43 protein-coding genes and 1 pseudogene (1 of these 44 running past the window's edge) are annotated in these 57,671 nt (G+C 55.3%); 26 read left to right on the forward strand and 18 right to left on the reverse strand.

Annotation, left to right across the window (positions count from 1 at the left end):
• Positions 1–15: 15 nt before the first annotated feature.
• The 3 genes from panD to panB all read right to left on the reverse strand — a co-directional run bounded on the left by panD (position 16) and on the right by panB (position 2,202).
• Positions 16–396: an aspartate 1-decarboxylase gene (panD, locus tag GEAM_RS01595; RefSeq protein ID WP_034787367.1), complete on the reverse strand. Its 381-nt coding sequence runs from the start codon at positions 394–396 to the stop codon at positions 16–18.
• 142 nt (positions 397–538) lie between these two features.
• Positions 539–1,393 carry a pantoate--beta-alanine ligase gene (gene panC, locus GEAM_RS01600; protein ID WP_034787369.1) on the reverse strand — a complete coding sequence of 285 codons (855 nt, stop codon included), beginning with the start codon at positions 1,391–1,393 and terminating at the stop codon, positions 539–541.
• Between the two features lie 14 nt (positions 1,394–1,407).
• A complete protein-coding gene (panB, locus tag GEAM_RS01605; RefSeq protein ID WP_034787371.1) occupies positions 1,408–2,202 on the reverse strand; it encodes a 3-methyl-2-oxobutanoate hydroxymethyltransferase in 795 nt (264 codons plus the stop codon).
• A 174-nt stretch (positions 2,203–2,376) separates the two neighbouring features.
• Here panB and qseB point away from each other — a divergent pair, with 174 nt between their 5' ends.
• On the forward strand, positions 2,377–3,051 hold the full coding sequence (qseB, locus tag GEAM_RS01610; RefSeq protein ID WP_034787373.1) for a quorum sensing response regulator transcription factor QseB: 675 nt from the start codon (positions 2,377–2,379) through the stop codon (positions 3,049–3,051).
• A 2-nt stretch (positions 3,052–3,053) separates the two neighbouring features.
• Entirely contained in the window at positions 3,054–4,415 is a 1,362-nt protein-coding gene (gene qseC, locus GEAM_RS01615) for a quorum sensing histidine kinase QseC (RefSeq protein ID WP_034787375.1), read from the forward strand.
• 27 nt (positions 4,416–4,442) lie between these two features.
• Here qseC and folK read toward each other — a convergent pair whose 3' ends face one another.
• The 6 genes from folK to thpR form a co-directional block, all read right to left on the reverse strand.
• On the reverse strand, positions 4,443–4,922 hold the full coding sequence (gene folK / locus GEAM_RS01620) for a 2-amino-4-hydroxy-6-hydroxymethyldihydropteridine diphosphokinase (RefSeq protein ID WP_034787378.1): 480 nt from the start codon (positions 4,920–4,922) through the stop codon (positions 4,443–4,445).
• Complete coding sequence (pcnB, locus tag GEAM_RS01625; protein WP_210435867.1) at positions 4,919–6,241, reverse strand: polynucleotide adenylyltransferase PcnB; 1,323 nt, start codon at positions 6,239–6,241, stop codon at positions 4,919–4,921. The genes folK and pcnB overlap by 4 nt, the downstream gene beginning before the upstream one ends.
• Positions 6,242–6,752: 511 nt before the next feature.
• On the reverse strand, positions 6,753–7,667 hold the full coding sequence (gene gluQRS, locus GEAM_RS01630; protein WP_034787380.1) for a tRNA glutamyl-Q(34) synthetase GluQRS: 915 nt from the start codon (positions 7,665–7,667) through the stop codon (positions 6,753–6,755).
• Positions 7,668–7,743: 76 nt separating this feature from the next.
• Positions 7,744–8,199 carry an RNA polymerase-binding protein DksA gene (dksA, locus tag GEAM_RS01635; protein ID WP_034787382.1) on the reverse strand — a complete coding sequence of 152 codons (456 nt, stop codon included), beginning with the start codon at positions 8,197–8,199 and terminating at the stop codon, positions 7,744–7,746.
• Positions 8,200–8,484: 285 nt separating this feature from the next.
• Positions 8,485–9,204, reverse strand: coding sequence for a DNA/RNA nuclease SfsA (gene sfsA / locus GEAM_RS01640; protein ID WP_034787385.1), 720 nt, complete (start codon positions 9,202–9,204; stop codon positions 8,485–8,487).
• An 18-nt stretch (positions 9,205–9,222) separates the two neighbouring features.
• The gene (gene thpR, locus GEAM_RS01645; protein ID WP_034787387.1) at positions 9,223–9,768 is read right to left on the reverse strand and encodes an RNA 2',3'-cyclic phosphodiesterase; all 546 of its coding nucleotides are present in this window, start codon (positions 9,766–9,768) and stop codon (positions 9,223–9,225) included.
• Positions 9,769–9,846: 78 nt separating this feature from the next.
• Between thpR and hrpB the strand changes: the two genes are divergently transcribed.
• Both hrpB and mrcB read left to right on the forward strand, forming a co-directional pair.
• Entirely contained in the window at positions 9,847–12,288 is a 2,442-nt protein-coding gene (gene hrpB / locus GEAM_RS01650) for an ATP-dependent helicase HrpB (RefSeq protein ID WP_244956675.1), read from the forward strand.
• A gap of 129 nt (positions 12,289–12,417) precedes the next feature.
• Positions 12,418–15,009 (forward strand): bifunctional glycosyl transferase/transpeptidase, encoded by a 2,592-nt coding sequence (mrcB, locus tag GEAM_RS01655; protein WP_034787389.1) that lies wholly within the window; start codon positions 12,418–12,420, stop codon positions 15,007–15,009.
• A gap of 62 nt (positions 15,010–15,071) precedes the next feature.
• Here mrcB and GEAM_RS01660 read toward each other — a convergent pair whose 3' ends face one another.
• Positions 15,072–16,610, reverse strand: a complete 1,539-nt coding sequence (locus GEAM_RS01660) for a peptide MFS transporter (RefSeq protein WP_034787391.1) — start codon at positions 16,608–16,610, stop codon at positions 15,072–15,074.
• Positions 16,611–17,160: 550 nt separating this feature from the next.
• Between GEAM_RS01660 and fhuA the strand changes: the two genes are divergently transcribed.
• The 4 genes from fhuA to fhuB all read left to right on the forward strand — a co-directional run bounded on the left by fhuA (position 17,161) and on the right by fhuB (position 23,196).
• The gene (gene fhuA, locus GEAM_RS01665) at positions 17,161–19,371 is read left to right on the forward strand and encodes a ferrichrome porin FhuA (protein ID WP_034787393.1); all 2,211 of its coding nucleotides are present in this window, start codon (positions 17,161–17,163) and stop codon (positions 19,369–19,371) included.
• Between the two features lie 108 nt (positions 19,372–19,479).
• Complete coding sequence (fhuC, locus tag GEAM_RS01670) at positions 19,480–20,307, forward strand: Fe3+-hydroxamate ABC transporter ATP-binding protein FhuC (protein WP_034787605.1); 828 nt, start codon at positions 19,480–19,482, stop codon at positions 20,305–20,307.
• A gap of 1 nt (position 20,308) precedes the next feature.
• A complete protein-coding gene (gene fhuD, locus GEAM_RS01675; RefSeq protein WP_034787395.1) occupies positions 20,309–21,211 on the forward strand; it encodes a Fe(3+)-hydroxamate ABC transporter substrate-binding protein FhuD in 903 nt (300 codons plus the stop codon).
• The gene (gene fhuB / locus GEAM_RS01680) at positions 21,208–23,196 is read left to right on the forward strand and encodes a Fe(3+)-hydroxamate ABC transporter permease FhuB (RefSeq protein ID WP_034787398.1); all 1,989 of its coding nucleotides are present in this window, start codon (positions 21,208–21,210) and stop codon (positions 23,194–23,196) included. Before fhuD ends, fhuB begins: the two co-directional genes overlap by 4 nt.
• 62 nt (positions 23,197–23,258) lie before the next feature.
• Here fhuB and hemL read toward each other — a convergent pair whose 3' ends face one another.
• The gene (hemL, locus tag GEAM_RS01685; RefSeq protein ID WP_034787400.1) at positions 23,259–24,539 is read right to left on the reverse strand and encodes a glutamate-1-semialdehyde 2,1-aminomutase; all 1,281 of its coding nucleotides are present in this window, start codon (positions 24,537–24,539) and stop codon (positions 23,259–23,261) included.
• A 173-nt stretch (positions 24,540–24,712) separates the two neighbouring features.
• Between hemL and clcA the strand changes: the two genes are divergently transcribed.
• The gene (clcA, locus tag GEAM_RS01690) at positions 24,713–26,179 is read left to right on the forward strand and encodes a H(+)/Cl(-) exchange transporter ClcA (RefSeq protein WP_034787608.1); all 1,467 of its coding nucleotides are present in this window, start codon (positions 24,713–24,715) and stop codon (positions 26,177–26,179) included.
• An 88-nt stretch (positions 26,180–26,267) separates the two neighbouring features.
• On the forward strand, positions 26,268–26,642 hold the full coding sequence (erpA, locus tag GEAM_RS01695; protein ID WP_072009848.1) for an iron-sulfur cluster insertion protein ErpA: 375 nt from the start codon (positions 26,268–26,270) through the stop codon (positions 26,640–26,642).
• 682 nt (positions 26,643–27,324) lie between these two features.
• Here erpA and btuF read toward each other — a convergent pair.
• Together btuF and mtnN are read right to left on the reverse strand one after the other, a co-directional pair.
• Positions 27,325–28,122: a vitamin B12 ABC transporter substrate-binding protein BtuF gene (gene btuF / locus GEAM_RS01705; RefSeq protein ID WP_256594676.1), complete on the reverse strand. Its 798-nt coding sequence runs from the start codon at positions 28,120–28,122 to the stop codon at positions 27,325–27,327.
• Positions 28,123–28,133: 11 nt separating this feature from the next.
• Entirely contained in the window at positions 28,134–28,841 is a 708-nt protein-coding gene (gene mtnN / locus GEAM_RS01710) for a 5'-methylthioadenosine/S-adenosylhomocysteine nucleosidase (protein ID WP_034787406.1), read from the reverse strand.
• A 198-nt stretch (positions 28,842–29,039) separates the two neighbouring features.
• Between mtnN and dgt the strand changes: the two genes are divergently transcribed.
• From dgt to GEAM_RS01740, 6 genes and pseudogenes are all read left to right on the forward strand, one after another.
• On the forward strand, positions 29,040–30,560 hold the full coding sequence (gene dgt / locus GEAM_RS01715) for a dGTPase (protein WP_034787408.1): 1,521 nt from the start codon (positions 29,040–29,042) through the stop codon (positions 30,558–30,560).
• A gap of 233 nt (positions 30,561–30,793) precedes the next feature.
• Positions 30,794–32,242: a serine endoprotease DegP gene (degP, locus tag GEAM_RS01720; RefSeq protein WP_034787409.1), complete on the forward strand. Its 1,449-nt coding sequence runs from the start codon at positions 30,794–30,796 to the stop codon at positions 32,240–32,242.
• A gap of 184 nt (positions 32,243–32,426) precedes the next feature.
• Positions 32,427–33,584, forward strand: coding sequence for a CdaR family transcriptional regulator (locus GEAM_RS01725; RefSeq protein ID WP_034787410.1), 1,158 nt, complete (start codon positions 32,427–32,429; stop codon positions 33,582–33,584).
• 147 nt (positions 33,585–33,731) lie between these two features.
• Positions 33,732–34,619 (forward strand): annotated as a pseudogene (garR, locus tag GEAM_RS01730) (2-hydroxy-3-oxopropionate reductase); the annotation flags it as partial.
• A 95-nt stretch (positions 34,620–34,714) separates the two neighbouring features.
• Entirely contained in the window at positions 34,715–35,860 is a 1,146-nt protein-coding gene (locus tag GEAM_RS01735) for a glycerate kinase (protein WP_034787414.1), read from the forward strand.
• 134 nt (positions 35,861–35,994) lie between these two features.
• Entirely contained in the window at positions 35,995–37,356 is a 1,362-nt protein-coding gene (locus tag GEAM_RS01740; RefSeq protein ID WP_084674015.1) for an amino acid deaminase, read from the forward strand.
• 84 nt (positions 37,357–37,440) lie between these two features.
• On the opposite strand, the gene celB is transcribed toward GEAM_RS01740, so the two are convergent.
• From celB to barA, 3 genes are all read right to left on the reverse strand, one after another.
• Positions 37,441–38,790, reverse strand: a complete 1,350-nt coding sequence (gene celB, locus GEAM_RS01745) for a PTS cellobiose transporter subunit IIC (RefSeq protein ID WP_419471247.1) — start codon at positions 38,788–38,790, stop codon at positions 37,441–37,443.
• Between the two features lie 116 nt (positions 38,791–38,906).
• On the reverse strand, positions 38,907–39,257 hold the full coding sequence (locus GEAM_RS01750) for a PTS lactose/cellobiose transporter subunit IIA (RefSeq protein ID WP_051899370.1): 351 nt from the start codon (positions 39,255–39,257) through the stop codon (positions 38,907–38,909).
• A gap of 363 nt (positions 39,258–39,620) precedes the next feature.
• Positions 39,621–42,368 carry a two-component sensor histidine kinase BarA gene (gene barA, locus GEAM_RS01755; protein ID WP_034787418.1) on the reverse strand — a complete coding sequence of 916 codons (2,748 nt, stop codon included), beginning with the start codon at positions 42,366–42,368 and terminating at the stop codon, positions 39,621–39,623.
• 66 nt (positions 42,369–42,434) lie between these two features.
• Between barA and rlmD the strand changes: the two genes are divergently transcribed.
• The 6 genes from rlmD (at position 42,435) to queE (ending at position 51,181) form a co-directional block, all read left to right on the forward strand.
• Entirely contained in the window at positions 42,435–43,808 is a 1,374-nt protein-coding gene (gene rlmD, locus GEAM_RS01760; RefSeq protein WP_034787420.1) for a 23S rRNA (uracil(1939)-C(5))-methyltransferase RlmD, read from the forward strand.
• Positions 43,809–43,835: 27 nt separating this feature from the next.
• A complete protein-coding gene (gene relA / locus GEAM_RS01765) occupies positions 43,836–46,079 on the forward strand; it encodes a GTP diphosphokinase (protein ID WP_034787422.1) in 2,244 nt (747 codons plus the stop codon).
• Positions 46,080–46,172: 93 nt separating this feature from the next.
• Positions 46,173–46,979, forward strand: a complete 807-nt coding sequence (mazG, locus tag GEAM_RS01770; RefSeq protein WP_034787424.1) for a nucleoside triphosphate pyrophosphohydrolase — start codon at positions 46,173–46,175, stop codon at positions 46,977–46,979.
• A 345-nt stretch (positions 46,980–47,324) separates the two neighbouring features.
• Complete coding sequence (gene pyrG / locus GEAM_RS01775; protein WP_034787426.1) at positions 47,325–48,962, forward strand: glutamine hydrolyzing CTP synthase; 1,638 nt, start codon at positions 47,325–47,327, stop codon at positions 48,960–48,962.
• A gap of 75 nt (positions 48,963–49,037) precedes the next feature.
• The gene (eno, locus tag GEAM_RS01780) at positions 49,038–50,333 is read left to right on the forward strand and encodes a phosphopyruvate hydratase (RefSeq protein WP_034787428.1); all 1,296 of its coding nucleotides are present in this window, start codon (positions 49,038–49,040) and stop codon (positions 50,331–50,333) included.
• A 176-nt stretch (positions 50,334–50,509) separates the two neighbouring features.
• Entirely contained in the window at positions 50,510–51,181 is a 672-nt protein-coding gene (gene queE / locus GEAM_RS01785) for a 7-carboxy-7-deazaguanine synthase QueE (RefSeq protein WP_034787619.1), read from the forward strand.
• Here queE and queD read toward each other — a convergent pair.
• Entirely contained in the window at positions 51,178–51,537 is a 360-nt protein-coding gene (queD, locus tag GEAM_RS01790; RefSeq protein WP_034787621.1) for a 6-carboxytetrahydropterin synthase QueD, read from the reverse strand. The two genes, queE and queD, sit on opposite strands and share 4 nt — an antisense overlap.
• Before the next feature lie 167 nt (positions 51,538–51,704).
• On the opposite strand from queD, the gene GEAM_RS01795 reads away from it, so the two are divergent.
• The 4 genes from GEAM_RS01795 to GEAM_RS01810 all read left to right on the forward strand — a co-directional run bounded on the left by GEAM_RS01795 (position 51,705) and on the right by GEAM_RS01810 (position 57,439).
• Complete coding sequence (locus GEAM_RS01795; protein ID WP_034787430.1) at positions 51,705–52,766, forward strand: hypothetical protein; 1,062 nt, start codon at positions 51,705–51,707, stop codon at positions 52,764–52,766.
• A 344-nt stretch (positions 52,767–53,110) separates the two neighbouring features.
• Positions 53,111–54,913: an NADPH-dependent assimilatory sulfite reductase flavoprotein subunit gene (gene cysJ / locus GEAM_RS01800; RefSeq protein ID WP_034787434.1), complete on the forward strand. Its 1,803-nt coding sequence runs from the start codon at positions 53,111–53,113 to the stop codon at positions 54,911–54,913.
• A 27-nt stretch (positions 54,914–54,940) separates the two neighbouring features.
• A complete protein-coding gene (cysI, locus tag GEAM_RS01805) occupies positions 54,941–56,677 on the forward strand; it encodes an assimilatory sulfite reductase (NADPH) hemoprotein subunit (RefSeq protein WP_034787436.1) in 1,737 nt (578 codons plus the stop codon).
• 30 nt (positions 56,678–56,707) lie between these two features.
• Positions 56,708–57,439 carry a phosphoadenylyl-sulfate reductase gene (locus GEAM_RS01810; RefSeq protein ID WP_034787438.1) on the forward strand — a complete coding sequence of 244 codons (732 nt, stop codon included), beginning with the start codon at positions 56,708–56,710 and terminating at the stop codon, positions 57,437–57,439.
• 137 nt (positions 57,440–57,576) lie between these two features.
• Here GEAM_RS01810 and GEAM_RS01815 read toward each other — a convergent pair whose 3' ends face one another.
• Positions 57,577–57,671: the 3' end of an aminopeptidase gene (locus GEAM_RS01815; RefSeq protein WP_034787441.1), read on the reverse strand. The gene runs 943 nt beyond the window's last position; the window shows 95 of its 1,038 coding nt (coding positions 944–1,038); its start codon lies off the right edge, out of view; the stop codon is at positions 57,577–57,579.

Below are 57,671 nucleotides of genomic sequence, written 5' to 3' on the forward strand. Positions count from 1 at the left end.
ATGCCTGAATCAAGGTTACGCCACTTGAACAGGTACCGCTTTGGCGATGCGTTTCATTTGGTTTTCACCTTCGAAATAGGCGACTTTCGGCTGGTGCTTGCGGGCTTCGGCGTCTGACATCTGCACGTAAGAACAGATGATCAGCAGGTCGCCGACGCTGGCGCGGTGCGCTGCTGCACCATTCACCGAAATGATCCGCGAGCCGCGCTCGGCGGCGATAGCGTAGGTAGAGAAACGCTGACCGTTATCAACGTTATAAATGTCGATGGCTTCGTATTCCAGAATGCCTGACGCGTCGAGGAAGTCTTGATCGATGGCGCAGGAGCCTTCGTAATGCAAATCTGCCTGAGTCACGCGAACCCGATGCAGTTTGCCTTGGAGCATAGTACGTACCATTTAGGTGACCCTTCATTTACCCTTTGCCTTTCACGCCGTGGCGTCGCTGCGACCGCGTGAAAGCTGGGGGTAACAAATTGATGAAATACTAAAAATCCGATACCCAGATCGACCACATCTTTGCCGATTTGTTACCCGTTGTCTACTGCGTCAAATCAACCTGCTGATTATCAATCAGTCGCGCTTTACCCAGCCACGCCGCCATCAAAATCACCGCTGAGGTGCTATCTACATTCAGCTCTTGCAGGGTCTTGGCGTCGCGAATAAACAGCTCGTCAGGCGTGAAGCCTGCGTCGCGAAGCTGCTGCGCGGTCTCTTCCAGCATCTCTTCCACGTGGCGCTCGCCTTGGCTCAGGCGCTCTGCCAGCTTGTTCATGATTTTCGCCAGCTGAGGCGCGGTTTTACGCTCGTCGTTAGTAAGATAACCATTGCGCGAACTCAGTGCCAAACCGTCTTTGGCGCGCACGGTCGGCACACCGATAATCTCGATGTCATAACCCATGTCTTCCACCAGCGTGCGGATCAGCGCCAGCTGCTGGAAGTCTTTTTGGCCGAAGCAGGCGACGTCAGGCTGCACCAGATTGAACAGCTTGCTGACGATGGTCGACACGCCGCGGAAATGCCCCGGACGGCTCGCGCCTTCCAAAATAGTGGAGATAACCGGCACGTCGACCTGCGTCTGGGTAGCCAAGCCTTTTGGATAGATATCCGCTGGCGACGGCGCGAAAACCAAGTCCACGCCGCGTTTGTTCAGCTTCTCGCAGTCTTCCTGCAAGGTGCGCGGGTAGCGCTCCAAATCGTCAGGGCGCTCGAACTGCATTGGGTTAACAAAGATACTTACCACCACCACGTCGCCACGGGCTTTGGCTTCTTCCACCAAGGTCATGTGACCTTCGTGCAGGTTACCCATGGTGGGAACCAGTGCGATACGTTTGTTGTTCTGGCGGTAAAAACGAATTTCACGGCGCAGCAGCGGCACATTTTCAATAATCAGCACGTCGATAACCCTTCTTATTTAAAACTGTGTTCTTCGCCCGGATAGACACCCTGAGCAACTTGTTCAACATACAGGCGCACCGCGCCGCGAATGTCGCCAGCCTCGGTGAGGAAGTCTTTAGCGAACTTCGGCGTGTGGCCGCCGGTGATGCCAAAGGCGTCGTGCATCACCAGAATCTGGCCGTCCGTCACGTTGCCCGCGCCGATGCCAATCACCGGAATGGAAAGCTCTTCGGTCACGCGCTTCGCCAGATCCACCGGCACGCACTCCAGCACCAGCAACTGTGCTCCGGCTTCTTCGAGCGCCAGCGCATCTTTCACCAGCTGGTTAGCCGCCACTTCGTCACGGCCTTGAACTTTATAGCCGCCGAACACGTTGACCGACTGCGGTGTTAACCCCAGATGACCACAAACCGGCACCGCGCGCTCGGTGAGCATTTTTACGGTGTCACACAGCCAGCTTCCGCCTTCTAACTTCACCATATTGGCTCCGGCGCGCATCAGCACGGCCGCGCTGGCGAAAGTCTGCTCTGGGGTGGCATAGCTCATAAAAGGCAGGTCAGACAGCAGCAGCGCCTTGGGAGCACCGCGACGCACGCAGCGCGTGTGATAGGCAATCTCTTCCACGGTAACCGGCAGGGTGGAGTCATGGCCTTGCACCACCATGCCGAGGGAGTCACCAATCAGCATCACGGGGATACCCTGCTCGGCGAACAGCTGCGCGAAGCTGGCATCGTAGGCGGTAATGGTCGCAAACTTATGCTTCTCTTGCTTCCACTGGCGTAACTGGCTGAGGGTTGTAGCTTTCATGAGATCTTCCTGTGAATAATTCATTCGGTGAATATCTTGCTGACATTCTACTGTATGACCGAATAAGCAGGTAGTGAAGTTCCTGCTCAGGGCACGGAACATCTTAAGAACCGCTTAAGATGGTTGACGTATAATCAAACAGTGGAGATTTCAGGCAAACATTAAGGAAGAGCGATGCGCATTTTACTGATTGAAGACGACAGCATGATTGGCGACGGCATCAAGGCCGGGCTGGGCAAGCTGGGGTTTACGCTGGACTGGTTTACCGACGGTGAAATGGGCAGAGCCGCGCTCGACAGCGCGCCTTATGACGCAGTGATCCTAGATTTAAGCCTGCCGGGCATCGACGGCATGCAGCTGCTGCGCGAGTGGCGGCGCGACGGTAAAGACACGCCGGTGCTGATCCTCACCGCGCGCGACGCCTTAGAGCAGCGGGTGAGTGGCCTTCAGGCCGGAGCCGATGACTACCTGTGCAAACCTTTCGCGCTGGTGGAGGTCGCAGCGCGGCTTCAGGCACTGATCCGCCGTCGCCACGGGCACATAACCCCGACCATCACCCACGGCAACTTACACTTCAACCCCGCCGCCCGCAGCGCGACGCTAAATGGCGAAGCCGTGGTGCTGACTCAGCGCGAAATCAGCGTCATGGAGCTGTTTCTCAACAACAAAGGCCGAGTGCTGCCTCGCCCGCTGATTCAAGAAAAGCTCTACAGCTGGGACGACGAGGTCAGCAGTAACGCGGTGGAAGTACATATTCACCACTTACGGAAGAAACTCGGCAACGGCTTTATCCGCACCGTACACGGCGTGGGTTACACCTTGGGCGATGCCACGGAGGAGAGCCAGTGAGAATGCGGCTTGCGCGTCTTAGTTTGCGGCTGCGGCTGATTTTACTGTTTGGCATTCTGGCGCTGGTGACTTGGCTGGTCGCCTCGGTTTTTGCTTGGCAGCAGACCCGTCACAACATCAATGAAGTCTTTGATACTCAACAGATCCTGTTTGCCAAACGGCTGGCAGGGGCGGGGTTGGCGGAGATGATGGCGGTGGAGCACGACGAGCGCCTGCCGGAAACCAAGAAAATCCTGCATAAAGGCAATCGCGGCCATACCGACGATGACGCGCTGACCTTCGCCATTTTTGATCGTCAGGGCAAGATGCTGCTCAACGACGGCGAGAACGGCAAGCATATTCGCTTCGACGGCAGCACGCAGGGGTTCGTCGACGGCCAGCTCACAGGCGACGATGACGAGTGGCGGCTGCTGTGGCTGACCACCGCCGACGGGAAATTCCGTGTAGTGGTCGGGCAAGAATATGATTATCGCAACGATCTGGCGTGGACTCTGGTCAGCGGGCAGCTGATGCCGTGGCTGGCGAGCCTGCCCATCTTGCTGCTGGCGATGATCCTGCTGATCACCCGCGAGCTAAGACCGCTGCGCCGGGTGGCGGACGATCTTCATCGTCGTGCGCCGGACGACACCGCGCCACTCTCCACTCAGCAGGTTCCTTCTGAAGTTTTACCGCTGGTGACTTCTCTTAACTCGCTGTTTGGCCGCACCGGTGAGCTGCTGGTGCGCGAGCGCCGCTTCACCTCAGATGCCGCCCATGAGCTGCGCAGCCCGCTGGCCGCGCTGCGCGTTCAAACCGAAGTGGTGCAGCTTTCCGGCAATGACGCCAGCGCGCGCGAACATGCGCTGGAAAACCTCACTACCAGCATAGATCGCGCCACGCGGCTGGTGGATCAACTTCTGACGTTGTCGCGGCTGGAGTCCTTCGACGGGCTGGAGGAGCTTGAGCCCATTAGCTGGAGCAGGCTGCTGATGCAGATGATTGGCGAGCAGGACGCCGCCGCCCACGCGCGCGGCATTGCGCTGCGCTTTGAGCCGCAGGGCGAACCTCCGGTGATTCAGGGCCAGCCGCTGCTGCTGTCGCTGATGCTGCGCAACCTGATTGATAACGCGGTGCGCTACTCTCCGCGCGGGTCGACCGTGACGGTGTGGCTGGATAAGCAGGGGATTCGGGTTGAGGATCAGGGGCCGGGCATTGATGATGCACATCTGGCAAGGCTAGGGGAGAGGTTCTATCGGCCGCCGGGTCAGCAGCAGACGGGCAGCGGGCTGGGTGTGTCGATTGTGCAGCGTATCGCCCAGTTGCACGGCTTGCAGGTGAGTTATCGCAATCGCCAGCAGGGTGGCCTAGAAGTCGCTATTAGATGAACAACGGCCAGAGGGACTGGCCGCGAATTACCAGCGTTCCAGTCCGTTCAGCGGGACGTGGGTCAGAACGGTTTGCAGAGATTCGCCGTCAGGGAAAACCAGCTCTGGCGCGATTTCTGCCAGCGGATAGAGCATAAACTCACGGTTTTTCATGTCGTAATGCGGCACGGTCAGACGCTCAGTGTTAATCACCCGATCGCCATACAGCAGCATGTCTAAATCCAGCGTGCGCGGCCCCCAACGTTCCAGCTTGCGCACTCGTCCCTGATTCTGCTCAATGGCCTGAGTGCAGTCGAGCAGCTCTTCCGGCGGCAGTTCGGTATCCAGTGCCACCACGGCATTGAGGAAATCAGGCTGATTTTGCGGACCGAGAGGCTTGCTGCGATAGAACGCCGAGCAGACCACCAGCTTGGTGCGGGGCATGTGCGCCAGAGCTTCCAGCGCACAGTTAACCTGGTCTACAGGCTTGGCAAGATTACTGCCGAGCGCAATGTAGACCCGAATCATTGCGCGTTATCCTTGCGCGGAGCCCGTTTGCGCGGACGACGCGGACGGCTTCTGCGCGGTGCGGCGTCATCACCCAGCGTACCCAGCATGTTTTTCTGCGAGGCTGGTGTGGCTTCCTGGAACTCACCCCACCATTCGGTCAGGCTTTGCAGTTCGCGATGCTGCTCGACTTCGGCGCGCAGCGCCAGCAGGTCGAAAGCGGCGCGGAACTTCGGATGCTCCATCAGCTTGTGAGCACGTTTACCCTGACGGCGAGACAGACGCAGTTGCAGCGCCCAGATATCACGCACCAGCGTAGTAATACGTTTTGGAATCGCCAAGGTACGGCACTGCTCGTCGAGCACGTCGTTCATCGCCAGCGAGAAGGCGTCGTAATAGGTCAATCCGCCTTCTTGCGCCAGCTTCTGCGCGTGCTCAATCACCGGATACCACAGCATCGCGGCGAACAGGAACGCAGGGTTAACGCGCTGATCGTTTTGCAGACGGAAGTCGGTGTTTTTCAGCACCTGAACCAGAATGCGCTCCATAGGGCTGTCGCCGTCTTCAGTGAACTGGCGAGCAATTAGTGGGAACAGCGGCTGGAACAGGTGATATTCACGCAGTTTCAGGTAGGTCTGGTAGCCGTTGCCCGCTTGCAGCAGTTTTAAAGACTCTTCGAACAGGCGCGCCGGAGGAATTTCCTGCAACAGCGTCGCCAGACGAGGGATCGGCTGCGCGGTCTCCGGGCTGATTTTCATGTCCAGCTTGGCGGCGAAACGCACGGCGCGCAGCATACGCACCGGGTCTTCGCGGTAGCGCGTCTCTGGGTCACCAATCAGGCGGATAATGCCGTTTTCAAGGTCACGCAGGCCACCGGTGTAATCACGCACGGTGAAGTCGGCCACGCCGTAATACAGGCTGTTGATGGTGAAGTCGCGGCGCTGGGCGTCATCTTCGATGGTGCCGAAGATGTTGTCGCGCAGCAGCATGCCGTTGACGGCCTGCTGGGAAGAGTTTTTGTCTTCGACTTCTTCTTGCTGCTCGTGGTGACCACGGAAGGTGGCGACCTCGATGATTTCCGGCCCAAACATCACGTGCGCCAGACGGAAGCGGCGTCCCACCAGACGGCAGTTGCGGAACAGTTTGCGCACCTGTTCAGGCGTGGCGTTGGTGGTGATGTCAAAGTCTTTCGGTTTCTTTTCCAGCAATAAATCGCGCACGCCGCCGCCAACCAGATAGGCTTCGTAACCGGATTTATTTAAGCGATACAGCACTTTAAGGGCGTTTTCGCTGATATCACGACGAGAAATGTTGTGCTCATCGCGTGGAATAATGGTCATGGCGCGCGTTTCGCCTTCGTAATCAAAGGAGACGCGGGCTCTTTTGGCCGGCTCTTCGGTCACGTAGCGTTCAACAAATGGGCGATCGCCGCGTGGCGCGTCGCTGGCTGAACGGCGATTGTCTTGGTTTTCGTTCTGACGAGGGGCAGAGCGGGATGGCTGTCTCGCGCCTTGCGCAGAGTTATTGCCGCGTCGATCGCCACGATTGCCGTAGTCATCCCGGCGATTACGGTTATCGCGATTGCCGCTGCGTTCGCGGCGTGGGGATGACGGCGTTCTTGGGTTGCCGTCGGCAACGGAAGCAGAGTCCACGGAGGTTGTGTCGCGGCGGTCTTTATCTTCACGAAGAGGGGCTGGTTCAGGCACCGTGTTTTCTTCACGGATGACTTTGTCTTCACGAACTAGCACCTTACGGCAAAAATTGGCTACTCGGGTAAAAATGGGACACCTCGATAGTGACTGATAAAAATGACGCGACGCAAAAACAGCGGCTAATCATAGCTCACACTGGCTACTTTGAGAATGCCGAAGTCAAATCTGACGGCGCTTTCGCATGCTGACGCGGCATCATCGCAGGGGACCAATGTTCAATCGCCCAGCGTAATAATAAATCCAATGTTAAATCCTGCCAGTTTTCCGGCAAGGTTTGACCTAAAAATTGTAACGCTTTCAACAACACGGGGCGCGGGTCACCTTGCGGCAGGCCCGGCGCGTGATTTTGTTTGGACAGCTTATCGCCACTCTCATTGACCGCCAGCGGCAAATGCAAATATCCCGGCTGCGGGTAGCCAAGATGCTGATAAAGCGAAATCTGCCGCACCGTTGGCTCAATTAAGTCGGCCCCGCGCACCACGTGATTCACTCCCTGATAGTGATCGTCGACCACCACGGCGAGGTTGTAGGCGAACAGCCCGTCGCGGCGGCGGATAATAAAATCCTCCTCGGCGAGGCTCTGGCTGGCGTGCAACTGGCCCTGAAAATCATCGTCGAAGGCGTAAACCGGGCGCGTCTGACGCAGGCGAATCGCCGCATTCTCAGGCCCAAGGCCCAAATGCTGACAGTGGCCGTCGTAGGTGCCGCCGAGCTGGCTGATTCGCTGGCGGGTGCAGGTGCAGTAATAGCTCAGGCCATTGTTGCGCAGGGTGTCTAAGGCGGCGCGGTAGGCGTCATGGCGTTTCGACTGCCAAACCACTTCGCCGTCCCAGTGCAGGCCAAAACGTTCAAGGGTGGCAAGAATGCTGTCGGCGGAACCGGCGATTTCACGCGGCGGGTCGAGGTCGTCAATGCGCACCAGCCACTGGCCCTGCGCGGCACGGGCGTGCAAATAGCTGCCGAGGGCGGCAATCAACGAACCAAAGTGGAGTTCACCAGAAGGTGAGGGAGCAAAGCGGCCGATGTAGGGTGACGCGGCGTGAGTATCTGACATAAGAAGTTTGAAACGAAAGAGGGTGCTGCGTTGTTAAGGGAACGCGGTGCGAAATGCACCGCGTGGGACCCGAGACTTAACCAGCCATCTGCTTTTCGCGGATTTCAGCCAATGTCTTACAGTCAATGCACAAATCAGCGGTAGGACGTGCTTCGAGACGGCGAATACCAATCTCAACGCCACAGGAATCGCAATATCCGAAATCCTCGTCTTCCACTTTTTTCAGCGTTTTTTCAATTTTTTTGATCAGCTTACGTTCACGGTCGCGGTTACGCAGTTCAAGGCTGAATTCTTCTTCCTGAGCGGCACGGTCCACCGGGTCTGGGAAGTTTGCAGCTTCGTCCTGCATGTGCGAAACGGTACGGTCAACTTCATCCCTGAGCTGATTGCGCCACGCTTCAAGGATCTTCTTGAAGTGGGTCAGCTGAGCGACGTTCATGTACTCTTCGCCTGGCTTCTCTTGGTATGGCTCTACCCCAGCGATGGCGAGAATGCTCAAGGACGATGTCTTACGGGTTTGCCCTTCTTGCATGATGCTTCTCCTACATAAAACGCACTATACTCTTCATCCTTTAAGCTACTGCTGCGTTGTCCGCCTTGCTGTAATTCAACGATGTTGAGTATTTCGATCCCCAAAAGGGGGAAAAAATCAGGCCGCTATAAATACCAGAAGGCAACGAGGTAAGCAATTAATCATCGCAGGGTCTTGACAGACCTGTGAGGAAAAGCGTATTCGCGACTCCTTAATCCTTCAAAAATTGAACAATTTAGAGTCTCTGCCCCACGTTGTAGCCGCCGATGGCTTTAATAACAGGGGTTATCCGACAAACTGGCGGGTAGCCAGAGGTAAACGTTCTGTGAGGCGGATACCCTCGGCAGAAAGTTTTGCACCGTAACACATCACTTCGACACCGTTTTTCTGTACCTGCGTCAACAATGCTGCATAACGCGGATCAATATGGTGTGCCGGAGAGACGCTTTCAATGCCTGAATGCAATACAGCGAAAAATAAAATTGCTCGCTGTCCCTGTTCTGCCATCGCTTGAAGCTCGCGTAAATGCTTCTGACCTCGCAGGGTCACTGCGTCGGGGAAGAAGCCGCATCCTTGTTGCAACAAGGTGACAGATTTCACTTCAATATAGCAGTCAGAACCGTTATCCGCCTGTAACATAAAATCAATGCGGCTGTTTTCGGCGCCGTATTTAACTTCGCTAGAAATCTTACTGTAAGCAGATAATTCTGGAATGCTGCCCAAATCTAGCGCTTCCCGCACCAACTGGTTAGCCCGCAGGGTGTTGACGCAAATCCAGTGACCTTGCTGCGTCTGTGTCAGCTCCCAACTGTGGGCATATTTGCGTTTCGGGTTATCCGAGGTGGAATACCAGACGGTATCGCCCGGCGTGGCGCAGCCGGTCATCGCGCCGGTATTGGCACAGTGCAGGGTTAGTTCTTGGCCTTCTGGCGTAACCACGTCAGCCAGAAAACGTTTGTAACGTTTGATAAGGGTTGCGGGTTGAAGTGGCGGGTCGAAGTGCATGACATTTCCTGATTGAAATTAGTCGTTGGGCGCGGCGGGCGAGAGCGGCCAGCTTTGCAACAGAGAGTACCGGGTACGGCCACTCTCATAAATTGACTGGTAGAGGCCAAACTCGGTGGCGTCCAGCGTCCAGTTGGGCGTCGCGGGCGGAATAGCGACCGGGCGAGTGGCGGCGCGGAACAGCGAGATATGCGGATGAAACGGCAACGCGCTTTGGTAGCAGCCATTACGCGCCGCGTGGGAGCGCAGCACCTCGGCCAGTTGCAGCAGCGCGCGGGGAGCACGGCGGGTGCCGAGCCACACCACGCCCGCGCCCGGCCAGTGGCCTGCGTCATCGATTTGCACGCTGAACGCTTTGGCATCGATTCGCCCGGCGACGCCGCGCAAAGCTGCCTCTTTCTGTTCGCTCACTTCGCCTAAAAACGCCAGAGTGATATGCAAATTGGCCGCCGTCAGTGGGCGTCCGGTCTCGGCCGGGAAGTTGTCAGCACGCCATTTAATCACCTGTTTTTGTAATTTCGGTGGCAGTGATAAGGCAAAAAATAGACGGCGTTGAGCGGACATTGCAGGTTCCCTTAAGGCAGAAGCAGGCCCAGATGCTACAATGCTGGCGCTTTAAATCAAATCATATGGGGCTTTTCATTGTCATCTTCTTTGCCGGTCAGTGCCGTACTTGAACCTTTATTAGTCGCGCTAAAAAGCGCGCCGCAGGTATTGCTGCTGGCCCCGACGGGGGCGGGTAAATCGACCTGGCTGCCGCTACAGCTGCTGCAACAGGCCAACCTGCCCGGTAAAATTCTGCTGCTCGAGCCGCGTCGGCTGGCGGCCAAGAATGTGGCTTATCGACTGGCCCAGCAGCTGGGTGAAACGCCGGGGCAGACCGTCGGCTATCGCATGCGCGCAGAAAGCAAAACCAGCGCCGCGACACGCCTTGAAGTGGTCACCGAGGGGATCCTGACCCGCATGGTGCAGGCCGACCCCGAGCTGAGCGGCGTCTCACTGGTTATCCTCGACGAATTCCACGAGCGCAGCCTGCAAGCCGATTTGGCGCTGGCGCTGCTGCTCGACCTGCAAAACGCCCTGCGCGATGACCTCAAGCTGCTGATTATGTCAGCCACCCTCGACAATCTGCGACTCACCCCGCTGCTGCCCGACGCGCCGGTGATTGTCTCCGAGGGGCGCAGCTTCCCGGTGGACCGAAACTATATTTCTCTCGCCAGCCACGAACGTCTGGATGAAGGCGTGGCGCGGATTGTCAGCCGCCTGATGAGTGAAAACAGCGGCTCGATGCTGCTGTTCCTGCCCGGCGTGGCGGAAATCACGCGGGTGCAGAACCTGCTGAGCGGCAAGGTGTCTGAAGATGTCGACCTCTGCCCGCTGTATGGCGCGCTGACGCTGGAGCAGCAGCAAAAGGCGATTCAGCCTGCGCCAGCGGGCCGCCGCAAAATCGTTCTCGCGACCAATATTGCTGAAACCAGTCTGACGATTGAAGGTATTCGGCTGGTGGTGGACAGCGGGCTGGAACGCAGCGCGCAGTTTGACCCGCGCTCCGGCCTGACCCGTCTGGTGACGCAGCGTATTAGCCAAGCCTCGATGACCCAGCGCGCGGGCCGCGCCGGGCGTCTCGAGCCGGGGCTGTGCTGGCACCTGTTCGCCAAAGAGCAGGCCGAGCGCGCCAGTGCGCAGGGCGAGGCGGAAATTCTGCAAAGCGACCTGAGCAGTTTCTGGCTCGAACTTTTGCAGTGGGGCTGCCAGCAGCCTGACCAACTCTCTTGGCTTGATGCGCCGCCCGCACCCGCGCTGGCGGCGGCCAAAACCTTGCTGCATTCTCTTGGCGCGACCGACAAGCAGGGCAAACTCACGCCTACGGGGCAGCGCATGGCCAAGCTCGGCTGCGAGCCGCGCCTTGCCGCGATGCTGATTGCCGCCGACGCTCAGGGCGCTGATGCCTTAGCGACGGCGTCGCTGTTGGCCGCCATGCTGGAAGAGCCTCCGCGCGGCGGCATGCCGGATATCGATTATTGGCTCAGTCGCCCACAGGGCAACTGGCAGCGCCGGGCCGGTCAGCTGGCTCAGCGAGTGTCTGCCAAAAAAGGTCAGGTAGACGCGGTGCTGGCTCCGTGGCTGCTGGCCGCCGCCTTCAGTGATCGCATTGCCCAGCGCCGGGGAGCCGATGGCCGCTATCTATTGGCCAACGGCCTTGGCGCTTCTCTTCCGCAGGATGATGCACTTACCCGCGCCGCGTGGCTGGTGGCTCCGCAGCTTTTGCAGGGCAATAACAGCCCAGATGCGCGAATTTTGCTGGCGGTGACGCTGGATGCCAACCAGTTGGCCGAGCGCCTGCCGCAGATTGTCAAAGAGCAGACCGCGGTCGAGTGGGATGAAGAGAAGGGCACCCTGCGCGCGTGGCGGCGCTGGCAGGTGGGGCGGCTGGTGCTGAAAGCCAACCCGCAGGCCAAGCCGGATGACGCCGATTTACAACAGGCGCTGATTGACTGGGTTCGTCAGCAAGGTTTGGCGTCGCTCAATTGGTCGGTGGCCGCCGAGCAGCTGCGCCTGCGCCTGACTTGTGCCGCCAAATGGATGCCGGAAGCCGACTGGCCCGCGATGGATGATCAAAGCCTGCTCGACGGCCTCGAGCAGTGGCTGTCGCCGTCGCTCAACGGCGTGCGCTCGCTCAAAATGCTGCAACAGGTAGATTTGCATGACGCGCTGCTGCGGCTGCTGGATTGGCATCAGCGCCAGCGATTAGATAACGCGCTGCCGACCCATTACACCGTTCCTACTGGCAGCCGTTTGCCAATCCGCTATTATGCTGACCAGCCGCCTGTTTTATCGGTGCGGATGCAGGAAATGTTTGGCGAACAGCGCAGCCCGATGCTGGCCGAAGGCCGCGTCGCCGTGGTGCTGGAGCTGCTTTCGCCCGCCCAGCGCCCGTTGCAGATCACTGCCGACTTGGCGGCATTCTGGCAAGGGACGTATCGCGAAGTACAAAAAGAGATGAAAGGTCGCTACCCTAAGCACCCTTGGCCGGATAATCCGGCAATTGAGATGCCCACGCGACGCACCAAAAAATATCAATGATCAGAAAATCCATGTCGATTGACGCGAAATTACCTGATTTTTTTCAGAGATTTCTTCTGGTCATAGCCACAACCGAGGCAGAGAGTAGGCCGCAATTTATGAACACAGCAGTTTTTATGGAGAGTTGTCATGTCTGGCGATGATCGCGAGCCGATTGGCCGTAAAGGCAAACCCGCAGGACGTAAGCCATCGCGCTCACGTCCGGTACGTCGCCGTAGGGATGACGATTATGAAGAATTCGATGATGACTATGAAGAAGACCGCGAAACGGATGACGACTATGACGATGAAGAAGACACCCGTCGGGAGTCGCGCATGAGCCGTAAAGCCGCGCCGCGCAAAGCGGCCAAGTCAGGGAAAGGTGGCAAGCCGCGCAGCAGAAAGCGCTGGTGGTTCTGGCTGCTGTTTAAGCTATTTATCATCTTCGCCATCCTGATGGGGATTTACGGTTTCTATCTCAATACTGAGATCCGTGGCCGTATCGATGGCAAAGTCTGGCAGCTGCCAGCGGCGGTGTATGGTCGTCAGGTGAACCTTGAGCCGGACATGCCGTACAGCAAAAAAGAGATGATTAACCTGCTGGAAGGCACGCAATACCGCCAAGTGACGCGCATTACCCGTCCGGGCGAGTTTACCGTGGCTGCCAACAGCATTGACTTGCTGCGCCGTCCGTTTGATTTCCCTGATGGTAAAGAGGGCCAGATCAACGCGCGCCTGATGTTCGAAGATAACCATCTTTCGGAGATTAAGAACCTCGACAACAACCGCGACTTCGGGCTGTTCCGCCTCGATCCGCGGTTGATCACTATGCTGCAATCCCCGAACGGCGAACAGCGCCTGTTCGTGCCGCGCTCCGGTTTCCCGGACCTGCTGGTGGATACGCTGCTGGCGACCGAGGACCGTCACTTCTATGAGCACGACGGCATTAACTTCTGGGCGATTGGGCGTGCGGTGGTGGCGAACTTAACTGCCGGACACGCGGTGCAGGGCGGCAGTACGCTGACTCAACAGTTGGTGAAAAACCTGTTCCTGACCAACGAACGCTCGCTGAGCCGTAAAGCGCGCGAAGCCTACATGGCGATTCTGGTCGACGCCAACTACAGCAAAGATCGCATTCTCGAGCTGTACCTGAACGAAGTCTATCTCGGCCAGAGCGGCTCGGATCAGATCCGCGGCTTCCCGCTGGCGAGCCTCTATTACTTTGGCCGTCCGGTGGACGAACTGAGTCTGGATCAGCAGGCGCTGTTAGTCGGCATGGTGAAAGGTGCCTCGCTGTACAACCCGTGGCGTAACCCGAAACTGGCCCTTGAGCGCCGCAACTTAGTGCTGCGTTTGCTGGTTAATCAGAAGGTTATCGACCAAGAGCTGTATGACATGCTCAGCGCGCGTCCTCTGGGCGTTCAGCCGAAGGGCGGGGTGATTTCTCCTCAGCCAGCCTTTATGCAGATGGTCCGTCAGGAGTTGCAGGCCAAGCTTGGCGACAAAGTGCAGGATATGTCCGGGGTGAAAATCTTCACCACCCTCGACCCGATTTCTCAGGATTCCGCCGAGAAAGCCGTGGAAGAAGGCATTCCTTTACTGCGTAAGAAGAGCGGGCTGAACGACATTGAAACCGCGATGGTGATTGTTGACCGTTACACCGGCGAAGTGCGCGCCATGGTCGGCGGCGCTGAAACCCAGTTCGCGGGCTTCAACCGTGCCATGCAGGCGCGTCGTCAGGTCGGCTCTCTGGCTAAACCTGCGACCTATCTGACTGCCTTGTCGCAGCCGGACAAATACCGCTTGAATACCGTATTGGCTGACCAGCCGCTGACCCTGAAACTGGCCAATGGGCAGACATGGTCGCCGAAGAACGATGACCATCAGTTCCGTGGACAGGTGTTGCTGGTAGACGCGCTGGCGCGCTCAATGAACGTGCCAACGGTTAACCTTGGTATGGCTGTCGGTCTGGATAACATCACCAAGCAGCTGATTAACTTGGGTATTCCGAAAGAGTCTCTCAACCAGTTACCGTCAATGCTGCTGGGTGCCATTGCTCTGACGCCGATGGAAGTCGCGCAGGAGTACCAGACCATTGCCAGCGGCGGCAACAAAGCACCACTGTCCGCCGTGCGTTCGGTGATTGCTGAAGATGGCACCGTGCTCTATCAGAGCTTCCCACAGGCGGTTCGCGTGATCCCAGCTCAGGCTTCTTACCTGACCATGTACGCGATGCAGCAGGTGGTTTCAGAGGGGACTTCACGCGCCTTGGCGAACAAGTTCCCGAACCTGCATCTGGCGGCGAAAACCGGTACCTCCAACGAACTGCGTGACAGCTGGTTCGCGGGTATCGACGGTAATCAGGTGGCGATCACCTGGGTTGGCCGCGACAACAACGGCCCGTCTAAGCTTTGGGGTTCTACCGGTGCGCTGGTGCTCTATAGCCGCTATCTGGATAACGAAACGCCACAGCCGCTGACCTTGCAGGTGCCGGAAGGTATCACCACCATGAATATCGACGGCAGTGGAAACTTCGTCTGTAACAGCGGTGGCCTGACCGGCGGCGTTGCGCGCAGTATCCCGGTATGGACCGATTCCCCTGACAAACTCTGTCAGGCGTCGCAAGCTGCGATTCAGCAGCAGCAAGAACAGCAGCAACAGCAACAACAGCAGCAATCTCAACAAGAAGATGGCAAAGGCGTTGCAGGCTGGATTAAGGATATGTTCGGCTCAAGTCCGTAGGATGAGAGGCTGAAATAAAAAGGGCGCGACTCAGTTCGCGCCCTTTTTTTATTGGGAGGGGATTAGCTATTTTCAGCCGGTTTCTGCTGGTTTTCCATCATGCGACGGATAGGGACAATCAGCAGGATCAGCACCGCGGCACAAATCAGCAGCGCGATGGAGCAGCGCGCGAACAGGTTTGGCAGCATTTCCAGTTGGTCAGCTTTCACGTGACCACCAATCAGGCCCGCTGCCAGATTGCCCAGCGCACTGGCGCAGAACCACAGGCCCATCATCTGGCCGCGCATTCTCTCCGGTGCCAGCAGGGTCATGGTCGCCAGCCCGATTGGGCTAAGGCACAGCTCACCCAGCGTCAGCATCAAGATACTGCCTACCAGCCACATCGGGGAAACACCCGCGCCGCCGTTACTCAGGACGTTTTGCGCCGCCAACATCATCAGACCGAAGCCCGCCGCAGCAAACAGAATACCGATTACAAACTTGGTGATGCTGCTCAGGTGGATCTTTTTACGCGCCAGCGCAGGCCAAGCCCAGCTGAAAATCGGTGCCAACAAGATAATGAACAGGGCGTTGATCGACTGGAACCACACCGCAGGGATCTCGAAATCACCAATCATTCGCTGGGTATAGTCATTGGCGAACAGGTTGAACGAGGTCGGTTTCTGCTCGAAGGCGGACCAGAAGAAGGCTGCCGACACCAACAGAATAAAGCAGACCAGCAGGCGCGCGCGCTCTTTGCGGCTCAAACCGGCAAACACGAACAGATAGATGAAGTACAGGGTGACCGAAGCGGCAATCACGTAAACCAGCATGCTGGCGACGGCCAACGGGTTAATAACGATAATGCCTTGAGCGATGAGGGTGACAATCACCGCCACGCCGACCGCCAACGCCAGCAACCAAGCGCCAACGCCATTCTTCTTAGCAACCGGCGTGTTCCAGGTGGAGTCCAGACCGACTTCTTTGTCATAGCGCTTCATCGAAGGCACGGCAAAGGCGCGGAAGATAACCAGCGCTACCAACATCCCGATACCACCGATGCCGAAGCCCCAGTGCCAGCCGTGGTCGCGAACCAGCCAGCCTGAGATCAGCGGAGCGATAAACGACCCCATGTTGATACCCATATAGAACAGTGAGAAACCACCGTCGCGGCGGGTGTCACCCTTCTTATATAGAGTACCGACCATCACCGAGATACAGGTTTTGAACAGCCCCGAGCCCAGCACGATAAACATCAGGCCGATGAAAAACAGGTTGTCGCCCATCACTGCCGACAGGGCGATAGAAAGGTGGCCCAAGGCAATCAGAATCGAGCCATACCACACGGCTTTTTGCTGACCCAGCCAGTTATCTGCCAACCAACCGCCGGGTAAAGCGGCCAAATACATGCTGCCCGCGAAGATGCCGACAATCGCCGAGGCATTCTCACGCGCCAGTCCCATACCGCCGTCGAACACGGCGGCAGACATAAACAGAATTAATAATGGGCGAATGCCATAGAACGAGAAACGCTCCCACATTTCAGTAAAGAACAAGGATCGAAGTGGGTAAGGATGGCCGAGGAACGTCCGGCTTTCTTGTTTGTTAACAGAGGATTGCATAATGTATTGCCTATTTGGTTCGCCGCATTAAATGCCGCTTTTATTGTCGATGTATGTGTATCTTCAGCCTCGGCAATTTCCCTATTAGCCTTAATTATTCCAGTGCGGATTTAACTCAATTGAGTCTGCTAAAACGCAGCGTCACGCGGGGGAAGGGCCGTACTGTATTTTGTTTTTACAGGATGCTCAACGTTGTTTTATTGCTCTCTTCAGTCCTTTTAACCATTTCTATGTCCTGAAGTCGCGATTAACCACGCCTTAATCACTCAAAAACGATGCTTTCAGCGGTTTGAAATATACCAATACATTCAGCAGGTAATTTTTACCGTTGGGTAACATTAAAAATATTTATTCTTCAAAGCCTTCACATGCTATTTCGAACGTTTTTGCATCGCATTTACCCTTATTTTACATAGGGCTATTTTCTATTCGTTCACACTTTGTCCGGTCTTAATGCGCTTGCAGAAGGACATCGGTTGCGCATATCATCCGACGTTCATAATAATAATTATCGTTTACATTCCCATTCAACATCTCCAGAGAACAGCAAATGGCACATCAGCGCACACTTTCATTGACTGCATCTAAAGGGTCTTTTCAGCGTGGAACTTTGGCGTTAACTATCGCCGCCGCATTGGGAACGACAGCGTTTCAAGCCACCGCGGCTGAGACCAGCACCACCCCGGCGAAAAGCGATACTATCGTGGTTACCGGCAACGCCGCGGCTAACGTAGCACCGGAATCAGCCTGGGGACCGTCGCCAACCATCGCGGCCAAGCACAGCGCCACCGGCACCAAAACCGACACGCCGATTGTTAAAACCCCGCAGTCAATTTCAGTTGTGACGCGCGAAGAGATGGATACTCACCAGCCAGCTTCCGTAAAAGAAGCCTTGGGCTACACGCCGGGTATTACTGTCTCAACTCGCGGTGCATCAAATACTTACGACGCAGTGAAAATTCGTGGTTTCGGTTCGGTGAACCAGAATAACTATCTGGATGGGCTGAAATTGCAGGGCGACTTCTACAACGAAGTGCTCATCGACCCTTACATGCTGGAACGCGTTGAGTTGATGCGTGGGCCGACTTCCGTTCTTTACGGGAAAAGCAGTCCGGGCGGCATAATTTCAATGGTCAGCAAGCGTCCTACCACTGAGCCACTGAAAGAAGTTCAGTTCAAAATGGGTAATGATAATCTGTATCAGACCGGTTTTGACTTTAGCGACGCAATTGACGATGCCGGTGTTTATTCCTATCGCCTGACGGGTATCGCGCGTTCTAACGATGCTCAACAAGAGATGTCGAAAGAGAAACGTTACGCCATTGCGCCTTCTTTCTCTTGGCGTCCTGACGATAAAACCAACTTCACTTTCCTCGCCAATTTGCAGGACACTCCAGAGACGGGCTACTACGGTTGGTTGCCGAAGGAAGGCACGGTCCAGCCTTTACCAAATGGCTCCCACCTGCCAACGAGCTTTAACGAAGGCGCTCCAAACAACACCTATTCTCTCTCTCACAAATTAGTGGGTTACAGCTTCGAACACGCCTTTGACGACACCTTTACCGTGCGTCAGAACTTGCGCTATGTCGAATCCAAGACATCGCAGAAAAGCGTCTACGGTGTAGGTTTGGATACCAGTCCTACCGCCCCTAATGACCACACGCTGAACCGCAGCACGGTGGTTGATAACGAAAAACTTCACACCTTTGCAGTTGATACCCAATTGCAGAGCAAGTTCGCCACGTCTTCTGTCGATCACACCCTGTTAACTGGTATTGATTTCCAGCAGATGCGTAATGACGTTAACGCGACCTTTGGTACTGCGACGCAGCTAGATTTGTATAACCCTGTCTATCAAGATTTCGATTTTGGCGACGCGGCACCTTATCAGCAGAACAAGCAAAAGCAGACCGGCCTCTATGCTCAGGATCAAGCAGAGTGGAACAACTTTGTTCTGACGCTCGGTGGTCGCTACGACTGGGTTGAGCAATCAACGAAAGCTTATCAAGCCAATAACTACACTAGCCGTGACGACAGCCAATTCACATGGCGCGGTGGTTTGAACTACCTGTTTGATAATGGCATCAGCCCTTACTTCAGCTATAGCGAATCTTTCGAACCGACTGCAGGTGCAGATTTCAGCGGCAATACCTTCGCTCCTTCCAAAGGACGCCAGTACGAAGCTGGTGTGAAGTATGTTCCAAATGATATGCCGGTGGTGGTGACTGGCGCGCTTTATCAACTGACCAAAACCAACAACCTGATGTCTGATCCGGCTCACGTGTTCTCCTCCATTCAGGGCGGTGAAATTCGTTCACGTGGTGTAGAGCTTGAAGCTAAAGCCGCAGTCAATGCCAACATCAACATGACCGCGTCTTATACTTACACTGATGCGCAATACACCACGGATACTACGCTGAAAGGGAATACGCCAGAGCAGGTGCCAAAACACATGGCTTCACTGTGGGGTGATTACACATTCCATGAAACGGCTCTCAGTGGTTTAACACTCGGAACCGGTGGGCGTTTGTTGGGTTCAAGCTATGGTGATCCAGCGAATACCTTCAAAGTCGGTAGCGCAGTGGTGATGGATGCTGTTGTGAAATATGATTTGGGTCGTTTTGGTATGAACGGTTCTAACATTGCTTTAAACGTGAATAACCTGTTTGACCGTGAATATGTAGCGAGCTGTTTTGCAACCTATGGTTGCTTCTATGGTGCAGAGCGTCAGGTCGTTGCCACAGCAACATTCCGCTTCTGATAGCCTGACGTAATAACGGAAAGTGGGCACGGAACCTCGTGCCCTTTTCCGTTTCTTGTTTCTTCGAATCTGACGTAAAGAGCTGCTAACTGAATGTCTGAAAATATTATGCCAAACAACGCCGTGAATCGTTCCGCCGCGCAAACTGACTCTCATGCTAATGACAGTACGTTCAGCCTGAAAGAGGTGAGTTTCACCGTTCCCGGACGCACGCTGCTTGCGCCGCTGTCGCTGACTTTCCCGAAGGGAAAAGTGTGCGGGTTAATTGGTCATAATGGCTCGGGCAAATCCACCTTGCTGAAAATGCTGGGTCGCCATCAGTCGGCTTCTGCCGGGCAAATTCAGTTAAATGACACCCCGCTGGAGCAGTGGGATAGCAAAGCCTTTGCACGTCAGGTTGCCTATTTACCGCAACAACTGCCCGCTGCCGAAGGCATGACGGTGCAAGAGCTGGTGGCGATTGGTCGTTACCCGTGGCACGGCGCGCTGGGGCGTTTCAAACATCAAGATCGTGAGAAAGTCGAAGAGGCTATTTCACTGGTTGGCCTGAAGCCTTTCGCCCATCGCTTGGTGGATAGCCTGTCCGGCGGCGAACGCCAGCGCGCGTGGTTAGCCATGATGGTGGCGCAGGATAGCCGCTGCCTGCTGCTCGATGAACCCACTTCTGCACTGGATATCGCCCATCAGGTTGACGTGCTGGCCTTGATCCATCGCCTCAGCCAAGAGAAAGGGCTGACGGTGATTGCCGTCTTGCACGATTTGAACATGGCGGCGCGCTACTGCGATTATCTGATGGCGCTGCGCGGCGGCGAATTAATTGCCCAAGGCACGCCGGAAGAGATGATGCGCGGCGACGTGCTTGAGCAAGTTTATGGTATCCCGATGGGCATCCTCCCGCACCCAGCCGGTGGCGCACCGGTAAGCTTTGTATATTGATATGTCTGAGATTTTCCCTGCACCTGACTTAAATCGCCGCCGCCTGCTACAGGCGCTGGCGCTCTCTCCGCTGCTGGCGGCTATTCCTTCTTTTGCCGCCACGCGCCCTGATTTGAGCAAAATTATTGCCCTAGAATGGTTACCAGCCGAGCTGCTGATGGCCCTCGGCGTGACGCCAATGGGCGTGGCGGATATCCGCAATTACAACCTGTGGGTGGATGAGCCAAAGCTGCCCGCTCAGGTGATTGATGTCGGCCAGCGCATGGAGCCGAACATGGAGCTGATGCAGCAGCTAAAACCCTCGCTGCTGCTGGTGTCCCAAGGCTATGGCCCGAATGCCAAACAGCTGGCGCCGATAGCGCCGGTGCTGGGTTTGACGGCCAACGACGGCAGCCCGAATCCGCTCCAGCAGGCGATTCGCTCCCTGAATAAGCTGGCGAATTACCTCGACTTACAGGACCGCGCAGCCCAACACCTGAAGATTTATCACGACTTGCTGGACACCACCCGCACTCAGGTGCAGCCCTTCGCGCAAAAGCCCATCCTGCTGTTCTCCTTCCTCGACACGCGCCACGTTTTGGTTTTCGGCAAGGGCAGCCTGTTTCAGGAGATCATGCTCGACTTAGGCCTGACCAACGCATGGCAGGGCGAAAGCAGCTTCTGGGGCAGTGTGAGTGTTGGCATTGAGCGTCTGGCGGCGGTTAAAAACGCCCATGCCATCTGCTTCGGGCACGGCGACGCCGACGTCTACGAGCAGGTTTCCCGCACGCCGCTGTGGCAATCCATGCCCTTTGTGCGCGAAAAGCAGCTGAGCATGGTGCCTGCCGTCTGGTTCTACGGCGCGACCTTCAGCGCCATGCGTTTTTGCCGCATTCTGACCGCTACGCTAGGGAAAGCATCATGAATCGTCGCTCTCTCAGCGTAACGCTAAGCTTACTTATCCTGCTGACGCTGGTCAGTGCGGCCCTCAGCTTCTACAACCTGCGCCAGCAACTGCCGTTCGACCAGTGGCATCAGGCGCTGTGGCAGCCGAGCATCGATAACGTCAATCAGATGATGTTCCATTACAGCACGCTGCCGCGCGTGGCGGTGGCGCTGCTGGCCGGTGCGTCCTTGGGGCTGGTCGGGCTGTTATTCCAACAGGTACTGCGCAATCCGCTGGCCGAACCCGCCACCCTTGGGGTCTCGGCGGGGGCGCAGCTTGGCCTGACAGTATCCATTTTGTGGGCCCTGCCGGGCGGCGAGCTGACACAGCAATTTGCCGCGATGATTGGCGCGATTGTCATTGGGCTGCTGGTGTTTGGCATTGCGTGGGGTAAACGCATGTCGCCGGTGACGCTGATCCTCGCCGGATTGGTGCTCGGCCTGTACTGCGGTGCGATAAATGGCCTGTTCGGGCTGTTCAATTACCAGCGGCTGCAAAGCTTATATATGTGGAATACCGGCTCGCTCAACCAGCAAGACTGGAGCGTGGCGAGCTTCCTGCTGCCCCGGCTGATCATTGTCTGGGTGCTGGCGTTTGTGTTGCAGCGCCCAATGACCCTGCTCGGGCTGGATGACGGCATTGCCAAGAATTTGGGGCTGGGGCTGAACGTCGCGCGCCTCAGCGTGCTGGCGCTGGCGATTTTGATGAGTGCGCAGATTGTTAACGCCGTCGGCATTGTCGGCTTTATCGGTCTGTTCGCGCCGCTATTGGCGAAGATGCTCGGGGCGCGCCGCCTGACTTCACGGCTGATCCTCGCGCCACTGATTGGTGCTCTGCTGCTGTGGCTGACCGACCAAATCATGCAATACCTGACTCAGGTGTGGATGGAAATCCCTACTGGCGCAGCCACCGCGCTGGTCGGCGCGCCGCTGCTGCTCTGGCTGCTACCGCGCCTGCGCAACAGCATGTCGCCGCCGCCGATGGATCAGGGCGACCACGTCCCAGAAGAGCGCCACCACTTAGTGCGCTGGGTTGGGCTGGCGCTGTTACTGCTGGTGGTGGGCGTTGCCGTCGCGCTGATGGCCGGGCGCGATGCTCATAGTTGGAACTGGTCCACCGGTGCGCAGCTTGATGCGCTGCTGCCTTGGCGCACACCGCGCGTGGTGGCCGCACTGTCTGCCGGGCTGATGCTGGCATCGGCCGGTGTGCTGATTCAGAAGCTGACCGGCAATGCCATGGCGAGCCCTGAAGTGCTGGGGATAAGCTCTGGCGCGGCCTTCGGCGTGGTGCTGATGCTGTTTCTGGTTCCCGGCGACGCCTTTGTCTGGCTACTGCCGGCGGGGAGCGCGGGCGCGGCCATTACCCTGCTGGTGATTCTGGTTTCATCCGGGCTGAAAAGCTTCTCCGCCGAACGCATGCTGCTGACCGGTATCGCGCTCAGCACGGCCTTTAGCACCCTAATGGCGCTACTGCTGGCCAGCGGCGACCCGCGCATGGGCGGCCTGCTGACGTGGATCTCCGGCTCGACTTACTCGGTGACCATGGCACAGGCGTGGCGCACGGCGGCCATTGCTGCTGTATTGCTGGTGTTGGTACCATTCTGTCGCCGCTGGGTGAGCATTTTGCCGCTGGGCAGCGTCACGGCTAAATCGGTGGGCATGGCGCTGACGCCTTCTCGCTCGGCGATTCTGCTGCTGGCTGCGGTAATGACCGCCGCCGCGACGCTGACCGTCGGGCCGCTGAGCTTTATCGGCCTGATGGCACCGCATATGGCGCGGATGCTGGGCTTCCGCCGCGCAATCCCTCAGTGGATGGTCGCCAGTATTTTGGGTGGACTGCTGATGGTGTTTGCCGACTGGTGCGGGCGAATGATCATCTTCCCAGACCAAATTCCGGCCGGGCTGTTGGCGACCTTTATCGGCGCGCCGTACTTTATCTATTTGCTGAGGAAGCAGGGCAGGTAAAGCTCAACTCAGAAATACAAAAAGGGGCCAACTGGCCCCTTTTTTAATGCTTTTGGTAACAATCAAAGTTTAGCGAAGCAGCGACGCGCCGCGTCGATGGTGCGCTGAATGTCTTCTTGGGTATGAGCCAGAGACATAAAGCCTGCTTCGAAAGCAGAAGGGGCCAGATAAACACCTTCCTCCAGCATCAGGTGGAAGAACTTCTTGAAGCGCTCGACGTTGCACTTCATCACGTCCTGATAGCTGGTGACGGTTTCTGCGTCGGTGAAGAACAGGCCGAACATGCCGCCAACGTGGTTCACCACGAACGGAATATTCTCTTTCTGCGCGGCATCGACCAGACCTTCGGCCAGACGGGTAGTCAGCTCGGTCAGGGTCTGATGCACGCCCGGCTGGGAAACCTGCGTCAGGCAGGCGATACCGGCGGCCATGGCAATCGGGTTACCGGACAGCGTACCGGCCTGATAAACCGGGCCAGTTGGCGCCAGCGCGTCCATCACTTCACGGCGTCCACCGAATGCGCCGACCGGCATGCCGCCGCCGATGATTTTGCCCAGACAGGTCAGGTCCGGCATCACGTTGTAATGCTCCTGAGCACCACCCAGCGCGACGCGGAAACCAGTCATCACTTCATCGATAATCAGCAGAGCGCCAAACTCGTCGCACAGCGCGCGCAGGCCCGGCAGGAATTCTGGCAGCGGCGGCACGCAGTTCATGTTACCGGCCACTGGCTCGACGATGATACAGGCCACGTCGTCAGGGTATTGCTCGAACACCGCGCGGACGGAGTCCAGATCGTTATAGGTACAGGTCAGGGTATGCTTGGCGAAATCAGCCGGAACGCCCGGCGAGTTCGGCTGCCCCAGCGTCAGTGCGCCAGACCCGGCTTTCACCAGCAGGCAGTCAGCATGGCCGTGATAACAGCCTTCGAATTTGATGATTTTGTCGCGATGGGTGAAGCCACGGGCCAGACGAATGGCGCTCATGGTGGCTTCAGTGCCGGAGTTCACCATGCGCACCATGTCCATGCTTGGCACCAAATCGGTGACCAGCTCGGCCATTTTGACTTCCATCTCGGTTGGCGCGCCAAAGCTCAAACCGCGCTGCGCCGCTTCAATCACGGCATTGCGGATCTCGGCGTTGTTGTGGCCGAGCACCATTGGGCCCCATGAGCCGACGTAGTCGATGTACGCCTTGCCATCGGCATCAAACAGGAAAGCGCCATCAGCACGCTCAATGAATAACGGGACGCCGCCCACGCCGGAGAACGCGCGAACCGGTGAGTTTACGCCACCTGGGATTAGCGCCTGCGCCTGCGAAAACAGGCTTTCTGACTTACTCATATACGGCTCCTGGATTGTGCTGCTTTTTTAGAAAAGGGAAATAATGCGCCCATTCTAAAGAAGTGGGGCGCGTTATGAAATCGCTTCACGTGCTTGGGCGGCCATTCCGTTTTCCGAAATCGGTCTTTCTGTGGTTAAATCTGCCCATCTTCTTAGCCTATTTCTGCAAACTCATGACTGACACTTCGTCCCACGACTCTGTCCAAGATGCTGCGCTACGCGGGCCCCGCAAGCGCAGCGATGTTCTGCGCTATTTTCTGCGCCGAGATAAAACGCCCGTCGCGATTCTGGTGGTCGCGGCGATCGTCGGCACCGTCGCCGGGCTGCTTGGCGTGGCGTTCGAAAAGGCGGTGGATTGGGTTATCCATCTGCGCCAAACGGGTTTAGGCGTGTTCAGCGATCATTGGATCTTGCTGCTGCCGGTGGCTTTCATCGCCTCGGGGTTACTGGCAATGCTGGGCTATTTTTTGGTTCACCGTTTTGCGCCAGAGGCCAGTGGTTCAGGCATTCCTGAGATAGAAGGCGCGCTGGAAGAGCTGCGTCCGGTGCGCTGGTGGCGGGTGATCCCGGTGAAATTTATCGGCGGCATGGGCACGCTCGGCGCGGGCATGGTGTTGGGGCGAGAGGGGCCGACGGTGCAGATGGGGGCCAATATCGGCAAGATGATGGTGGATATTTTCCGCCTGCGCAGTGCCGAAGCGCGCCACTCGCTGCTGGCAACCGGCGCGGCGGCGGGCCTCTCCGCAGCCTTCAATGCGCCTCTGGCGGGCATTCTGTTTATCATCGAAGAGATGCGTTTGCAGTTCCGCTACAGCTTGATCTCCATTAAAGCGGTGTTTATCGGCGTGATTATGTCGAGCATCGTGTTCCGCATTTTCAACGGCGAAGGCGCGGTGATTGAAGTCGGCAAGCTGGCCAACGCGCCGCTCAACACCCTTTGGCTCTATCTGGTGCTGGGCATGGTGTTTGGCATGGTCGGCGTCGCGTTCAACGCGTTGATTTTCCGCACTCAGGATATGTTCGCCAGAATCCACGGCGGCAAGCTGCGCAAGGTACTGATTATCGGCGGCCTGCTGGGCGGGTTCTGTGGGATTTTAGGACTGTTTATGCCCGAAGCCGCCGGTGGCGGTTTTGCGCTGATCCCCCTCGCGGCGGCGGGAAAATACACGCTGGGCATGCTGCTGTTTATCTTTATTCTTCGGGTCGCCACCACATTGCTGTGCTTTGCCTCAGGCGCGCCCGGCGGGATTTTCGCCCCGATGCTGGCACTCGGCACATTGCTCGGCACGGCCTTTGGCAGCGCCAGTCTGGCGATGTTCCCGCAGTACGGCATTGAGCCCGCCACCTTCGCGATTGCCGGCATGGGCGCGCTTTTTGCCGCCAGTGTCAGAGCGCCGCTGACCGGGATAGTCTTGGTGTTAGAAATGACGGATAATTATCAGCTGATTTTACCAATGATTATTACCTGTCTGGGTGCCACGCTTCTGGCCCAGTTCCTTGGCGGTAAGCCCTTGTATTCCGCCATACTTACCCGCACTTTACAGCGGCAGGAGCGGGAAAATGCCGCCAAGGCAGAGAGTAAAGAAGCCGAGCAGAGCATAAATAGACAGGACGACGGCGCGAAAACCGCTCATACTTGAACCATAACGCTACCTATTAGATAATTAGGTCATTATTCAGACAGTCAATCCGGCGGCCTGAACAGAATACGGATTGGGAGTAAAAAAGATGAGTGAAGCAACAATGAGTGATCCAACCGAAGTGGAAACCAGTGCCTTGCCTCTGCAATTCACCGAAGCGGCTGCCCATAAGGTTAAAAACCTGATCTCTGATGAAGAGAATCCAGACCTGAAACTGCGTGTTTATATCACCGGCGGCGGCTGTAGCGGGTTCCAATACGGTTTCACCTTCGATGACAAAATCAACGATGGCGACATGACGATTGAGAAATCCGGCGTGGCATTGGTCGTTGACCCAATGAGCCTGCAATACTTGGTGGGTGGTTCGGTTGATTACACTGAAGGTTTGGAAGGTTCACGCTTTATCGTGACTAACCCGAACGCCAAAACCACTTGTGGTTGTGGTTCATCGTTCAGTATCTAACGATTTGCTGATTTCTGAATCTGATTCGGAATGAAGAGAAATAAAAAGCCCGTTTACCTCATTGGTCAAACGGGCTTTTTTTGTGCTTTACCATTCTACTGTCACTAACTTCGAACCTAACGAAATCCCCGGAATTGCCTCTAATTGACTCTCACTGATACGCGGCTGCCCAAAACTGTGCTGTGCGCATCTGACCGAGGGTTGTGCATTTGCCACGCTGACTTCACAGGTTGGCAGGATAGTTAAACTGATCTGAATCTCTCCACTGGTCATGCCCGCCATCGCCGCGATAGGGCTCAGTATAATCAGCGTACTCAGCAATATTTTTTTTATCATGGTTCATTCCAGGTGTGTGTCGTCATCTAAATCAAAAAAACATCCAAACGCTGAAAACAGTTATCGGCCAATTACCGAGCCATCTTTAATTTTTTAAAGAAATACAAGGTTTTGGCGTCAGATTAAGTTAGGTTCTTGTAATGCGTATAATTCGGAGTTTTTGAGGTTATCTTTTTGAAATTAATGATTATTCAGGAAGTGTTTATTGCTGTTTATATCGATTAATTTCTAACCGGCATAATACCAAATACAACTAATGATAAAATTGATTTTGTGCAACAAATGGTCAATTCAGACAGGGACTACAGGAGGCGAGGAAAGGGACTACAAGTAAGTGAGCGGACACTCACTCAGAATCGATTGGCTGTAGCGCGGTGCAAAGTTGTTGAGCGGCCATGATGATGCGCGGGCCTGCGCGGCTAAACCAGTCGGCGTTAAGGTTCACCACCGGGACATTCACCGCGGGCTGCCAAAATTGGCTAATAGTTTGTTTTTGCTGTTTATCGCCAGTAATGACGATTACCCGGGGTTGACGCACTAAAACCTGCTCTCTGCTCACTTGAGGCCAAGGCGCACGGCTTTCTGCGAAGATATTTTTGCCACCGCAGAGTGAAACGACTTCACTTTGCAGCGTGGCTTTTGAAACGCTGAACAGCGGCTGAGTGCCAAATTGCACCAATACCGGCAGCGGCTGAGATCGCGCGTATTGCTGCTTAAGCTGGTCACGCTGTTGGCGCAGCTTGGTCGCGGCGTCTTGCCCCAACTTGGGGTTTGAGCTGTAACCGGATAACTGCTCGAGGGTTTGAGCTATCTGCTCAATGCTTTCAGGATCAAGATACAGCACCTGAATGCCAAGCGAACTGAGCTGTTCGAGTGGGCGCTGCGGGTTGCCTCCGCGCCAGGCTAAAACCAAGTCCGGCTTGAGGGCTAAAATTCGTTCGACATTGACACCTTGCCAGCTGGCAACCTGCTCGATGCCTTTGGCTTCTGGCGGGAAGTCGGAGTAAGCACTCACGCCGACCAGCTTGTTGCCCAGACCTGCGGCGTAAGCCAGTTCAGTCAGGTTGGGAGCAAGGCTGATGACGCGCTGGGCGGGTTGTGCAATGGCCGCCATGGGCAGCCATAAGCACAAGATCACGCACAGAAACCTTGGGATCACGCGCGGTCGCTGTTGGCCAGAGAGGTCAGCATCGCGTCGATCATTAAGGTCGATTGCTCTGCCGCTACCACTAAGAACTCTTCGAAGCTCAGGTGGGATTCAGCATCTGCCACATCGGAAATCGCGCGAACCACCACGAACGGCGTGCCGAACATATGGCAAACGTGGCCGATGGCGGCTGCTTCCATCTCTACGGCGGCAACGGATGGGAAGGTTTCGCGAATACGGGCCAGAGGCGCTGCGCCGTTGATGAAGGCGTCGCCGCTGCACACCAAGCCGCGCACTGCGTTGAGGTCTAACTGGCGAATGCAGGTTTCAGCCAGTTCAATCAGCTCTGGGTCAGCGACGAAAGCCGCCGGGCAGCCCGCCATCTGGCCTGGCTCATAACCAAAAGCCGTCACGTCAGCATCGTGATAACGCACTTCTTCGGAAACCACGATATCGCCCACTTTCAGCGTTTTCGCCAAGCCACCCGCAGAACCGGTGTTGATCACCACGTCCGGCTTGCAGTGTTCCAGCAGCAGCGTGGTGCCCATCGCGGCGGCGACTTTACCAATCCCTGATTTCAACAGCGCTACGTCAACGCCGTTCAACTGGCCGGTGTAGATTTCACAGCCAGCGCGCTCGATGGTTTTACGATTGGTGATTTTGTCACGCAGCAGGGTAACTTCTTGTTCCATTGCGCCAATGATGCCAACTTTCATAGTAATACTCGCAGATGAGGTGGAAGGGGGCCGCTATACCCTGCAACTTGAATGATTTTGGGTACATATGTGCGGAATTGAAGCTTTTATAACAAGCACATTAAGCGATAGTCTATCATGGCTAATGGCAAGATAATGCGTTTGGGAAGCTGGTAGGATGTCAGATTGACGCGCGAGTGGCTGAAAAGGGTAGAAAAAATGTCCGGGATAGATTTTAAGAGCAAATTCAATTTTCAGCGGCCTTTCAGCCCGCCAGTAGCTGATGCGCGTGATGAGTATGATGTGGTTCGCCACTTTGAAAGCGATCGCGGCAGAATCATTAACTCGGCGGCTATTCGCCGATTACAGCAAAAAACGCAGGTTTTCCCGCTGGAGAAAAACGCCGCGGTGCGCAGCCGTTTGACGCACTCGCTGGAAGTGCAGCAAGTGGGGCGGCACATTGCCAAAGAGATCCTCCATCGCCTGCGCCGACAGGGGAAACTCGACAAGCTCGGCTTAACCGATTTTACCGATCCTTTTGAAAGCGTGGTCGAGATGTCCTGCCTGATGCATGACATCGGTAACCCGCCATTTGGCCATTTTGGCGAATCCGCCATTAATAACTGGTTCGCCAAGCGCATGGATACCGCCAGCTGCGGCACGGTGCCGCAGAGCAGCGACAACTGTACTTTTGACTTCTTACGCCTTCAGGAAGGCGAAGAGCAAGAGAACCAGCTGCGCAGCAAGATCCGCCATGATTTGTGCAACTTCGACGGCAACGCGCAGGCCATTCGACTGGTGTTTACTCTGCTCAAACTCAACCTGACATTTTCCCAAACCGCCTGCATATTAAAGTACACCCGCCCCGCCTACTGGGCCGCGCCAATCCCGGAAGAGCAGGCTTACCTGATGAAAAAGCCGGGCTTCTATTTGGCCGAAGAGCCTTTCATTGAGCGGCTGCGCGGCGAGCTAAACATGGGCGAGTTCAGCCGATTCCCGCTGACTTACATCATGGAGGCCGCCGACGATATCTCTTACTGCATCGCCGACTTAGAAGATGCCGTGGAGAAGAACATTTTCACTGTCGAGCAGCTGTTTGAGCACTTAGAGCGCGAGTGGGGCGAGAGCGAAGAGAATGACTGGTTTGAGAAAGTGGTGCGCACCGCCTATCAGAAAATGGATCGCGCTAAGACTTTTCGTAACCCGGTCGATTATTTCTTTATGGAATTGCGCGTGCAGACCGTGAAGCAGTTGGTGCCTCACGCCGCCATTCGTTTCATTGATAATCTTCCTGCCATATTTGCCGGTAATTTTAATCAGGCATTATTAGAAGATGTAAGCCAAGCTAATAGATTGTTAAAAACATATAAAAGTGTGGCATTCAAACAGGTGTTTAATCATCACGAAGTCGAAGAGCTGGAATTACAGGGTTATCGGGTAATAAGTGGGTTGCTGGATATTTACAGCCCAATTCTTGATATGCCTTTGGATGAATTCCGCCAGCTGGTTCGTGACGATACTCACCGCAAGTATCCGATTGAAACTCGACTGTTCCACAAGCTGTCTGCCAAGCATCGTCTGGCCTACAATGAGGCGATCACCAAGCTTGAGAAGCAGCCTGAAAGCCTGCGCGTGATTAGCGAATTTTATTACCGCGCGCGAATGATTCAGGACTATATCAGTGGAATGACAGATCTTTACGCTTACGATGAATATCGCCGCTTAATGGCCGCTGAATAATAAATTTAGCCGAATTGGTCGAAACATAAGTGTAAAGAAACCTCTATTTTCATAACGTAGTGGTTAAAAAATAGGCTTTTGTAAATTACCACAATATTTTTTTACCATTGTCGTTTCGACGTAAATGAACTTCCCGTTTTTAATTAAATCTCAGTATCACGACTACCGAGCAAGGTGATGCTTTCTGGTCACCATAAATAATTTTAAAAGCATATTTAAAGAGAATTCGACTGATGAAAAAAACTACTCTATTCCTGAGCGCTTTGGCGTTAAGTGTTGGTATGGCTGTGGCCCCTGTTTCATCGGCATTTGCCGCAGAAACGGCGTCTTCCAGTACCACTCAAGTTCCAAGTCTGGCACCTATGCTGGAAAAGGTGATGCCTTCCGTTGTTAGCGTAAACGTTGAGGGTAGCGCGCCAACCAAAACGCCACGCATGGGGCAGCAGTTCCAGCAATTCTTTGGTCAAAACTCGCCGCTGTGTCAGGACGGCTCGCCGTTCCAAGGCTCTCCGGTCTGCCAGGGCGGCCAAGGCGATGACGACTCCCAACCTGCACCAGAAGCGCAGAAACAAGAGTTCCGCGCGCTGGGTTCAGGTGTAATTATTGATGCTGATAAAGGCTATGTGGTCACCAACAACCACGTGGTGGATAACGCCACCAAAATCAGCGTCCAGCTGAATGATGGCCGTAAATTTGAGGCGAAAGTGATTGGCAAAGACCCGCGTTCCGACATCGCGGTAATTCAGCTGATTGATGCCAAAAACCTGACCGCGATTAAAATCGCGGACTCCGAGCAGCTGCGCGTCGGTGACTACACCGTGGCTATCGGTAACCCGTATGGTCTGGGCGAAACCGCGACTTCAGGTATTGTTTCCGCACTGGGCCGTAGTGGTTTGAATATCGAAAACTACGAAAACTTTATCCAGACCGACGCCGCCATTAACCGCGGTAACTCCGGTGGTGCTCTGGTGAACCTTAACGGTGAGCTGATTGGTCTGAACACCGCTATCCTTGCGCCAGACGGCGGCAACATCGGTATTGGTTTTGCTATCCCAAGTAACATGGTGAAAAACCTGACCAAGCAGATGATCGAATTCGGTCAAGTGAAGCGCGGTGAGCTGGGCATCATGGGTACTGAGCTGAACTCTGAACTGGCGAAAGCCATGAAGGTCGACGCCCAGCGCGGTGCCTTTATCAGCCAAGTTATGCCGAAGTCTGCCGCTGAAAAAGCCGGTATCAAGGCGGGTGACGTTATCCTGAGCATGAACGGCAAACCAATCAGCAGCTTCGCGTCCTTCCGCGCTGACATCGGCACACTGCCAATCGGCACCAAAGTGACGCTGGGCCTGCTGCGTGACGGCAAGCCGGTCAACGTTGAAGTGACCATTGAGCAGAGCACGCAAACCGCCAAAGTCGACTCCGGCAATATCTTCACCGGTATTGAAGGGGCTGAACTGAGCAATGGTCAGGTTGGCGACCAGAAAGGTGTGAAAGTTGATGCCGTGAAGCCGGGTAGTAAAGCCGCACGCATCGGCCTGAAAAAGGATGACGTGATCTTGGGCGTTAACCAGCAGAAAGTCGCGAATCTGGGCGAACTGCGCAAAATCCTCGACAGCAAACCTTCCGTGCTGGCGCTGGATATTCAACGCGGTGACACCTCTATCTACCTGTTAGCGCAATAATTCCGCGCTATTAAATCAGGGTATAAAGGCACGCTTCGGCGTGCTTTTTTTATTGGCGGCGGCGCAACAATGAAAGTTGGCGGAGATCTGCGCGATGTCTCGCATTTCCCTCACTTGGCTCTGCCCAATCCTCGCTGAATGAGTATGCTGGCAGCCAAGGGAAACAGCGTAGGAGCACAGGGACATGGCGACATATTTCTTAGAAAACACCTTGGCGCAGCAAATCGTTGATCGCACGATGCAAATCATCGACAGCAACGTCAACGTGATGGACAGCCGGGGAAGGATCATCGGCTCCGGCGACGCCGAGCGCCTTGGAGAACTGCACGAAGGCGCGCTGCTGGCGATTTCGCAGCAACGCATTGTGGACATTGATAACGCAGTGACGCGCCATCTGCATGGCGTTCGCCCCGGCGTTAACCTGCCGCTGCGCGTCGACGGACAGATTGTCGGGGCTATCGGGCTGAGCGGTGACCCGACCCGGCTGCGGCAATATGGCGAACTGGTGTGCATGACGGCGGAAATGATGCTCGAGCAGTCGCGCTTGCTGAAGATGCTGGCGCACGACAGCCGCATTCGCGAAGAGCTGGTGCTGAATTTGATTCGCGCCGAGCAGCTTCCCGCCGAGCTGGTGGAGTGGGCGCAACGACTGGGTATCGACTTGCACAAACCGCGCGTCGCCGTGGTGGTGGCGATAGACAGCGGCCAGCTTGGCGTCGAACACGCCTTGGCCGAGCTGCAACAGCTTCAGGCTCTGCTCTCAGCTCCGGAGCAGGACAACCTGATTGCCACGGTTTCTCTCAGTGAAATCGTGGTCCTCAAACCCGCGCTCAACGCGGCCAAGCGCTGGGATCCCGAAGCCCAGCGCCAGCGCGTCGACGGCCTAATAGCGCGGATGGACCAAGACAGCGAGGTGCGAATTCGCGTGGCGCTCGGCAACTATTTCACCGGGCCGGGCAGCCTCGCGCGCTCTTATTTCACTGCTAAAACCACCATGGCGGTCGGCAAACAGCGCGCGCCGCAACAACGCAGCTACTGCTATCAGGACCTAATGCTGCCGGTGTTACTCGACGGTTTGCGCGATGGTTGGCAGGCCGACGAACTGGCTCTGCCGATGGCGCGGCTCAATGCCGAAGACAGCAGCGGCCTGCTGCGCCGCACGCTGGCCGTCTGGTTTGCTCATAACGTTCAGCCCATCGCTACGGCTAAAGCACTGTTTATTCATCGCAATACTCTCGAAAACCGGCTGAGCCGTATCTCTGGCCTGACGGGCCTGAATCTGTCGAACTTCGACGATCGCCTGCTGCTGTATATCGCCCTGCAACTCGATAACCCGACCTAAGCTAAGTTAGGCGATATGCCTCACGCTCCATTGGGCATATGCCAGTCAGAACAGGTGAATTTCCCCCTTAGCTTTGGGCTTCTGCCCACTGCTCGCCCGCGGGCTGATTTTTATAATGGCTCTCTTCTTGATACTCAACGAGGCCGTAGCATGAAAATAGGATTTATTGGTTTAGGGATAATGGGCAAACCCATGAGTAAAAACCTGCTTAAGGCGGGTTATCAACTGGTGGTGTTGGACCACAATCATGAGACGACTCAGCAACTGGTGGATGCCGGAGCGGCCAGCGCCGCCACGCCAAAAGCCGTCGCCGAGCAGAGCGATGTGGTTATCACCATGCTGCCGAACTCCCCGCAGGTAAAAGAGGTGGTGCTGGGTGAAAACGGTATTATCGAGGGGGCTCGCGCCGGACTGGTGGTTATCGACATGAGCTCTATCGCGCCGCTGGCCAGTCGGGAAATCAGCCAAGCGCTGGCGGCAAAGCAGGTGGCAATGCTTGATGCGCCGGTGTCCGGCGGTGAGCCAAAGGCAATAGACGGCACGCTGTCGGTAATGGTCGGCGGCGATAAAGCCGTGTTCGAGCAATGCTATGAGCTGATGAAGGCCATGGCGACCTCGGTGGTGCATACCGGCGATATCGGCGCGGGCAATGTCACCAAGCTGGCGAATCAGGTGATCGTGGCGCTGAATATCGCCGCAATGTCCGAAGCGTTGGTATTAGCCACCAAGGCGGGCGTCGAGCCGGAGTTAGTTTTTCAGGCTATTCGCGGCGGGCTGGCCGGCAGCGCGGTATTAGAAGCCAAAGCGGCGATGGTCATGGAGCGCAACTTCAAGCCGGGCTTCCGCATTGATTTGCATATCAAAGACTTGGCTAACGCGTTGGACACCTCGCACAGCATTGGCGCACAGCTGCCGCTCACCGCGCAGGTGATGGAAATGCTGCAAGCTTTGAAGGCCGACGGGCTGGGGCAGTCTGACCACAGCGCAATTGCACGCTATTATGAAAGCTTAGCCAAGGTAGAAGTGACCCGGTAGTTGACCGAGAGAGCGGCGCTGAAAGGGCGCCGTTTCCTTGCGTAGCTAGATAAATTCATCAACAGGACGCTTTTTTCGAGCGACGCGTGCAGTGCATGAAGATAGTTATCGCACCTGATTCATTTAAAGAAAGCTTATCGGCGCTGGAAGTGGCGAAAGCCATTGAAAGCGGCTTTCGGGAGATTTTCCCCGACGCCCAATACGTCAAACTGCCGGTCGCCGACGGCGGCGAAGGCACGGTAGAAGCCATGGTTGCCGCGACTCGGGGCAAAGTGGTGAAAGTCAAAGTGACCGGCCCATTGGGTGATCCCATTGAGGCGTTCTTCGGCCTGTCTGGCGATAGCAAAGTCGCCTTTATTGAAATGGCGGCGGCCAGTGGCCTAGAAAGCGTGCCGCAGGCAAAACGCAACCCGCTGAAAACCACCTCTTTCGGCACCGGCGAACTGATTCGCCACGCCCTCGACCACGGTATTAAACATTGCATTATTGGCATTGGCGGCAGTGCCACTAATGACGGCGGCGCGGGCATGGTGCAGGCGCTAGGGGCCAAGCTGTTGGATAAACAGGGCCAGCAGATTGCTCACGGCGGCGGCGCGCTGGAGCAGCTCAACAGTATAGATATCAGCGAGTTGGACTCCAGAATCAAAGATTGCCGATTCGAAGTGGCCTGTGACGTGACTAATCCGCTGACCGGCAAAAATGGCGCGTCGGCGATTTTCGGCCCGCAAAAAGGGGCTACGCCGGAGATGGTTAAGCAGCTCGATGGCAATCTTGCTCACTTCGCCAAGCTGATTAAACAGAGCCTTGAAATCGACGTAGACAGCCTGCCGGGGGCCGGAGCTGCCGGAGGAATGGGGGCCGGGCTGCACGCTTTTTGCGGCGCGCAGCTGCGTCAGGGCATTGAGATTGTTACTGAAGCATTGGGGCTAGAAGCCTTAGTGAAAGACGCCACGCTGGTGATCACCGGCGAAGGGCGCATCGATAGCCAAAGTATTAATGGCAAGGTGCCAATTGGCGTCGCGCGGGTGGCGAAAAAGCATAACAAGCCGGTGATTGGCATTGGCGGCAGCCTGACCAAAGATGTGAATGTGGTGTTCGACCACGGCCTGGATGCGGTGTTTAGCGTGCTCTCTTCTATTTGCACCTTAGAAGAGGCGCTGGAACATGCCGCCGAGAACCTGCACAACACTGCGCGCAACATCGCCGCCACCATCAAGCTGGCGCAAACGCTGCCTAAATAAGCCACAGCCAGCCCAGAAATTGGCACCTGCTGGCAGCTTCTCGCACAGCGTGCCGATTTTGGGCTTTACCCCAGACCTGCGGGTGCGCTAGGTTGGCATTAACCATCCGCAGATAACGCCAAACGAGAGCCATCATGTCCGAGCCTGACTTCTCCCAGCCGTATGATTTTTCAGAACTCTATGATTTATCTTCGCTTTATGACTTCTCCTCCCAGCCGGTCAATACCCAAACCAAAGGCTTAGGCACATTGCCTGACGAACCGCAGATGGCGGACATTGGCCAGCAGGGATGGAATATTCTGCGAGAAGAGGTCAGCCTGCCGGTGGCGGTGCTGCTGGATGAGCGCATAGAGCACAACCTGTCGTGGATGAGCGAGTTTATCCGCCGCTACAACCTCCGACTGGCTCCGCACGGCAAAACCACCATGAGCCCCGAGCTTTTCCAGTTGCAGCTGGATCACGGTGCGTGGGGCATCACGCTGGCGACGGCTCCGCAGGTCAACGCGGCCTTTCAGCACGGCGTGCGCCGAGTGATCATGGCTAATCAACTGGTCGGCAAAGCCAATATGGCGGTGATCGCCGGGCTGTTGGCGCAGGATAGCGAGTTCGATTTCACCTGTATTGTGGATTCTGCGGCCAACGTAGACGCCCTCGGCGAGTTCTTTGCTTCACGCCAGCAGAGATTACGGGTGCTGTTGGAATATGGTCTGGCCGGTGGGCGCACCGGCGTGCGCAATGCCGAGCAGGAGCAGCAGGTGCTGGAAGCCATTCAGCGCTGGCCGCAGGCTATATCGCTGGTGGGTGTGGAAATTTATGAAGGCGTAATTAATGAAGAAGCGCCGATCCGCGCCTTCCTGCAACACGTGATGCAACGCACTGAAGCTCTGGCGCAGAACGGTGCTTTTGCCGAGCCGACGGTGATTCTCACCGGCGCGGGCTCAGCGTGGTTTGACGTGGTGGCTGAGGAGTTTAGGCGCGACAGTCAGTATCTGGACAACCAGCAGCGTTTTACATTGGATGTTGTTTTGCGCTCTGGCTGCTATCTGACTCATGATGCCGGGATTTACCAGCAGGCTAATCAGCGCATTCAGGCCCAAAACCCGGTGGCGCGCCAGATGAACAGCAGCCTGCAACCCGCGCTACAGGTGTGGGCCTACGTGCAGTCGCTGCCTGAGCCGGGCAGGGTTATCATTGGTTTGGGTCGCCGCGACGCCGGGCCAGATGCCGGTTTCCCGGTAGCTGCCGGGCATTTTCGCCCACAGAGCAGCCACTCGGCAGGTTACACTACGGTAGTGCCGGTAGATAAGTCATGGGAAATCATCAAGATGATGGACCAACACGCCTTTATGTCAGTGCCAGCGGGAGCCGATATTCAAGTCGGCGACATGCTGATTTTCGATATTTCCCACCCATGCCTGACCTTCGACAGATGGCGTCAGCTGCTGCGAGTGAATGAGCAGTGGGATGTGACCGGCGCAGTAACCACTTGGTTCTAAGCCACTTTTAACAGCAAAAGCCCGGTGCTGGAGAACAGACGCCGGGCTTTTTTGTTTCTTCAATTTGCTACAGCAGTGCTCAAATCAGCGCGCGGTTAACTGACCTGCGGCGGTTTGTGCTTTCTCAGCTTCTAACTGCGCGGCCTGATGCTCCTCTTTAAACTTCAACTTGTCCCACGCGCGGAAGAACGGATAGTAAATCACCAGTGAAATTGCCAGATTCACCACCTGAATCACCGTGCCGGAAATATGCCCGCCGGTCGCCAAATAGCCACTGATGAAGATGGGCGTCGTGAACGGCAGCGCAATGCCCACCGGTGGCGTCACCAGCCCGGTTGCCATCGCGGTGTAAGTCACAATCACCAGAATCACCGGCGTGAGGATAAACGGAATAGCGAAATATGGGTTCATCACCAGCGGAATACCAAACACCATCGGCTCACTGATATTGAACAGGCAGCCCGGCGCGGCGATTTTCCCCAGCTGTTTCATCTGTGCGCTGCGGGCGCGCAGCAGCATGAAGATAACCAGCCCCAGCAAGGCTCCGGTGCCGCCCGGCGCTATCCATAAGTCATAAAACTGTTGAGTGATAATGTGCGGAATAGGCTGGCCGTTTTGGAAGGCGGTCAGGTTTTCGGACATGTTCGACAGCCACACCGGCTGGATGAAGACCAGCACGATGGCATCGCCGTGCAGCCCCACCATCCACAGCAAACCAATCAGTATCACCGAGAAAATCATTCCCGGCAGCGTACCGCCAATATGGTGCATCGGGATGCCGATAATGGTGGCAATCATATTGTTGATGTTGCCGAACGGCGTGGCTTCAACCCCTAAACGCAGGGCCAGCACTACCGCCATAACGGCAAAGCCTGGGATCAGCGCCAAAAAGGATTTCGCCACCGCCGGAGGCACGCCCGCAGGCATATTGATCACCAGATTGCGGTCGTGGACGAAGCGATAAATTTCAGTCGAAAGTATGGCGATGACAATCGCCACAAACAGCCCCTGACTGCCGATGAAATTCATTGGCAACACGCCTTTGATGATTTGCTCGGTCGCGCCATTGAGTGGCTGGAACAGGGTGTTTTGCGGAATAGTCAGAATGAATGCCACTAGCGACACGGCGCCGGTAGTCAGCGGGTCCAGCGTTTTATACTTCTCAGCCAGACGGTAGGCGATGCCGAAGCTGGAGATAATCGCCATGATGTCGTAGGTCGCTTTCACCGGGTAGAGTAGCTTTTCGCGCCAAGCCGCGCCGAACACCTCGCCCATCATGTTGGCGTAACTTGGGATTGGCAGGTACGCAAAAATCAGGAAGAACGAGCCAATCAGCATAAATGGCATGTTCAAAATGATGCCGTCACGCACCGACAGGACGTGCTTTTGCGAGGCTATCTTCAAAGCAAAAGGCAAAACATAACGTTCGAGCAGGACATTCGGTTTAGACACTACACACCCCCGAGCGGATTATTTCCGCATTATTATTTGTTAATGGCTATTTTTGTCAGTGCTTGGCTAGTTAAAACGATGTATTGCGTGAGGTCAGGCTAGCAATGGCTGGCCTGTAATGCGTCTACCGCGGTTGCAGGTGCTGGCGGTAAACGGCGGTAAAGCTCAATCATATCAACGGCTAAATCCTGAATGACCATGGCATTCATTAAGTGGTCCTGCGCATGGACGGTGATCAGATTGACCGGGATTTTGCCGCAGCCTTCATCCAAACCAATAAGCTCAGTTTGCATGCCGTGGGCATGAGACACTGCCTGACGCGACTCGCCCATTGCCTGCTCTGCGGCAGGGAAATCACCACGGCGGGCGTGTTGTAACGCCATCATGGCATGGCTGCGGGCGCTTCCTGCGTGAACCAACAACTCCATGATTGTGTTTTCCAGATCCATGCGTTTTTCCTCTACTTAAATCAGAGACAGCCATCGGTTGGGATTGTCTGGTTTCAGGTCTCGTGGTCAGGAAGACAGACTACGATTTACGCCCAATAAATAAAAAGAGAGCGCTCTCATTTTTGCATCAAAAAAAATCAGTTCACGCAAAAATATCGACGTCGGCCCAGAAAAAGAGTGACGGAAAACTGCGCAACTGATGAATAGAGTTAAACCAAAGTGATCGGGAGTTGTAAATACCTCCCGACCATAGGATTTTTATATGAGGAAAAAATAGCGCTAAATTTCAGCTATTTAGTTTAATGGTAAGCCGGAACTATTTTCCGTAAGTGAGATCTCAAGCAAATCTTGGTGCAGTAAAATTTACTGTTTAAGATGCAGTTGAGCTTCGCGGGTCACATTTTCAATTTCGTCCAATAACTCGAACCATTCCGGCTCCAGCTCGCTCGCCGGGATGTTTTTCCGCAATTGCTGTTCAAGGTAGAAACAGAGCTGTTTCAGGCGTGGTACGCCACTGTAACTACAGCTGCCGTGCAGCTTATGGATCAGCGACAGAATGTCTTCGTCCGGCTCGCCCTGCGCCACGGCGTTAACCCGCTCGGTGACTTGTGGCAGGAAGTCGACCAGCATTTGCAGCAGATCGCGCGCTAAATCCTCTTTGTTAGCCGACTGGCGTAGAGCCAGTTGCCAGTCCAGCGTGCTCATCGGCATGCTGCCACTCTCCTGATTGAGCGGCGATTCCTGCGGCGTTTGGTGCGAGTAATGGCGGGCCAGCACGCGTTTCAGCATGCTTTCATCAATTGGTTTCGCCAGATAATCGTCCATCCCCACTTTGAGCAGTTGTTCGCGCTCGCCGCTCAGCGAGTGGGCGGTGACGGCTATGATTGGCGTCTTGGCGTGGCGCGGCAGCTGGTGAATGATTTCACTGGCGCGAATGCCATCGATGTTCGGCATCTGAATATCCATCAAAATGATATCCAAATCGTTATTGCGCGCCATGTCGATGGCCTCTTCACCGCTGTGGCAAAGCAGGGTGGTTTCCACTAATTCTTCCAACAGGGTGCCGATCAGCTTGAGGTTCGCCGGGTTGTCATCCACCGCCATCGCCGTCAGCGGCAGGCGGTCTGAGCGCGCGCCGTCAGCGTTCAAGATTGGCGGCGAATAAGGCGTCGCCAGCAGCAGCGGCAGCAGGCGAATACTGGAAATAGGCTTGATTAAACAAGCCTGTACGCCGCGATTTTTCAGCGATTCCGCATCGACTTGGAACTCGCTCGGCAGCGCCAACAGCAGGCGGTCAGTCATGCTTAACACCTTTTGCAGGCGCGCGTCGTAGTCAGAAAGCTGGTGGTCGAGCTTCACCGGAATACTGCACAGCATCAGGTCGTAATAAGGGTCCGGCAGGGCCTGAATGGTGGTGCGATGCACCACGTCGAGTGGCGTCGACTGCAAGATTTCCAACGTGGCTTTCGCCGCCGCCGGGTTGGCTTCCACATAGGCCAGACGCTTCCCTTCGAGGCAGTTCATGGAGAGCGGCGTGATGTGGCGGTTGTCGTTCAACTCAAGGGTGATGTGGAACCAGAAGGTTGAGCCGCGATTAATCTGGCTGTAGAAGCTGATGTCGCCGCCCATCTCCTTGACCAGTCGCTGCGTGATAACCAGCCCCAGCCCGGTACCGCCGTGGCGGCGCGAAATACTGGCGTCGGCCTGCCGGAAGGCTTGGAACAGCTGCGACTGTTGGCGCTCAGATATTCCGATCCCTGTGTCATGGATTTGTACTTCCAACTCGACTTGCAAATTGTTCTGCGAGCGAACTTCCACATTGATATCAATGTTGCCATTTTCGGTGAACTTGATGGCATTTCCGAGTAAGTTGGTGACAACCTGCTGCAAACGCATCGGGTCGCCAAGGACACTTTCAGGCACGTTGTTGTGCACATTGAGCGTCAGCTCTAAGCCTTTTTCATGGGCGGTGTGGGCCAGGAGCACGACCACTTCATCCAGCATTTCACGCAGGGAGAACGGGATATGCTCCAGCACCAGTTTGCCGGCTTCCAGCTTCGAGAAGTCGAGCACGTCATTAATAATAGTCAGCAGATTATTGGCAGAACGTTCAATGGTTTGCAGATAATCGGCCTGCGTCGGCGACAGCGGCGTTTTCAGCGTCTGGCGAGTGAAGCCAATCACCCCATTGAGCGGGGTACGCAGCTCGTGAGACATGTTGGCGAGGAACTCCGACTTAATACGGGCAGCCTCCTGCGCGCGCTTTTTCGCCAGATCCAATTCAACGTTTTGGATCTCCATCTGCTCCAGCGTCTCTCGCAGATCCGAAGTCGCCTGATCAATGTTCTGCTGCACCTCTTCATGGTAAGCGGTCAACGACATCGCCATCGAGTTGATGCCGTTTTTCAGCATGCTCAGTTCGCCCAGCATATTGCCTTCGACGCGGCTATCAAGCTGACCGCGGCGAATTCGGTCAACCGTATTGACCATGTTGCGAATTGGGCCGGTTACATCGCGCATCAGGCGGTAAGAGAACAGCGTGGCGATGCCCAGACAGAGCAGCAGTAACATGGTGGAGACAAAGGCTTCCTGATACTGCTGTAGGCGGACCGAGCTAAGATCTAAATCAATGGCGATATAGCCGAGATTGCGCGCGGGCGAGGTGTGGAAGGCGTCGTCATCCGCCGAGGTGTGGTTTTCGGCTAAAATTGGCGTGCGCAAAATCAGTGAGTCACCCATGCGCTTTTGGGTGAGTTCGCGCGGGATATCGTTGACTGAGGCCACCTGCAACTTGTTGCCTTCGCGCAACGAGTTAGAGGTGGCAAACAGTTTGTTCTGCCCGTCGAACACGCTAATTGCGCGAACAATCTCAGAATGGTTGCGATGCAGGCGGCTGATCAAACGCGTTACTGGCTCTCGCTCACGGAAGGTCATGCCATATTCACTGGCGACGGCCAAAGGCTCAATAATGCTGGATCCGGAGTCGGTTAATTGCTTCTGTAACTCGTTATAACGATGCACCACAAAGAAGGTGCTGAGCAGCAGACCAATCATCAAAGTCGGTGCCAGAATTAAAATCATCATCCGTGCGCGAAGGCTATATTTGGTCATGAGGTTCCAATGTGGGAGAATCAGCAGCTGAAAGACCTTAATTGACTCAGCGTGCAATCAACAATAATGGCCCAATTCTACTCTCCGAATCGTCGCGTGACGACCCGGCAAACAATAACTGTGACTGCCACCGACCTGGATGCATTTGGTCAGGGTGTGGCGCGCCACAACGGTAAAGCAGTGTTTATCAGCGGGTTACTGCCCGGCGAACAGGCCGAGGTGACGCTCACCGAGGACAAACGCCAGTATGCCAAAGGGCGTGTAAAACGCCTGCTGACCACCAGCGAACAGCGCGTGAAACCGGCCTGTCCACACTTCAACACCTGTGGCGGCTGTCAGCAGCAACATGCCAGTGAAGTATTACAGCAACAGAGCAAATCTGCGGCCTTATTACGCCTTATTTCACGCGAAACGGGGGTAGAAGCGCAACCTCAGCCGGTGATTGCTGGCCCACAGTATGGCTATCGACGCCGAGCGCGGCTGGGTTTACAAATTGCCGGAAGTGCTAAAGGCGGCGGGAAAGGCAAAAATAAAATGGCGTCTTCCTCATCTTCTTCTACGCTGGTGATGGGTTTTCGTCAGGAAGGCTCAAATGATCTGGTGGCGATAAACCGCTGCCCGGTGCTGCGCCCCGAGCTGGAACGCCTGTTGGTACCTTTGCAACACTGCCTTTCGCAACTCTCAGCGGCCCAGCGTTTGGGGCATGTTGAACTGGTGCTGGCCGAAAATGGTCCACTAATAGTGCTGCGCCATCTTGACCCGCTGAAAGAGCAAGACCGCGCCAGCCTGCTGGCCTTCGGTGCTGAACACGGCGTGGCCCTGTGGCTGGCGGCAGAGAGCGACAGCTTAGAGTTGCTGTGCGGCGAGCAGCCGCTGTACCAAATCGACGATTTGTCGCTGAAATTCAGCCCGCGCGATTTCATTCAGGTCAATGATGACGTCAACCAGCAAATGGTGGCACAGGCGATAGAATGGCTAGATCTCAATTCCGACGATCGCCTATTGGATTTATTCTGCGGTGTGGGTAATTTCACCCTGCCTTTAGCCAAGCGTGTAAAGCATGTCACCGGCGTAGAAGGTGTTGCCACGCTGGTGGCGAATGGGCAAGATAATGCCATTCGAAATAATTTGAACAATGCTGAATTCTTCCATGAAAATCTGGAAGAGGATGTCAGCCAGCAACCTTGGGCGGCACAGGGCTTTAATAAAGTGCTGCTCGACCCTGCAAGGGCCGGAGCCGCTGGCGTTATGGCACATATTATTAAGCTGGATCCGCAGCGCGTGGTGTATGTCTCATGCAACCCCACGACTTTAGCGCGGGACAGCAAAATTTTGTTGGAGGCGGGTTATCGCTTAGCTCAGGTTCGCATGCTGGATATGTTCCCGCACACTGGGCATCTTGAGTCGATGGCTCTGTTTATCAACCCGTCTGCCGCCTGAATGGCAGCAGAAATGTAGGGAGAGGGTATGGTTGCGGTAAGAAGTGCACATTTGAACACGGCAGGCGAGTTTGCGCTCGACGACTGGATAACCAGTTTAGGCCTTTCTAGCCAGCAGTCATGTGAGCGTTTAGCCGAAACCTGGCGCTACTGCGAACAACAGACACAAGGCCATCCAGATGCCTCGCTGCTTTTATGGCGCGGGCTGGAGATGGTCGAGATCCTCTCTACCCTGAGCATGGACAACGACAGCATGCGCGCCGCGCTGCTGTTCCCCGTGGTTGATGTTGGCATTATCGATGAAGACACGCTGACCCAGCAGTTCGGCAAAAGCATTACTGACTTGGTGCACGGCGTGCGCGATATGGACGCCATTCGCCAGCTAAAAGCCACGCAAAACGACTCTATGGCCTCCGAGCAGGTGGATAACGTTCGCCGCATGCTGCTGGCGATGGTGGAAGATTTCCGCTGCGTGGTGCTCAAGCTTGCCGAACGTATCGCTCACCTGCGCGAAGTGAAAGACGCGCCGGAAGAAGAGCGCGTGTTGGCGGCCAAAGAGTGTACTAACATCTATGCACCGCTGGCGAACCGCTTGGGGATTGGCCAGTTAAAATGGGAGCTGGAAGACTTCTGCTTCCGTTACCTGCATCCTGACGAATACAAAAGAATCGCCAAACTGCTGCACGAGCGTCGCATCGACCGCGAGCAGTATATTGACGATTTCGTCTCCACCGTGCGCGGTGCGATGGCCGAAGAGGGCATCAAAGTTGATGTCTATGGCCGTCCGAAACACATCTACAGCATCTGGCGCAAGATGCAGAAAAAAGCGCTGTCGTTTGACGAGCTGTTTGACGTGCGCGCGGTGCGTATCGTGGTTGAGCGCCTGCAAGACTGCTATGCGGCGCTGGGTATCGTTCACACCCATTTCCGCCATCTGCCTGACGAGTTTGATGACTACGTCGCCAACCCGAAACCTAACGGCTATCAGTCGATTCATACCGTGGTTCTCGGCCCGCGCGGCAAAACCCTTGAAGTGCAAATCCGTACTCGCCAGATGCATGAAGATGCCGAGCTGGGCGTCGCCGCGCACTGGAAATACAAAGAAGGTACTGCCGTGGCCGGTGGCCGCAGCGGTGGCTACGAAGGCCGCATTGCTTGGCTGCGTAAACTGATTGCGTGGCAGGAAGAGATGGCTGATTCAGGCGAAATGCTTGATGAAGTGCGCAGTCAGGTGTTCGACGACCGCGTCTACGTGTTTACGCCAAAAGGCGACGTTATTGACTTGCCGATGGGCTCCACGCCGCTCGACTTCGCTTATCACATCCACAGCGATGTCGGACACCGTTGTATCGGAGCCAAGATTGGCGGGCGCATCGTGCCGTTCACCTATCAGCTGCAAATGGGCGATCAGATTGAGATCATCACCCAGAAGCACCCGAACCCAAGCCGCGACTGGCTGAACCCGAACCTAGGCTATGTCACCACCAGCCGCGGGCGTTCGAAGATCCACAACTGGTTCCGCAAGCAGGATCGCGACAAGAACATTATTGCCGGTAAACAGATCCTCGACGACGAACTGGACAGACTGGATATCAGCATCAAAGATGCCGAGAAACTGCTGCTGCCGCGCTACAACGTCAACTCGCTGGATGAAGTGCTGGCGGCCATCGGTAATGGCGATATTCGCCTTAACCAGATGGTGAACTTCCTGCAATCTCAGTTGAAAAAACCGAGTGCGGAAGAGTTAGACAAAGAGGCGCTGCGCCAGCTGACGCAGAAAACCTCCGCGCCGCCGCCGCGCAGCAATGGCAAGGACAACGGTCGCGTAGTGGTGGAAGGCGTCGGTAATCTGATGCACCACATCGCGCGCTGCTGCCAGCCGATCCCGGGCGATGAGATCGTGGGTTACATCACTCAGGGCCGTGGGATCTCGATTCACCGCGCCGACTGTGACCAGTTGGAAGACCTGCGCCAGAACGCGCCGGAGCGCGTGGTCGACGCCGTGTGGGGCGAAAGCTACTCCAGCGGCTACTCGCTGGTGGTTCGCGTGGTGGCCAATGATCGCAGCGGCCTGCTGCGCGACATCACCACCATTCTGGCCAACGAGAAGGTTAACGTGCTCGGCGTTGCCAGCCGTAGCGACACCAAGCAGCAGCTGGCGACTATCGATATGGACATCGAAATCTACAACCCGCAGGTGCTGGGGCGCGTAATAGCCAAGCTCAACCAACTGCCGGATGTGATTGACGCCAAACGCCTTCACGGCAACTAAGCATTGTGATTTTACTGGCCCGCTTGTCGGGCCTTTATTTTTTACGGTTGGCGCTCAGACGCCCGCCGCTCAATAAGAAACGGACAGCCCGCCATGACAGAATCAGCCCTGCAACGTTTGCTCACCATCATGAAAACCCTGCGCGACCCGATTGCCGGATGCCCGTGGGACAAGGAGCAGACCTTCGAAACCATCGCGCCTTACACTCTTGAAGAGACCTACGAAGTGCTCGACGCTATCGCCCGCAAGGACTATGACGACGTGCGCGATGAGCTGGGCGACTTGCTTTTCCAAGTGGTGTTTTATGCCCAAATGGGCAGCGAGCAGGGGCTGTTTGCCTTCGACGATATCTGCAATGCCATCTCCGACAAGCTTGAGCGCCGCCATCCTCACGTTTTCGCCAATGCCGGTAGCCCGCAAAGCGAGAAGAGCAGTCAGGACGTGCTGGTGAAATGGGAAGCGCGCAAGGCGCTGGAAAGGGCAGAGAAGTCCCTGCATTCGGCTCTGGATGACATTCCACAGGCTCTGCCGGCCCTGATGCGCGCGCACAAAATCCAAAAGCGCTGCGCCAACGTGGGCTTCGACTGGACCACCCTCGGCCCGGTGCTGGACAAAGTCTATGAAGAGATAGACGAAGTGATGCATGAGGCGCAGCAGGCGGTTATTGACGAAGAGAAGCTGGGCGAAGAGATTGGCGACCTGCTGTTTGCGACCGTTAACCTGTCGCGCCATCTGGGGCATAAGGCCGAAGATGCACTACAGGCCGCCAACCGTAAGTTTGAACGCCGCTTCCGTCAGGTCGAGCAGATCATTCGTGAACAAGGCTTAACCATGGAAGACGCGACGCTCGACCAAATGGAAGAGGCGTGGCAGCAAGTTAAGCAGGGCGAGGCGCACTGACGTCTGCTCGGACTTTGATCGGCGACAAGATCTGCACCTGCTGAAACGGTTAAGCTCAAAACCAGTCAACGAGGTAGATGTTGGCCTGAGAGAGCAAAGTCCAACAAATTGAAATCTAAGAGATTTTATTGGGCTACGGCAGCAAGTTAGCGAATCGCATTGGTTAACTTGTTGTTTTTAAAAGAATGTGAGACAGGGGCTCGAAGAGTTAACTCTTCTGAACTGAGGCGAAGAAAACGATGATAAACAGCAAAACCTTTATTTGTGGCGCGCACAAGGTTCCGGTATACTGTTTTCCCGTCTTGGTTATTCCATCGTCTTTAAACCTAACCTCTCAGGTTCAGCATGACAACTAATTATATTTTTGTGACCGGCGGGGTCGTATCCTCTCTGGGTAAAGGCATTGCCGCAGCCTCTCTGGCGGCTATTCTCGAAGCCCGTGGCCTCAACGTGACCATCATGAAACTGGACCCGTATATCAACGTGGATCCAGGCACCATGAGCCCAACTCAGCACGGCGAAGTGTTCGTCACCGAAGACGGCGCTGAAACGGATCTCGATTTGGGTCACTACGAGCGCTTCATCCGCACCAAAATGACTCGTCGCAACAACTTCACCACGGGGCGCATCTACTCTGACGTACTGCGCAAAGAACGCCGTGGCGACTATTTGGGCGCGACCATCCAAGTAATCCCACACATCACCAATAACATCAAAGAACGTATCATCGAAGGCGGCGAAGGCCATGATGTGGTTCTGGTTGAAATTGGCGGTACCGTGGGTGATATCGAATCTCTGCCATTCTTGGAAGCAATTCGCCAGATGGCGGTAGAAGTAGGCCGTGAGCACACGCTGTACATGCACCTGACTCTGGTTCCGTACATGGCAGCCGCCGGCGAAGTGAAAACCAAACCAACCCAGCACTCTGTTAAAGAACTGCTGTCGATTGGTATTCAGCCAGACGTGCTGATCTGCCGTTCAGACCGTGCCGTACCGGCCAACGAACGCGCGAAAATCGCTCTGTTCTGTAACGTGCCAGAAAAAGCGGTTATTTCACTTAAAGACGTTGATTCCATTTATAAAATCCCAGCCCTATTGAAATCTCAGGGTCTGGACGACTATATTTGTAAACGATTCAGCTTGACCCCGCCTGAAGCTAACCTGTCCGAATGGGAGCAGGTGGTGTATGAAGAAGCGAACCCAGGTGGCGAAGTGACCATCGGGATGGTGGGTAAATACGTTGAGCTGCCAGATGCTTATAAGTCTGTTATCGAAGCACTTAAGCACGGCGGGCTGAAAAATCGTCTGACCGTCAACATCAAACTTATCGACTCGCAAGATGTCGAAACGCGTGGTGTAGAAATTCTGAAAGGGTTGGACGCTATCCTGATCCCTGGTGGCTTCGGTTACCGTGGTGTTGAAGGCAAAGTGATGACCGCCCAGTATGCGCGCGAAAACAACATCCCTTACTTGGGTATTTGTTTAGGTATGCAAGTCGCGTTGATGGAGTTCGCCCGCCACGTTGTTGGCATGGAAAACGCCAACTCAACCGAATTTGTGCCAGACTGTAAGTTCCCGGTTGTGGCATTGATTACCGAATGGCGTGATGAGAACGGGAATGTAGAAGTCCGTTCTGAAGAGAGTGATTTAGGCGGCACCATGCGTGTCGGTGGGCAACAATGCCACCTGACTGACGGTAGCCTGGTTCGCGAGATGTACGGCGAGCCGACGATTGTTGAACGTCATCGTCACCGTTACGAAGTAAACAACATGCTGCTCAAACAGATCGAAGCCGCGGGTTTACGCGTTGCAGGACGCTCTGGCGACAAGCAACTGGTGGAAATTATCGAGCTGCCAAACCACCCATGGTTTGTGGCTTGCCAGTTCCACCCGGAATTTACGTCAACGCCGCGTGATGGTCATCCGTTGTTTGCAGGCTTTGTTAAGGCTGCCGGTGAGTATCAGAAGCGTCAGGTAAAATAAATATAGGGGAAACAGCGTGCCATTTGGCACGTTGTTTGTCTGAAGCTTTAGTTAACTTGTACTGAGGAAATCCTAATGTCCAAAATCGTTAAAGTGATCGGTCGTGAAATCATCGACTCCCGTGGTAACCCTACTGTAGAAGCTGAAGTTCATCTGGAAGGCGGTTTCGTAGGTTTGGCAGCGGCTCCATCAGGCGCATCTACTGGTTCTCGCGAAGCGCTGGAACTGCGTGACGGTGATAAATCACGTTACCTGGGCAAAGGCGTTACTAAAGCCGTTGCAGCAGTAAATGGCCCAATCGCTGACGCTGTTAAAGGCAAAGACGCAAAAGACCAGGCTAACATCGACAAGATCATGATCGATCTCGACGGTACTGAGAACAAATCTAAGTTCGGTGCTAACGCGATTCTGGCTGTTTCCCTTGCTGCTGCTAAAGCTGCTGCTGCCTCTAAAGGCCTGCCGCTGTACGCACACATCGCTGAACTGAACGGCACCCCAGGCAAATACTCTATGCCTCTGCCTATGATGAACATCATCAACGGTGGCGAGCACGCTGATAACAACGTTGATATCCAAGAGTTCATGATCCAGCCTGTTGGCGCGAAAACTCTGAAAGAAGCCATCCGTATGGGTTCTGAAGTTTTCCACACTCTGGCTAAAGTTCTGAAATCTAAAGGCATGGGTACTGCTGTTGGTGACGAAGGTGGCTACGCGCCAAACCTGGGTTCTAACGCAGAAGCTCTGGCTGTTATCGCTGAAGCTGTTAAACAAGCTGGCTATGAGCTGGGCAAAGACATCACTCTGGCGATGGACTGTGCTGCTTCTGAGTTCTACAAAGACGGCAAATACGTTCTGGCTGGCGAAGGCAACAAAGCTTTCACTTCTGAAGAGTTCACTCACTTCCTGGAAGACCTGACCAAACAGTACCCAATCGTTTCTATCGAAGACGGTTTGGACGAATCTGACTGGGCTGGCTTCGCTTACCAGACTAAAGTTCTGGGCGACAAAATCCAGCTGGTTGGTGACGATCTGTTCGTAACTAACACCAAGATCCTGAAAGAAGGTATCGAAAAAGGTATCGCTAACTCCATCTTGATCAAATTCAACCAGATCGGTTCTCTGACCGAAACTCTGGCTGCGATCAAAATGGCGAAAGATGCTGGCTACACTGCAGTTATCTCTCACCGTTCAGGCGAAACTGAAGACGCTACCATCGCTGACCTGGCTGTTGGTACCGCTGCTGGCCAGATCAAGACTGGTTCTATGAGCCGTTCTGACCGTGTTGCTAAATACAACCAGCTGATTCGTATCGAAGAAGCTCTGGGTGATGCAGCACCATTCAACGGTCTGAAAGAAGTTAAAGGCCAGTAATTACTGCGCTTTAGAACACTTTCCTAAAAACCCGCTTCGGCGGGTTTTTTATTTGTATGGTGGAAGCAGTCATGGCGCAGAGGCTGCCTGCCACACTCACTTACAGCACAGGTTTGGACTGACAGGTCATATCTGTGATAATGCGCGCTGATTTTTTAGAGATGATTGAGAAAACCATGCAGTACCCGATTAATGAAATGTTCGAAACCCTGCAAGGGGAAGGTTATTTTACCGGCGTGCCGGCTATCTTTATTCGCCTGCAGGGCTGCCCGGTGGGCTGTAGCTGGTGCGACACCAAACATACCTGGGACAAAATCGCCGATCGGGAAGTCGACGTACAACGTATTTTGGTCAAAACCGAAGAGAGTGATGCTTGGGGCAACGCCACGGCAGAGCAACTGCACGAGATCATTGTTCAACAGGGCTATACGGCACGCCACGTGGTGATCACCGGCGGCGAACCCTGCATTTACGATTTAATGCCGCTGACCACGCTGCTAGAAAAAAACGGCTTTAGCTGCCAGATAGAAACCAGCGGGACCCATGAGGTGCGCTGCTCGGTGAATACTTGGGTGACGGTGTCGCCAAAGGTCAACATGCGCGGCGGCTATGACATTCTGCCGCAGGCGTTGAAACGGGCTGATGAAGTGAAGCATCCGGTGGCGCGTCAGCGCGATATCGATGCCTTGGAAGAGTTACTGGCGACATTGACCGACGAAAAAGCGCGAATCATCGCTTTGCAGCCAATCAGTCAGAAAGAAGAAGCCACCAAATTGTGCATTGCGACCTGCATTGCAAAAAATTGGCGGCTGTCGATGCAGACCCACAAATACCTAAATATCGCTTAGCCTTTATAGACGCAGCCCGCGGTGCAGGTCTCTTTGACACGTACGGCGGAAAGCAAAGGCAGCTTAGGCTTCATCTCATTCCAGATCCACTCGGCCAGCACTTCACTGGTCGGGTTCTCTAAGCCCGGAATATCGTTGAGATTATAGTGGTCGAGACGGTCCAATGTCGGGGCGAAAGCCGCTTTTAAATCAGCAAAATCCATTACCCAACCCGTATGCGGATCCACTTCACCGGTGATTTCTAATCTTACCGTGAAAGAGTGCCCGTGCAGGCGGCCGCATTTGTGGCCCGCTGGAACGTGAGGTAAATGGTGTGCGGCTTCGAACTGAAAATCTTTAAAAAGTGTGGTGGTCATGGCGCTGTCTCGTTGCTCAAAAAACGCGGCATAGTAACGGAAATCCCGCGTTGGCGCCACGAAATCCACGGTACATAGCTGTACAAGGCGTTACCAACCACTCCTTTACTCAGCCCGTTTTACTGACTTAAAGTGGCAGCAGTGAGACTAACCTATTGAGTGTTTGCATGATTACTGTGCTGCGTTTGGCCATATTGTCGGTGCTATTCACGGCGAGCGTCGGTGCGGAAACGCTCCCCCAGCCAGCCGCGCCTGCTGCTACCGACGCCAAGTCTACGGACTCTACGCCTGCGGAAACCCAGCCTGCGGGCCCGAAACCTGCTGAAATAAAACCTGCTCAAACTGAGCCGAAAACCGCCAAGCCTGCTGCCCCGGCGAAACCTGTTGCCCTGACATTCCCGACGGGCGCTGGCAGTTTCCATATTCTGGTGGCGCAGGGCAAAAAGACGCTGGACGTTTTCACTTATCAACCCGAAGGTGCGGATGCCACAACGCCTATCGTAATGGTGATGACCGAAGGTGATCGCAACGCGGCCAATGCGCGCAATGAATGGATCACCATGGCGAACCAGTATCATCTGCGCGTGGTGGTGCCGAAATTCAGCGAGCAGGACTTCCCCGGCGCGGCGGGCTATAACCTTGGCAATCTGGTTGATCCCAAAACCCATCGCAAACTGCCTGCGTCCCAATGGACTTTCACGGTGGTCGACTCCCTGTTCAGCCAAATGCAGAAGCAGGGCGTCATCAGCCAGTCGCAGTTCTACCTTTTCGGCAACAGCGCCGGATGCCAAGTTGTTCACCGCATGCTGACATTATTGCCGCAGCCGGAGGTGAAAGCTGCCGTCTGCGCCGCGCCGACGTGGTGGACCTTGCCTGATACCGACCAGCGCTGGCCTTATGGGTTGCGCGAGTCGCCGATAAGCGTCAACCAGCAGCAGCTCGCCAGTTACTTTGCTAAACCAATGCTGATTGCCGTCGGCAGTGAAGATGATAATCCTGAAACCCACCCGCAGCGTTTGTCCAAGCAGGTGATGGCGCAGGGGAGCAACCGCCTTGATCGCGCTGAGAGCTATTTCACCACGTCCCAGCAGCGCGCCGAGCAGAACAACACGCCGTTTAACTGGCACTTTGTTGATTTGCCGGACACCGGCCACAGCAGCAGTAAAATGTCCGTCTTTGCCGCCGGGCAGTTCGCGTGGTTTGAGGAACACGGCCAGTTCCACCTGTAAAAATGTGCTGGCGAAAAACAATTTTCACCCCGCCACGGCGGGGTTTTTCTTTATATAACAAGCCGCTTTGTATAACTGGAAAAATGGCCATCTATTTTCATAGCTATTTCAGTAAGATAAAAAATCACTACTTACCACTTTTAGTGGTTAAGGCTACCTCTAAAACCACTTAGTCATTTTGGTTATTTAATATTTCCATCACTTCTTTAATTGTTATCATCAGCCTCGTTAACCTTACATTCTGCGCCCTCCGTCGCTTTTCTGCGTGAGGGTGATTTACGGTCTTTCTTGTGCACGAAGGCCGGATTGATGACTGGCTTATGCATAAGGGAATTCGTACCGCGATGACGACTCAGGCTCCTCCAACTTCTATTTTGCCTCTCTCTCCAGAGCAATTGGCCAAGCTCCAGTCTGCCATTGGTGAATACTCACCGACGCAGCTGGCATGGCTATCTGGCTATTTCTGGGGAATGGTTAATCAACAGCCGGGCGCTGTTCCGGCAGCAGCACCTGCGCCAGCCGCAGCGGCGATTACCCTGATTTCAGCTTCCCAGACCGGCAACGCCCGCCGTCTGGCTGAGCAAGTCCGTGATGACCTGATCGCAGCAAAACTGAACGTTAACTTGGTTAACGCCGGTGACTACAAATTCAAGCAAATCGGCCAAGAAAAGCTGCTGCTGATTGTTGCTTCCACTCAGGGGGAAGGTGAGCAGGCTGAAGAAGCCGTCGCGCTGCACAAATTCCTGCAATCGAAGAAAGCGCCACAGATGAAAGATACGGCGTTTGCCGTGTTTGCACTGGGCGACACTTCCTACGAATTCTTCTGTCAGGCCGGGAAAGACTTCGACAACCGTCTTGGCGAACTGGGCGCAGAGCGCCTGCTGGATCGCGTTGACGCTGACGTTGAATATCAGGCTCAGGCGGAAGAGTGGCGCAAGCGCATTGTTGAAGTGCTGAAACAGCGAGTTCCGGCTGAAGCCACTGCCCAGCCTGCCGCCTCGCTAGCTGGCGCGGTCAACCAAGTCGACAGCAGCCCTTATACTAAAGAAGAGCCGCTGACCGCATTGCTGTCAGTGAACCAGAAAATCACCGGGCGTAATTCGGATAAAGATGTGCGCCACATCGAGATTGATCTGGGTGATTCTGGCCTGCGCTACCAGCCGGGCGACGCCTTGGGTATCTGGTTCGAAAACGATCCGGCCTTGGTTAAAGAAGTGGTTGAACTGCTCTGGCTGAAAGGCGATGAGTCGGTCGAGGTGAATGGCAAAACGTTAGCCCTGAGCGAGGCGTTGCAGCATCACATCGAACTGACCCAAAACACCACGCCAATCGTTGAGAAATACGCCGCAGTGTGCCGCGATGAACAGCTGAACGCGCTGCTGGCCGACAAACACGCCTTGCAGCAGTTCGCGCAAAACACGCCGTTCGTCGACATGGTGCGTCAGGCTCCGACCGAGCTGGATGCCCAGCAGTTGGTTGATTTGCTTCGTCCGCTGACGCCGCGTCTCTACTCCATCGCCTCCTCTCAGGCCGAGAACGAGTCCGAAGTGCATATCACCGTGGGTGCCGTGCGCTACGAAATCGAAGGCCGCGCGCGCACCGGTGGTGCATCGGGCTATCTGGCTGACCGTCTGGAAGAAGATGGCGAAGTTCGCGTATTCATCGAGCATAACGACAATTTCCGCCTGCCCGCTAACCCGGATGCGCCAGTGATTATGATTGGCCCGGGTACCGGCATCGCGCCATTCCGCGCCTTCATGCAGCAGCGTGAAAACGACGGCGCTGGCGGTAAAAACTGGCTGTTCTTTGGCAACCCGCACTTCACCGAAGACTTCTTGTATCAGGTTGAATGGCAGCGCTACGTCAAAGACGGCTTGCTGACCCACATTTCTCTGGCTTGGTCGCGCGATCAGGCTGAAAAGGTCTACGTTCAAGACAAGCTGCGCGAAAACGCCGCCGAAGTCTGGCGCTGGCTGCAAGAGGGCGCGCACGTCTATGTCTGCGGCGATGCCAACCGTATGGCGAAAGACGTCGAGCAAGCGCTGTTGGAAATCATCTCCCAGCAGGGTTCGATGGACCTTGAAACCGCCGACGAATTTTTAAGTGAATTGCGTATGGATCGCCGTTATCAGCGCGACGTCTACTAATAAAATTTAAGCAATGAGTGAGCACTTATGAGCAATAAGTTGTGGAGTGAACAGAATCCCGGTCCCGGCCCGTTAGTCGTTGATGCGCCGCTGGTTGACGCTGAGCGCCTTAAGAAGGAAAGCAATTTCCTGCGCGGAACCATTACTGAAGATTTGCAAGACGGCCTGACCGGCGGCTTCAACGGTGACAACTTCCTGTTGATCCGTTTCCACGGCATGTACCAGCAGGATGACCGCGATATCCGCGCCGAACGCGCCGAGCAGAAGCTTGAGCCGCGCCACGCCATGATGCTGCGTTGCCGTCTGCCGGGCGGCGTGATGACGCCTGACCAATGGCTGGGCATTGATAAATTTGCCGAAGAGAGCACGCTGTACGGCAGTATCCGTATTACTAACCGCCAGACTTTCCAGTTCCACGGCATCCTGAAACCGAATGTAAAACCGGTTCACCAGCTGCTGAATAAACTGGGTCTGGACGCGCTGGCGACCGCCAATGACGTTAACCGTAACGTACTTTGTACTTCTAACCCGGTGGAGTCTGAACTGCATCAGGAAGCCTATCAGTGGGCGAAGAAGATCTCTGAGCATCTGCTGCCGCGCACCCGTGCTTATGCCGAAGTGTGGCTGGATCAAGAGAAAGTCGAAACCACCGATGAAGAGCCGATCCTTGGCCCGACTTACCTGCCGCGTAAATTCAAAACCACGGTGGTGATCCCGCCGCAAAACGATGTCGATCTTCACGCCAACGATCTGAACTTCGTGGCAATTGCTGATAACGGTAAGCTGGTCGGCTTCAACGTGCTGGTCGGCGGCGGCCTGTCTATCGCGCATGGCGACAAGGCGACCTACGCCCGTACCGCCAGCGAGCTGGGCTTTATCCCGCTGGATAAAACCTTGGCCGTGGCCGAAGCCGTGGTAACCACGCAGCGCGACTGGGGCAACCGCACCAACCGTAAAAATGCCAAAACTAAATACACCCTTGAGCGCGTCGGCGTGGAAGTGTTCCGCGACGAAGTGGCCAAGCGCGCAGGGATCGAATTCGAACCGGTTCGCCCTTACGAATTCACCGGTCGCGGCGATCGCATCGGCTGGGTGAAGGGGATCGACAAGCAGTGGCACCTGACGCTATTTATCGAAAATGGTCGAATTCTGGATTATCCGGGCAAGCCGCTGAAAACCGGTCTGGCAGAAATCGCTAAGATCCACAAAGGGGATTTCAGGCTTACTGCTAACCAGAACCTGATCGTCGCGGGTGTCTCGGAGAAAGATAAAGACGCGATCGAAACGCTGGCCCGTAACCACGGCCTGATCGACGACAGCGTCACCGAGCAGCGCAAAAACTCGATGGCCTGCGTCTCTTACCCGACCTGTCCGCTGGCGATGGCCGAAGCAGAACGCTTCTTGCCAGAGTTTGTCACCAAGGTGGAAGGCATCATGCACGAGCACGGCGTGGGCAAAGAGCACATTGTCCTGCGCGTGACGGGTTGCCCTAACGGCTGTGGCCGCGCGCTGCTGGCTGAAATCGGTCTGGTGGGCAAAGCCCTCAACCGTTACAACCTGCACCTTGGCGGTAACCGTGAAGGGACGCGTATTCCTAGAATGTATCGGGAGAATATCTCTGATACTGAAATTCTGGCGATCATCGACGAGCTGGTCGGCCGCTGGGCGAAAGAGCGTGAAACCAATGAAGGCTTTGGTGATTACGTGATCCGCGCGGGGATTATTCGCCCGGTGCTGGATCCAGCCCGCGACTTCTACGACTAACGCTGCTGCAACTTGAAGGATGGAGAGTTTATGAGTTTGCTCACTCTTGCTGAACTGAATGAAATGCCGAAATCGGGTCAGGCACTGGCATTGGCTGAAACCAATGCCCAGCTTGAAAAATTGTCGGCGCAGGATCGTGTCATCTGGGCACTAGAGAATTTGCCGGGCGAATTCGCGCTCTCCTCAAGTTTTGGTATTCAGGCTGCGGTCTGTTTGCATCTGGTGACCCGCCAGCAGGCTGATATCCCGGTGATCCTCACTGATACCGGTTACCTGTTCCCCGAGACTTACCAGTTCATTGACCAACTGACCGAACAGTTGAAGCTGAACTTGCAGGTGTTCCGCGCAGCAGAAAGCCCGGCGTGGCAAGAAGCGCGCTATGGCAAGCTGTGGGAGCAGGGCGTAGAAGGCATTGAGCGTTACAACAACATTAATAAAGTTGAACCGATGAACCGCGCTTTGGCGACGCTGGGCGCGCAGACTTGGTTTGCTGGCCTGCGCCGTGAACAGTCAGGCAGCCGCGCCAATCTGCCGGTGTTGGCCGTGCAGCGCGGCGTGTTCAAAATCCTGCCGATCATCGATTGGGATAACCGCCAAGTGTTTCAGTACCTCAAAGAGCACGGCCTCAGCTATCACCCGCTGTGGGATCAGGGCTACCTGTCGGTTGGCGATACCCATACTACCAAGAAGTGGGAAGAGGGCATGAGCGAGGAAGAGACGAGATTCTTTGGGCTTAAACGCGAGTGCGGCTTACACGAATAAATCCCTGTCATACTTCGAGCCAGAGATGCGTTAGCTACGCGCACTTACCCCGGTCACATAGTAATCTATGCTCCCGGGGATGCGTTTGCTTGCCGCCTTTCTCTGACTCGAATTATTTAAGGGATTGCGTCACCGTCTTATAAAGCATCAGCCGGTTTTGCCAGCTCTTTCAGCAGCGGCAGTAGAATTCTCACGCTATCTTTCGAGCGTTTATCTATCCGGCCCGGCAGTA

Origin of the sequence: Ewingella americana ATCC 33852 (assembly GCF_000735345.1) — a bacterium.
GTDB classification, from domain to species: domain Bacteria; phylum Pseudomonadota; class Gammaproteobacteria; order Enterobacterales; family Enterobacteriaceae; genus Ewingella; species Ewingella americana.

Excerpts from the sequence above, each read along its gene's own strand:
- panD (WP_034787367.1), bottom strand. The coding sequence starts at position 396 with ATGGTACGTACTATGCTCCAAGGCAAACTGCATCGGGTTCGCGTGACT.
- panB (WP_034787371.1), bottom strand. The coding sequence starts at position 2,202 with ATGAAAGCTACAACCCTCAGCCAGTTACGCCAGTGGAAGCAAGAGAAG.
- qseB (WP_034787373.1), top strand. The coding sequence starts at position 2,377 with ATGCGCATTTTACTGATTGAAGACGACAGCATGATTGGCGACGGCATC.
- qseC (WP_034787375.1), top strand. The coding sequence starts at position 3,054 with ATGCGGCTTGCGCGTCTTAGTTTGCGGCTGCGGCTGATTTTACTGTTT.
- folK (WP_034787378.1), bottom strand. The coding sequence starts at position 4,922 with ATGATTCGGGTCTACATTGCGCTCGGCAGTAATCTTGCCAAGCCTGTA.
- pcnB (WP_210435867.1), bottom strand. The coding sequence starts at position 6,241 with ATGACCATTATTCCACGCGATGAGCACAACATTTCTCGTCGTGATATC.
- gluQRS (WP_034787380.1), bottom strand. The coding sequence starts at position 7,667 with ATGTCAGATACTCACGCCGCGTCACCCTACATCGGCCGCTTTGCTCCC.
- dksA (WP_034787382.1), bottom strand. The coding sequence starts at position 8,199 with ATGCAAGAAGGGCAAACCCGTAAGACATCGTCCTTGAGCATTCTCGCC.
- sfsA (WP_034787385.1), bottom strand. The coding sequence starts at position 9,204 with ATGCACTTCGACCCGCCACTTCAACCCGCAACCCTTATCAAACGTTAC.
- thpR (WP_034787387.1), bottom strand. The coding sequence starts at position 9,768 with ATGTCCGCTCAACGCCGTCTATTTTTTGCCTTATCACTGCCACCGAAA.
- mrcB (WP_034787389.1), top strand. The coding sequence starts at position 12,418 with ATGTCTGGCGATGATCGCGAGCCGATTGGCCGTAAAGGCAAACCCGCA.
- GEAM_RS01660 (WP_034787391.1), bottom strand. The coding sequence starts at position 16,610 with ATGCAATCCTCTGTTAACAAACAAGAAAGCCGGACGTTCCTCGGCCAT.
- fhuA (WP_034787393.1), top strand. The coding sequence starts at position 17,161 with ATGGCACATCAGCGCACACTTTCATTGACTGCATCTAAAGGGTCTTTT.
- fhuC (WP_034787605.1), top strand. The coding sequence starts at position 19,480 with ATGCCAAACAACGCCGTGAATCGTTCCGCCGCGCAAACTGACTCTCAT.
- fhuD (WP_034787395.1), top strand. The coding sequence starts at position 20,309 with ATGTCTGAGATTTTCCCTGCACCTGACTTAAATCGCCGCCGCCTGCTA.
- fhuB (WP_034787398.1), top strand. The coding sequence starts at position 21,208 with ATGAATCGTCGCTCTCTCAGCGTAACGCTAAGCTTACTTATCCTGCTG.
- hemL (WP_034787400.1), bottom strand. The coding sequence starts at position 24,539 with ATGAGTAAGTCAGAAAGCCTGTTTTCGCAGGCGCAGGCGCTAATCCCA.
- clcA (WP_034787608.1), top strand. The coding sequence starts at position 24,713 with ATGACTGACACTTCGTCCCACGACTCTGTCCAAGATGCTGCGCTACGC.
- erpA (WP_072009848.1), top strand. The coding sequence starts at position 26,268 with ATGAGTGAAGCAACAATGAGTGATCCAACCGAAGTGGAAACCAGTGCC.
- mtnN (WP_034787406.1), bottom strand. The coding sequence starts at position 28,841 with ATGAAAGTTGGCATCATTGGCGCAATGGAACAAGAAGTTACCCTGCTG.
- dgt (WP_034787408.1), top strand. The coding sequence starts at position 29,040 with ATGTCCGGGATAGATTTTAAGAGCAAATTCAATTTTCAGCGGCCTTTC.
- degP (WP_034787409.1), top strand. The coding sequence starts at position 30,794 with ATGAAAAAAACTACTCTATTCCTGAGCGCTTTGGCGTTAAGTGTTGGT.
- GEAM_RS01725 (WP_034787410.1), top strand. The coding sequence starts at position 32,427 with ATGGCGACATATTTCTTAGAAAACACCTTGGCGCAGCAAATCGTTGAT.
- GEAM_RS01735 (WP_034787414.1), top strand. The coding sequence starts at position 34,715 with ATGAAGATAGTTATCGCACCTGATTCATTTAAAGAAAGCTTATCGGCG.
- GEAM_RS01740 (WP_084674015.1), top strand. The coding sequence starts at position 35,995 with ATGTCCGAGCCTGACTTCTCCCAGCCGTATGATTTTTCAGAACTCTAT.
- GEAM_RS01750 (WP_051899370.1), bottom strand. The coding sequence starts at position 39,257 with ATGGATCTGGAAAACACAATCATGGAGTTGTTGGTTCACGCAGGAAGC.
- barA (WP_034787418.1), bottom strand. The coding sequence starts at position 42,368 with ATGACCAAATATAGCCTTCGCGCACGGATGATGATTTTAATTCTGGCA.
- rlmD (WP_034787420.1), top strand. The coding sequence starts at position 42,435 with ATGGCCCAATTCTACTCTCCGAATCGTCGCGTGACGACCCGGCAAACA.
- relA (WP_034787422.1), top strand. The coding sequence starts at position 43,836 with ATGGTTGCGGTAAGAAGTGCACATTTGAACACGGCAGGCGAGTTTGCG.
- mazG (WP_034787424.1), top strand. The coding sequence starts at position 46,173 with ATGACAGAATCAGCCCTGCAACGTTTGCTCACCATCATGAAAACCCTG.
- pyrG (WP_034787426.1), top strand. The coding sequence starts at position 47,325 with ATGACAACTAATTATATTTTTGTGACCGGCGGGGTCGTATCCTCTCTG.
- eno (WP_034787428.1), top strand. The coding sequence starts at position 49,038 with ATGTCCAAAATCGTTAAAGTGATCGGTCGTGAAATCATCGACTCCCGT.
- queE (WP_034787619.1), top strand. The coding sequence starts at position 50,510 with ATGCAGTACCCGATTAATGAAATGTTCGAAACCCTGCAAGGGGAAGGT.
- queD (WP_034787621.1), bottom strand. The coding sequence starts at position 51,537 with ATGACCACCACACTTTTTAAAGATTTTCAGTTCGAAGCCGCACACCAT.
- GEAM_RS01795 (WP_034787430.1), top strand. The coding sequence starts at position 51,705 with ATGATTACTGTGCTGCGTTTGGCCATATTGTCGGTGCTATTCACGGCG.
- cysJ (WP_034787434.1), top strand. The coding sequence starts at position 53,111 with ATGACGACTCAGGCTCCTCCAACTTCTATTTTGCCTCTCTCTCCAGAG.
- cysI (WP_034787436.1), top strand. The coding sequence starts at position 54,941 with ATGAGCAATAAGTTGTGGAGTGAACAGAATCCCGGTCCCGGCCCGTTA.
- GEAM_RS01810 (WP_034787438.1), top strand. The coding sequence starts at position 56,708 with ATGAGTTTGCTCACTCTTGCTGAACTGAATGAAATGCCGAAATCGGGT.